The sequence below is a fragment of the Arthrobacter monumenti genome, from assembly GCF_054511255.1.
In genome coordinates this window covers 229,666-285,662 of sequence record NZ_JBTNCY010000001.1, presented here as the reverse complement: position 1 = coordinate 285,662, position 55,997 = coordinate 229,666, and the positions used below count along the sequence as shown (strand labels likewise).

Sequence of the window (55,997 nt, the reverse complement as noted above, 5' to 3'; positions counted from 1 at the left end):
CTATTTCGCTGTACGGCACTCCCAGGTCCTGAGCAATTTTCTTGATCAGGTTTTGCACACTTTGAAAAATGTGCGTGGACCGGTGGTCCGTGAGATAGTAGGCACCTTGAATCCCAAAATCGTCGAGCAGGTAAAGAACGTTTACGTCAACTTCGTCGAGGGTCTCCTTGTAGTTGTGGTTGAAGTCTCCCGGAGCGCCCATGGCGCTAAAGAGGACGACCAGTTTCCGACTTGCATCCTCCGTCGCACGGCATAGCAGGTAGTTGACCGGTACGACGTCCCGGTGCCTCTTCCAACGCGTTCCTTGTGCCACGAGACCACGATCCTGATACGTAAAGTCGGCCAACCGAATGTTGGTTTTCAGAATTGGATTTCGACCCGAGAATTTGATCGAAACCACACCCGCAGGTACAGCTTCGCCGAACTTCGGAAATTTCCAACCGAGCGGAGTCGGTTTTTTGCGGCCCCTTGTGATCGAGAGTGAGGTTGCAACGTTTGCTTGTATATGGAGATCAAGGATTTTCTCGCCGCGATGGAACAGCTCGAAGCCCTGTCCATGTAACACTGGCCGTACTTCTGTTCCGAGGTTCCACAAAAGTTCATAGCGATGGTCGTTGGCTCCCTTGATAACGTCGGTGAGCTCGAATGCGGGCAACCCAGACGCATCGTTTATCATCACCGTACGTTCATGGACTACATCGTCGTAGCGGCCGTTTGTCCCGACCACAATAAAGCCGTCGCCTCGTTGTTCAACGGTCTTTAAAGTAACCCTATCTTTTCGTGAGTCCGTTCTGGGGAGACTGCGCCCATCCACTACCAGCGAATTGTGACCATATTGTGAGTATGCATATTTAGTCAATGGATCTTGGTAATCGTACCCAAAGGGACCAGCCTCAGTCAGAAGATCGATGCCTTTGCTGCGAATAAATAAACTGAGATCGTCGCTATGCTTATGGTAGTTACTATTATATGCGGCTGTAAACAATGCAAAGGTCGAATTCGCGGCACCCCATTGACTTCGATAAATGGCGTATCCGGACTCCGGCAATATGAGCATGCGGTCTTTGGGCGCAACACCGTTTTGGCCTCTGCTACTGGCATAGGCGAATTCCGGGCTGGTGAAGAATTTCGTGGCCGACGATCGGCCAATATCGAGCTGCTGGGTATCGCTGAGCGGTGGGAATACGCCATTCGGCATAAGTATGTGGGTCGCGTACCGTTCAGCGTTTGCGATTAGATCTGCATAGATCGTCGCGTCCTCGTGACCTGCCCTATCTGCGATCCTTCGCACATTCTCGACTTGTCGCGTTACAAGGAGATGATAGGTAGGTGTGTTCTCAATATGCACGCCTTCCGACGTAAAACAGGTACTGAAATAGTCACGCAAACGTCGCATGGCCAGCTTAAAATATCTCTCACCCTTCAGCTCCCGTTTGGTGTCAGCAATGACCGAATAATAGAGCAACGCCAAGTCTTGATACATGCCATGGTTATTCCCAGGCGAGTGGAATTCGTCGTCGCTCAGAAGGGACGCAGTTTCTTCCATCAAGGTTTCCACGGGCTCCACCGATCCAGAAAACCCGTTTGTGGCGAGCGCATACTTGAGTGAGATGAGCGAGATTAGTCGTTGTGCGGTTGTCTCGTCGTGGTACGCCATGCCGGTGGAGTTTCTGTCTCCCCGATGCATCTGCGCCCATTTGGCAACAACCTCAACGGCTTCTCGTCCAGCTAGTTCTGTCGTTCTGGTGTCAGCTAGCGTGGTGCCTGTCCAATCGACTAAGAACAACAACCCGTGCAGATATCGTCCGTGGCTACGCGAGCGCGGGCCCTTCCATGCGGCTCCGTCGTTAAAAGGCACGTCAGGATATACAGACGAGCAGATCAGGCGATCATTCAGATACTTAGTGGCGCGTTCACGAGCGGCCTGATTATTGGCGAAAGGGAGTTGGGAGGTCACTATGGACCTAAGGTCCGACAGCGGGAGTCTGTTCACTCAGCTAACCCTGACCAGTCCAATTTGTGCTGCGCCGGCCTTCCAATGACTGGGTGCGCAGAACGAGGGCTTCGTTCCAGCTGGTACTTGATTTGAGCCGAGCAGGATCATTTTGCATTTTGTTTGTCGTGCTGCCGTACCGGCCAGATCCCGCGTGTGTCGATGAGGGTCTTGCCGTCCAAGCTTCTGACATCGAAACTCTTGAATTCTTCATGATCGACCAGGACCAGAACAAGGTCAGCCTCCTCAACTGCCACATCCAGCGGGGTTAAGCGGACAGATTCTAGTGCCTCCAGTTCGGGGGGGAGCGCCTCAATATGTGGTTCCACAGCTGAAATCTGTGCCTGCGGAAGTACATCAGCCAGTCGGGTAACGATTTTTCTAGCCGGCGACCCACGGAGGTCATCGATATCTGCCTTGAAGGTTAGCCCGAGGGCCGCTATTCGCGGCGCATCCAACATGGCTGCGGCTTCGACGACTTTCGATATGACATGCTCAGGCTTGGCGTCGTTTGTCAGACGCGCCTGACGAATCAACTTCGATTCTTCAGGGGCCGAGGAAACAATGAACCAAGGGTCCACGGCGATGCAGTGTCCTCCCACTCCAGGCCCAGGCTGCAGGATGTTCACCCGTGGATGGTGATTGGCCAACGAAATCAGCTCCCACACATCGATGTTGAGCTTCTCGGAAATAACAGACAGCTCATTTGCGAAGGCAATGTTGACGTCGCGGTAAGAGTTCTCTACGAGTTTCGCCATCTCGGCAGTGACTGCGTTTGTGATGTGGATGTCGCCCTGGCAGAAAGTCTTATACAGGTCGCGCGCGCGCTCAGCGGCCTCTATGGTCAGACCGCCAACTATTCTGTCATTAGTCACCATTTCGACCATGACACGGCCGGGCAGAACCCGCTCGGGGCAGTGAGCGATATGGATAGTCTCTGCAGTTCCCGGCTCAAGGGTGAGGTCCGGGCGGACTTCGATGATCTGATCCGCCATACGCTGTGTAGCATTCGGCGGCGACGTCGATTCGAGGATGATCAACTCGTCACCCTTCAACTGTGGAGCAATACCGCGTGCCGCCGCCTCAATAAACGAAAGATCGGCAGTGTAATCGTCATTGAACGGCGTTGGGACAGCCACAATATATGCGTCTGCCGGTGGCGTTTCGATGGCAGCGGACAGACGGCCATGGCTAACGGCGCCAGCGACGGCGTATTCGAGATCAGGTTCCACGAAAGGAACTTTGCCCCGATTAACTGAATCGACGGTACTCTGCTTCACGTCTACGCCAATTACTTCCAATCCATGTGTCGCAAAGATAGTTGCGGTCGGTAAACCGATGTAACCAAGGCCGATGACGGCAATGCGGTCGGGGAGTGTCTCGTCAGCTCGGGAAGTCGGCACGTTTCAAATTCCTATCCAATGTCGGTGGTGATCTCCGAAAAGGAGCCCGTACTGTAACCCGCTGGCCAGAGACTCCAAGTCGTTAGCTTGTGGGAGGCGGGGCGAACTCCGGTACGCGGTCGCATAAGCCAAAAAAGTGAGCGATGGCGGCCACCGATCGCACGGCAGCCTTGCCATCACCGTATGGATTCACCGCGTTGGCCATCGACTCAAAATGTTCTTGATCGTTCAAGAGTCGGTCGACTTCGCTGAAGATACGTTCTTCATCCGTACCGATCAAGGACACAGTGCCGGCGTCGACGGCTTCCGGGCGCTCCGTGTTTTCACGCATGACCAGCACCGGTTTGCCGAGGCTGGGAGCTTCTTCTTGGACTCCGCCCGAGTCGGTGAGGACGATGTGTGCAAGCGAAATCATCCGTGTGAACTCGCCGTACGCTAAAGGCTCTGTGACGATGACATTCGGTTTCCCGGCGAGTCGGGGAAGGACAGCGTCACGGACGACGGGATTCTTGTGGACTGGAAGAACGATTGTCACTTCCGGCGCAGCCTCAGCGATCCTGGCCAACGCGCGTCCAATGCCACGCATGGTATCGCCCTGATTCTCCCGACGGTGAGTGGTGGTCAACAATACCCTTCGGCCGCTTGACGCTAAGTCCTCAAGCACCGGATCTGTGAAAGGAATGTTCTTCTCGACCGTTTCGAGGAGCGCGTCGATTACCGAGTTACCAGTGACGAAGATGTCTTCGGCCGGCACGTTCTCGTTTACTAGATTCTGTCTGCTCACCGATGTGGGAGCCAAGTGAAGGCTGGAAATCTGGCTCGTGATCTTCCTGTTGCCCTCCTCGGGGAACGGCGAGAAAAGATCGTGGCTACGCAGCCCGGCTTCCACATGCACTACCGGGATGCCGTGGTAAAAGCCGGCAATGGCGGCTGCTGTCGACGTCGTCGTATCCCCTTGGACGATCAAGGCGTCTGGTTTATTGACCTGAAAGAGTTTATCCAAGCCGTCGATGGTCTTCGTCATGATTGTGCTGAGGGATTGCCCTGGTTCCAGAATTGACAGATCATGGTCCGGAACGATGCCGAAAAGCTGATTTACCTGGTCGAGCATCGCACGGTGCTGGCCAGTGACTGTGACGAAGCAGTCGAAATATTCGGATTCTTCAATGGCCTCAATAATCGGCGCCATTTTAATGGCCTCGGGTCGTGTGCCATATACAGGCATCAACGTGTGCACAAAGCAACCCCTGGGATTGTTGGGTGGCTGCAGTTGAACCGAACAGAGTGTGGACAGACCTTCACAGTTAATATCGGCAACCAGTCAGCATTGGTCTAACCCGCCAACATTAGCATTAGGACCAAGGTAGGGATAGCAAGAATGACGAGTATGGTGATCAACATCGCTACCGATCGTTTAGTCTTGAGCGACGCTTGTTTGCTGCCTGTCGGTTTAAAAGAATAGGTAGTGCTATTCTTCGGCTTTAGCCTTTCGTGTCTGTAGTGGGACGACGGCGGCCGCGCCTTTGAGCGGGGCGCCGTGGCTCGAAGCCATATCGAAGGTTTCCTGAGGTGCCGCGCAGTCGGCATAATCTTCTCCGCGTCTTTAACCACGCGTACTCCTCTCTTCACCTCACTCATCCCTCCACTATAAGCCGAGGACAATTCTACGAACTCAACGGGAGCTTACCCTGCGGTTCTACCGCACCAGGGAGGAAATCTTACATCGGAATGACAGCCCCGGCGTATCGGTTCGCGCCTAGGGGATTGCCTGACGTACGATCGCACCGGAAGGTGCATAGTCATGCGAACTTCTGGAACTACACATGCCGACTTACCACCGGTGATTGGCCAAAGGATGCTTGGAAGAATCTCAGAAGGGGGAATGATGACGTTAAAGTTGACTGTGATCGGCACTGGATATTTAGGAGCGACGCACGCAGCCTCTATGGCCGAACTCGGCTTTGACGTGTTGGGGGTCGACGTGGACAAAGAAAAGATCGACCGCCTCAATATGGGCGAATTACCTTTTCACGAACCTGGGCTGCCCGAGCTTCTGCGCAAGCATACTTCGTCAGGACGCCTTCGCTTCACAACATCGTTCGAAGAGGCAGGAAACTTCGGTGACGTCCACTTTATAGCTGTTGGAACTCCCCAAAGGCCCGGTGAACATGCGGCGGATATGACCTATGTTGACGCGTCGGTGGCTGCCATAGCGGAGTCGATCACCAAAGATGCTCTGATAGTTGGGAAGTCGACGGTCCCTGTCGGTTCAGCCCGCAGATTAAAGTCACTCGTGGCGGAGAAGTCGATGCCCGGCCTGCAAATAGGGCTGGCCTGGAACCCAGAGTTTCTACGAGAAGGGCTTGCCGTTCAAGATACCCTCCGCCCCGACCGTCTGGTTGTGGGTACCGATTCCGCCGATGCAGATGCCACGATGCGTACCGTTTATGCTGATGCCCTTTCACGCGACACGCCTTATATCTCAACAGACTTTGAAACCGCGGAACTCGTCAAAGTTGCAGCCAACGCCTTCCTTGCGACGAAGATATCGTTCATCAATGCCTTTTCCGAAGTCACGGAAACAGTCGGGGGAGATATTCGCACCCTTGCCGATGCTATAGGCCACGACAAGAGAATCGGCCGTATGTTTCTCAATGCTGGACTGGGTTTTGGCGGAGGTTGTCTACCGAAGGACATACGGGCTCTGCAGGCCCGCGTCTCCGAACTCGGACTGGATAGCACGATGCGCTTCTTGAACGAGATTGACGAGGTAAACCTTCGGCGTCGCGACCGCATAGTGTGGTTGGTCGAAAACCTCCTCGGGGACTTGAAAGGAAAATCCATCGCGATTCTCGGTACGGCGTTCAAACCGAACAGCGATGATGTTCGTGATTCTCCCGCTCTTGATATCGCCGGCCGTTTGTTCAACAGTGGCGCCGATGTAAAGGTGTACGATCCTGAGGCGAATGCAAATGCAGCTATTAGGTTCCCCCGCCTGGACTACCGTGCTTCACTTGTCGAAGCAGTAAAGGACGTTGACGTTGTACTCCTTCTCACCGAATGGCAAGAGTTCGTTGATATGTCACCCGATGACATCGGGGATTATGTGGCGCACAAGCATTTGATCGACGGACGCAACGTGCTCGATTCCCGATCCTGGATAAGTCGCGGATGGACGTTCCAAGCCTTGGGACGAAAGAGCGACATCAAAGAGCACGGGTAGGGGAAGAGGTCTCTATATTGTATTACGCTTGAACTTCGCCAGCGTTCGCCGCTAACAAATAGGATTCCAGTACGCTTGGGCGAGCCCGCCGAATTCGATGACGAACCGGCTGAGCCATTCTGATAAGCCTAATTCAGATTCCGAGACCACCATTTGGATATCCACCGTCGAACACTGGCTCAACAACGTATGGGCACGCGTCGCATGGTATTGCGAGGTCACCACCGTGACCCGATTCCAATCACGCTCTTCGATCACCTGTGACAGGGCGCGGATTTCGTCGCGGGTATTTCCTTGACTGGGGGAATAACATGCGATCTGGGCCATAGTCCCTCGTGCTCGGCAAAGCCTATCCGCACTTGCGTTACCTGATGTGTTGGTCGTGCCTATAGCCAAAACTGGCGCGACGGACTCATCCATGAGCTGCTTGGCGACAGGCAGTCTCTCATCGCTGTTTCCTGCCAGGACGACTACAGCATCCGACGGCTGCGGATTTTCGGTCGAACGTGGGACGACAAAAAGTGCATAACCAACGAGGAGAATGCAGAGCACCCCGCAAACCAACGCTCCGAGACTCCATTTCAAGACTCGAAGAATGGTTGGGTTGCAAGACACTAGTTCATTCTACCGACTCGTCATATCCGCTCTTGGTGAACTTGCTTACTAACTGCCGGCTAGCCGATAGGTTGAATTCTGTGGAGACAAACATGGGGAGTTCTAATCCGTTTACCCCCAAGCCCGCCGGAGTATCTGTCAACGAATTGAGCGAAGGCGAACTTCTCAGCAAGATATTTCCGCTACTGCACATGTCTGACTCAGTACTGCTAGGTCCCGGCGATGATGCGGCAGTTGTCGCCGCTCCGGACGAACGCACGGTAGTCACTGTCGACACACAGGTGCAGGACCAGGACTTCCGGCTGATCTGGCCGAACGGTTACGAAACTTCCGGCTTCGACGTCGGTTGGAAGGCTGCGGCGCAGAACCTCTCGGACATCAACGCCATGGGTGCCGAGGGCACGTCGATGGTGGTTAGTCTGACGCTTCCAGGCCAAACGCCTGTCGAATGGGTGGAAGACGTGGCGCGTGGCCTCAGTTCCGCGATCAAGGAGCTCGGAGCGGAGGACTGCTCGGTGGCCGGGGGAGACCTGGGTCGTGGACGCGAAATCGTGGTCACCGTGACGGTGCTCGGAAACCTTGATGGCCGGGAGCCGGTGCTGCGCTCGGCAGCGAAGCCGGGGGACGTCGTCGTACTGGCGGGAACTGCTGGCAGGGCCGCAGCAGGGCTGGCGTTGTTGGAGAGCGAGCACGGGATGGAGACTCTGGACGAGGAGCAGCTCGCCCTGGTGAAAAACCAGTGCCGGCCTTTGCCACCGCTGCAGGCTGGGCCGGCCGCATCGATCGCCGGGGCGCATGCCATGATCGACCTGTCCGACGGCCTTGTCCGGGACGCGGGACGCGTGGCCACGGCCAGCGGCGTCGTCGTCGATCTGGATCCTGTCGCCGTCGAAAAGCTTTCCGAACCACTGCAGTCAACCGCCGAGTTGCTGGGCGCGAGCGCCGTCGACTGGGTGCTGGGCGGGGGAGAGGACCACGGATTGTTGGCGACATTCGCCAGTGGCACTAAACTGCCTGAGGGCTTCATTGCGATAGGCTCGATACACGCTGGAGAATCAGGCGTCACGCTGGGGGGCACCCCGGTAAAGACTGTGGGATGGGATCACTTTGCACACTAAAATTGCCGCCAATGTTGCCGGAGTCCGGCGATGGCTGAGCAAGTCGGAAGAGTGCCTGGGCAATCACAGCGACCGCCTGAACGCGATCAATATCTTCCCGGTTGCCGACGGCGACACCGGAACCAACCTGTACCTGACGATCCGCTCGGCCTCCACCGCCGCGGCCGTGGTTGAGTCGCAGGATCTGGGCGAGCTGCTGGAGATTGCTGCGCAGGCGGCGATGGAGGATGCCCGCGGGAACTCCGGGACGCTTTTTGGCGTCATGCTTTCGGCGATGGCCGAGCCGCTGCACGGCAGCAACCGGCTGACCGGGCCGCTGCTGGCTGCTGGGCTGCATCGGGCGCAGATCCGGTCATGGTCCGCGCTGTCCGATCCGGTGCCGGGGACGATGCTGTCGGTGCTGGAGAGCTGCGCGGACGCCGCCGCGATGGCGGTGCAGACGCACGCCGACGACAGCAATGCCGCACTGACCGAGACGCTGAACGCCGTCGTCGAAGCCGCGCGTGAAGCGGTGGTGGACACCGAGAGCCAGCTGTCCCAACTGACCGAGGCGCATGTGGTCGATGCAGGTGGCGTCGGGCTGCTGCTTATCTTCGACACGTTGCGTGCAGTGGTGCTGGGCGAAGAGCTGCAGGAGGACCTGCTGGACGGGTTGTCCGGCTACTCCGTCCAGTCCCCGCACATCCACACGGAGATCCCAGCCGGCGATGGCGTCGAAGTGATGTGCACGGTGAATCTTTCCCCACTCGATGCGGCCGGGCTGCGCGCGCGGCTGGACGAGCTGGGCGACTCGGTGATCATGAGCGCGGTGACCGAGGTGGAGGAGGGCTACCGGTGGCGGCTGCACGTGCACGTGGCCGAGGCCGAGCCGGTGCTCGAAGTCATCCGGCTGCTGGCCGATCCGCAGAATGTCAGCGTGACGTCGCTGTCCGCCAGCTCGGCGTAGGTTTGCCGTGGTGGGACAGGCGGTAAACCTCAGCGACACCAGGGCGGCGCCGCACGGGCCGACGGAGTACTCCTTCCCGCTGGAACGGCGGATCGGGAAAAAGTCCGCCAACGTGCTGGAGAAGCACCTTGGCCTGCGCACGGTCGGCGACCTGCTGGACTACTACCCCCGCGCCTACATGAAGCGCGGCGAGCTGACCCCCATTGCCGACGTTCCCCGGGATGAGGATGTCACCCTGGTGGCGCGGATCCACACCAACACGCAGCGGCGGATGCAGACCCGCAAGGGCTCGATCACGGAGATCACCATTACCGACGGCTCCGGCGGCCTCGGCTACATGCATGTCACCTTCTTCAACGGGTACGTCGCGCACAAGGAACTGACCGTCGGGATGCAGGCGATGTTCTCCGGCAAGGTCACCTCCTACAAGGGGCAGCTGACGCTGACCAACCCCGTTTACACGCTGCTGGCCGACGACGACGGCACGGAGAGTGAGACGCTGGCGAAACGGCCGATCCCGGTATACCCGGCGACGGGAAAACTGACCAGCTGGAAAATCAAGGATGCCGTCGGGATTCTGCTCGACTCGGTGAACTTCGAGCGGCTGCCGGATCCCGTGCCGTACGAGATGGCCCGGCGGGAGGGGTTGCTGTCGCTGCGGGAGGCTTACGAGCAGCTGCACCGGCCCGACACCATGGACGAGATCGCGGAGGCGGAGCGGCGGATCCGGTTCCAGGAGGCGGTGGTGCTGCAGACGGCACTGGCCAAGCGGCGGGCCGAACATGCGCGGCAGGATGCCACCGCCCGGCCTTCCCGTCCCGGCGGGCTGCTGGACCGATTCGATGAGCGGCTGCCGTTCACGCTGACCGACGGGCAACGGGAGATTGGCGAGGACCTCAACGGCGAGCTGGCCCGTTCCCATCCGATGAACCGACTGCTGCAGGGCGAGGTCGGCTCCGGCAAGACCATTGTGGCGCTGCGCGCAATGCTGCAGGTGATCGACGCCGGGGGACAGGCAGCGTTGTTGGCCCCGACCGAGGTGCTCGCGGCCCAGCACTACTACTCCATCACCGCGGCGCTCGGACCGTTGGCGGAGGCCGGCATGCTGGGCGGGGACATCGACGGTACGCAGGTGCGGTTGCTGACCGGTTCGCAGTCCACGGCGGAGCGGAAGCGCGCGATGCTGGCCGTCGCCGACGGCTCCGCGGGGATCGTCATCGGCACCCATGCGCTGTTGTCCGAAAATGTGAGCTTTTTCGACCTGGGGCTGATCGTCGTCGATGAGCAGCACCGCTTCGGCGTCGAACAGCGCGACGTGCTGCGGACCAAGGCGCTGAAGCCGCCGCACCTGCTGGTGATGACCGCGACGCCAATACCCCGGACGGTGGCGATGACCGTGTTCGGCGACCTGGACACCTCGAGCCTGACCGAGCTTCCGGCCGGACGATCGCCGATCAGCACCCATGTGGTGCCGCTGGCGGAGAACCCGAACTGGAAAGACCGGATCTGGGCGCGGGCGCGTGAGGAGATCGACGCCGGGCGGCAGGTGTATTTGGTCTGCCCCAAGATTGGCGACGACGACGCGGGGCCGGGGGACGCGCTGGACCTGGTGGATTATGACGACGACGGGTCGCGGGTTGGCGACGGCAGTGGCAGTAACGGGACCGGGAAGCCGAAGGGGCCGCCGCTGGCCGCGGTGGTAAAACTGGCGCGGCTCACTGCCGAGGTGCCCGCGCTGGCCGGGACGCGCATCGGGATTCTGCACGGACGGCTCGATGCTGAGGAGAAGACCACCACGATGGCCGCCTTCAATGCCGGCGAAATCGATATGCTGATCTCCACGACGGTGATCGAAGTCGGCGTCGACGTCCCCAACGCCACCCTGATGATCATCCTGGACGCGGACCGCTTCGGGATCTCGCAACTGCACCAGCTGCGCGGACGTGTAGGCAGAGGTGGCCACGCCGGTACCTGCCTGCTGGTCACCAATCTGGAAAAGGGGCACCCCAGCCGCACGCGGCTTGACGCTACGGCCGCCACCACGGACGGGTTCGAGCTGGCCCAACTGGACCTGCAGCTGCGCCGCGAAGGCGACGTGCTGGGCTCCAGCCAGTCGGGCGGGAAGTCGACCCTCAAGAAGCTGCGCGTGGTCCACGGCGAAGACCAGGCCATCATCGAGAAGTCGCGGGCCGAGGCCCAGACGATTATTGACGCCGACCCTGACCTGACGCAGCATCAAGACTTGGCCCGCGCCATCGAGCAATACCTGAATCCGGAAGAGGAAGCCTTCCTCGAGCGGGGGTAAGGAAGTGTGACTCGGGCTGACCTATGCCGGCGAGTCACCCTTCGGAACCATCCGCGTGCCAACGCTCCATGTGGTGCGAGTGCGTCGGGAGGTAGGCGCCGGGCTGGTAGTGCGTATCGTAGAATTCGGTGTCGAGGTGCACGGCCTGGACGAAACCCGTGAGCACCATGGTCGTGAAGGTGTTGGGGAACTTGCCATAGGTGTCATAGACGTATTGGGCGACCTCGCTCAGGCAGTCGATGAACTCTTCGGAGTAGTGCGTGACGTCCTGCTTGATCGCCTTGGCGTTCGCCCAGGCTCCAGGCGTGCTGGGGTCATAGGCCCCCTCGGGCCCGAACTTGCGCTCCACGAAGATGTTCACGGCCTCGCGCATGTCCGACACGTAAGGCGGGCACAGGCCCTCGAAACGGCCGTCGAGCCCGACGGGGTTGGGCAGAGTCCAGCGGGAGTCGCGCACGAAGCGGAACCCAAGCCCCTCGATCCCACGCTCGTCGAACGCGCCCAGGATGCTCCACCGGTTGAGTCCGTTGAGGTACAGGCCGCCCAGCCCCATTGCCTGCAGGGTGAGCACAATGTTGTGGCCCACGAAAGCGAGCTCCGCGACGTTTGCCTCGTAGGCCATCTGCTGAAGCACTGTCAGCGGGATGCGCTTGTCCTCCTGCAGGAGGCCGCTGCGGATGTAGGGGTTCGGGTCGCCGGCCGGGCGCCCGGCCAAGTCGTCCATGAGCACATTTCCGTTAGCCAGGGCCATGGCCATCAAACTGAGCACCTGCTCGCTGGCATCGGCCACCGGCATGAAGAGGGTTGAGCCCGGTACGTTCGCCATCCAGAGGTTTGGTTCCAGCATGTGCGGCGGGGCCGCGGGGAGATCGAGTCGGCGTTCGGACAGCTGCTCGGTGTGGGTGCGGACCAAGTCGACCATGGCATCCAGGGCACCGTCACGGTCCTCAACGTCAAGAGCGTGGTCCGGAAGAAGATCACGCGTGTTCGTGAGATAGGTTCCCGAGTCGTCGGTCGCGAACAGCACCGGCGTACCGATGCCAGCGGCGGTCGGCGCAGTACGGCCCGTGAACCTCTGCGTGTAGTGGGCATGCTCCCCGGGCCGGTCGGGGCCGAAGGGCACCCCGAAGGACCAGCCGGTGACCCCGGTTCCGGCGGCGACGAGGATCGAGCGTTCAAACTCCGACAGGCTCAGCGGCTCAGCCCCGGAACTGTATGCGAGAGGCCCGGACGGGATCTCCATGCCCAGCCCGAAACGTCGGGAACGGCGCCCGACGATGGCCTCGAAAAGGGGAAAATCGGTCAGCCCGGTCTGCATCGTGGCTCCAGCCTGAGATGCGCCAAACACACACCTCATATTGACTGTACGCCCCGCATGAGAGGCCGGTCCAGACTTCCACCATGGCGGCTCCCGCCCATGAGTGACGGCCGCCATTCCCCGGTCGCGGCTGCCACAGCAGGCTTTGGGATGAGCATCTCATCTGCCGGAACCTTACCGAGTCCGGCTAAGCGTAAAGGCCGGCGATCAGCTCGATGAGGGAGGTTCGCTCAATCGGAGGGTTGGAGCGGGTCCAGGCGGCGTACACCGGCACGGGAGGGGCGTCGCGCACCAGCCGATAGACGAGTCCCGATCTGCGGTACTGATCTGCGGTGGATTCGGCCGTGACGCCGCGGGCACGGCCGCTGCCGATCAAGGTCAGCCAGTCGTCGACGTCGTCGATTGGAATGGTGGCGACAGGCCGCTGGTGCGGCGGCCAGAGCTCAGGGCCGGTACTTCCGGTACGGAAGTCGATCGCGACTGGACGGTCGGTAATTTGGGCCAGGGTCACCGAGCGCCGTCGGGCAAGGTCATCGTCCGAAGCCATTGCACAGTAGCGATTCTCGACGCCGACGAGCACCACATCGAAGGTGGCGGTGTCGGGCGGGCGGCGCAGGATTGCCATATCGGTCCGCCCTTCGGCGAGGCCGGCTGTGGGACTGTTGGTGTGCACCAGCCTCAGTTCGGTTTCCGGGTGCGCCGCTGCCCATCGCCGTTGGAACTCGATTGTGTGCTTTCCCAGTGCGGACCAGGCGTAGCCGACCCGAAGGATGCTTTCGCCTGCTCTTGCTTCCTGCTCCAGGTCTTCGAGCGCTGAGAGGATGCGCCGGGCATGGCGCTGGGCACGCTCTCCGGCCGGCGTCAGCTGGACCGATCGTGTTGTGCGTTCGACCATCCGGACGCCTAGGGAGGCCTCCAATGCCGCAAGATTCCGCGAAACCGCCGCCTGGGAGATGCCAAGTTCGATGGCCGCATCGGTGAAGCTTTCACACTCGGCTACGGCCAGCAGGCAGCGCAGTTGCCTCAGTTCAACACTCATACGCTAAGTGTATAAGCCAAGCCGTCTATGCATTATTGGAATGACGTTTTGACCGGCACGCTGGTGCCATGGAAACGAGAACACCGCGGCTCTCCCGGCGACGCGCCGGAGTGCTGACATTGCTGGGAAGCGCACTGTCGAACCAGACGGGCGCCGCCATCGGCTCTTTGGCTTTTCCGCTGATCGGACCGGTGGCGGTCGTTGCCGTGCGCCAAGTTATCGCCGCGGCGATTCTGCTTCCGGTGGCCGGGCCCCGGATCTGGAAGTTCACCTGGGGGCAGTGGTGGCCGGTCCTGCTGCTTGCCGCCGTCTTCGGAATCATGAACCTGACCCTTTACCTCTCGATCGAGCGCATCGGGCTTGGCCTGGCGGTCACGCTGGAATTCCTGGGTCCGCTGTTCGTGGCGATTCTGGGTACGCGCAGTGTCCGCGGCGGCATCTGCGCGGCCGGGGCGGCACTGGGAGTTGTCGCGATCACCCGTCCGGAGCCGTCGACCGACTATGTCGGTCTGGGCCTTGGGCTGATCGCGGCCGGCTGCTGGGCGGCCTATATTCTGCTGAACCGCACCATTGGCCGACGGGTTCCCGGGGTAACAGGCGCCGCCGCAGCTGTTACGGTCTCCGCGGTATTGTTCCTGCCTGTTGGAATAGCGCTCTTCGTCCGCAATCCGCCGAGCACCTTCGCTGTGCTCTGCGCAGTCGGCGCCGGCGTGCTCGCCTCCGCAGTGCCCTACATCGCTGACCTGTTGGCTTTGCGCCGGGTGCCGGCCAATCTGTTCGGCATGCTCATGAGCGTCAACCCGATGTTCGCTGCGGCGATCGGATTTTTCCTGCTGGGCGAGGGGCTCGGGATGCTGGAATGGGCCGGAATCGCGCTGATCGTCGGCGCGAACGCGATCACACTGGCGCACCCCGCTCCAGCGCCGTCTGCGCTCGCCTCAGCGATCCAAGACGGACACGGCCGTCCTGCTGCTTCCGTCAGTCGTGGGAGGTCAACTGACGATGATCTGGGTCGAGACGACTTTTAGCATGGCGTTGGCCCAACGCATCTGCCGGAGCGTATCCGGATGGCACTCTTTGGTGACGTCGAGGAGATCTTTCTGTTTCATCCCCTGCGCGGCCTGGGCAAGAATCTCCCAGTCTGCCGATACCCCGGAGGCCTTCATGTAGATTTTCCGCAGGTCGCGGATGACCAATAGCGACGCGTCGCCGCGCCGGCCGATCAGGTCGCTGCCCGTTTCCCGCATCCTTTCGACGAGACCAAACTCATCCTTCGGCTTTGGATTGAGGTTCTGCCCATAGCGGTGGCCGATCTCCGCGATTTCCTCTACATGGCGCTGGGACCAACGGGCCAGGTCGCGGCCAATATGGTAAATCTCGTGGTCGACCTTATGCCGCTCCGAGACCTGCAGCAGCTCGTGCGCCAGATCGTTCTCTGAGCGGTGCATCTCATGCAAAACCAGCCCGATCTTCATCGTTTTCCCTCCACATTCAGTTCTTCGTCGACTCCGGCTGTTGCGTCACCACGGGTGGGACGGATGCCGTCCGAAACCGGCGCCGATGCGGTGGTGGTTGGAGCGGCGGATGGCTTGCCGCGGCGTGCACGCTTCACGAGCTTCACCCGGGCGGCGGCGGTCTTGAAGATGGGCTGTTTCGAAGCGGCGTCCCAATCGGTGATGGTCAGCTCATTGGCGGCACGGCCTGAACCGCCCGGTTTATGGCCCTTCTTGGTGTCCCAGTAACCGTAGTGAAAGGGAAGGAAGAGCACCCCGGGACGGATACCGCTGATCCGCACCTTGCCGCGTACCGATCCGCGCGGTGTGGAAACCTCAACGAGATCGCCTTCATTGATGCCTTGGTCGCCAGCGTCCTGCGCGGACATTTCCACCCACACCTCCGGGGCGGCCGCCTGCAGCTGCGGCGCGCGGCCGGTTTTGGTCCTGGTGTGGAAGTGATAGACGGTCCGGCCGGTCGTGAGCTGGAATGGAAAATCTTCGCTGGTGATCTCGTGCGGTGGCATGTAGCCGGCCGCCTTGATCACGGCCTTGCCGGACGGATTCATCGCCTTGTACTCGGTCGGCTCCAGCGGCGCTCCGGTGACCAGATCCTTACCGTAGCTTTCGCAATACTCGGGATCGCTCCAGAACTTTCCGTCAACGTAGATGCGTTCTGTTCCTTCTGGATTCTCCTCGTTGCAGGGCCACTGGATCCCCGAGCCGCCCCGGAGCTTCTCGTACGACATGCCGGTGTAGTCGCAGGGCCTGCCGCGGCTGCATTCCTTCCAGGCCTCGAAGGCGGATTCGGGGTCGTGCCACTTCACCAGAGGTCCGCCGTCCTTGTCCTTGAAGTCCATCCGGCGGGCGTAGTCGAGGAAAATGTCCAGGTCGGAGCGGGCTTCGCCCGGGGGATCGATGGCCTTCTCAGAAAGATGGACGGTGCGGTCGACATTGGTGAAGGTACCCGTCTTCTCGCCCCAGGTGGCGGCCGGAAGGACGACGTCGGCCAGTTGAGCGGTCTCGGACAGGAAGATGTCCTGCACCACCAGGAAAAGACGCTTCTGGGTCAGGATCGAACGGATGCGCCGCAGCTCGGGCAGGGACACTGCCGGATTCGTGGCGCTCACCCACAGCATCCGGATGGAACCCTCCTCCGCGTAACGCATCATCTGCATGACATGCGTGGGCGGGGAGTAGTGCGGTATCTCCATTGTCTCCACGTTCCATACCCGGGCCAGGTCGGCGATATGGGCGTCGTTGGACCAATTGCGGAAGCCGGGGAAATCGCCGTCGCCCCCGGCTTCCCGGGTGTTTTGCGCGGTGGGCTGGCCATTCATCTGCAGAACGCCGCAGCCGGGCTTGCCGAGCATGCCGCGGATAATGTTGACGTTGTTGACCTGCACGGACGCCGCCGTCGCCTGATTGGACTGGTAGAAGCCCTGCAGGACGGTCGAAAGCAGGCGCTCGGCTTCGCCGATGATCTTTGCTGCCTCGCGGATCTGTTCGGCGGGAACATCACAGATTTCGGCGACGACTTCCGGCGAATACTCGCTGACCCGTTTCTCCAGCTCATCGAAGCCCACCGCATGCGCTTCAACGTAGTCGTGGTCAACCCAGTCCTTGGCGATGATCTCGTGGAGCAGGCCATTCATCAACGCGACATTCGTGCCCAGCCGGGGTGCCAGATGTACTGTCGCGGCGCGGGCAACCCGGGTCATTCGCGGGTCGACGCAAATGATCTTCGGCGGATTTGGTCCCTCCAGCCGGTCCAGGACGCGCTCCCAAAGCACCACCTGCGTCTCGGCCATGTTGTGCCCGTAGAGGGCAATCACATCAGCGTGATCAACATCTGTGTAGGAGCCCGGTTGGCCGTCGCTGGCGAATGACTCCTTCAGCGCCGCGGCGGCCGTTGCCGTGCAGAGCCGGGTATTGCCGTCGACATGGTTGGTCCCGACGCCGGCATGGGCCATGATGCCGAGGGTGTAGTACTCCTCGAGAAACAGCTGGCCGGTCGTGTAGAAACCGACCGCGCTCGGCCCCTGCTCTTCCAGCAGGTCCTTGGTCCGGCCGACCACCCGGTCCATCGCCGTGTCCCAGTCCGTCTCCACCAGCTTCCCGCCCTCGCGGATCAACGGTTTGGTCAGACGGTCGGGGGAGGAGTTCGCCTGCCAGCCGTACAAATCCTTCGGCCCGAGCCGACCATGATTGACCCGGTCCGACGCCCGGCCACGGACACCTGCGATGCGGTCATCCTTGACGGCGATGTCCAAGGCGTCACCATTCGAGTGCATGATCGACGCCGTCTGTACCCAGCGGTCGACGTCCTCCGGTTTCAACCCCTCCTCGAGGTGTGTATCCACGCGGACCGGCCACTTCTCGCCGGATCCGTATGGCGTCCGCGTTCCCCAAGGATCAGCGATCCTGTCCTGTCGTGTCATGAGTCGCTCCCAATTCCCGCGTTCGCCCGCGGCTTGTGGTTCGCCGGGCAAAGCAGGCCGGGTCAGAGCCAATACCTGCCGCCCTAAGCACTACTGGATTGCCGTTTCGGCACATGAGGAAAGACTATAGTAAGCATGCTGGTAATTCACCCCGTTCCCGGGTGCAAATGTTCCCAGTGGGTGGATGGAAGTCCTAAGCAAACTTACTGTTTCGCGTGTAAAGTCGCCCCTGTAAGGCGCGGTTGGTGCCTGCGGGCGCCTGCCCCAAGATCGACGCAGTCCCGTGGAGTCTTAAGATGCCAGAAAACAATCCGAAAAATCCCATTCCCGGCGCACCGTCCAGCTCGACGCCTCAGGTGCCTGAACCTACCGAGCCGCAGGGGCCATTGCCGCCCAAACCGGACCAGCAGCCGCCCGGACCCTACTCGCCGACGGGCAGGAAACAGGAAGCGGAGCAGGACCATCCGCGGGCCCAAACCGGTGAGTACCTCACCACCGCTCAGGGCCTGCGGGTCAACGACCGCGATCATTCGCTCAAGGCCGGCGCGCGGGGTCCGACCCTGCTGCAGGACCATCAACTCCGCGAGAAGATCACGCATTTTGATCATGAACGGATTCCCGAACGCGTGGTGCACGCCCGGGGTGCTGCCGCCTACGGTGTCTTCCGCGCAAATGGGGCTGCCGCTTCAGTGAGTAAGGCCGGTTTCCTGGCCAAAGACGCCGAAACGCCGGTTTTTACGCGCTTCTCCACGGTGGTGGGCTCCAGAGGTTCAGCGGACACCGTCCGGGACACCCGCGGCTTCGCCACCAAGTTCTACACCGATGAGGGCGTCTTCGATCTGGTCGGTAACAACATCCCGGTGTTTTTCATTCAAGACGGACTCAAGTTTCCCGACGTCGTCCATGCGGCCAAGCCGCACCCGGACCGCGAGATTCCGCAGGCCCAAAGTGCCCACGATACGTTCTGGGATTTCGTGTCCCTGCATACCGAGGCGCAGGCCCACACTATCTGGTTCATGGCCGACCGCGGTACGCCACGCTCCTTCCGAATGATGGAAGGCTTCGGCGTGCACACCTTCCGCCTCGTCAACGCTGAAGGTGCGACGACGCTGGTCAAGTTCCACTGGAAGCCAAGGCTTGGCGTGCATTCGCTGGTCTGGGAAGAAGCGCAGCTGGTCCAGGGAATGGACCCGGACTTCCACCGGCGCGACCTGGCGGATGCGATCGAAGCCGGGGCCTATCCCGAGTGGGATCTGGGGATCCAGACGTTCCCGGACACCGACGATGAAATGTTCGAGGGCATCGACCTGCTGGATCCGACCAAGATTGTGCCCGAGGAACTCGCGCCGGTGCAGCTCATCGGCACCTTGACGCTGAATGCGAACCCCACCAATTACTTTGCCGAAACCGAGCAGGTGGCGTTCCACCCGGGACACCTCGTTCCCGGGATCGACGTCACCAATGATCCGCTGCTGCAGGCGAGGCTGTTTTCCTACCTGGATACGCAGATCAGCCGGCTTGGTGGACCGAACTTCGCACAGATTCCGATCAACCGTCCGCACGCACCTGTCAATGACATGCACCGCGACGGTATGCACCAAAGCGCGGTACCCACCGGCGTTGCGCCCTATAAGCCCAACTCGCTCGACGGCGGGTGTCCATTCACCGCCGGCGAGGACATGGGCGCGTACGTCGAAGTCCCGCAGGAAATTAAGGACGCGATGAAAGTCCGCAAGGCACCGGCGTCGTTCGACGACCACACGAGCCAGGCGCGCCTGTTCTACCGCAGCCTGACGCCGGTCGAGCGGGATCACGTGATCGCCGCCTATACCTTCGAGCTCGGCAAATGCTACGAACAGGCCGTCAAGGAGCGGCAGCTTCAGGCGCTGGCCAACATCGACGGCGAACTCTGCTCCGGCGTCGCAGGCGGGTTGGGGCTACCGGTACCGGAACCGACCGAAGAGCTGACCGAAGTCCAGCCCAGTGCCGCGTTGTCGCAAATAGGCAAACAATGGCCACTCGATGGGCGGATCATCGGAATTGTGGCTGACATGGACAGTGACTTGGACAGCGTACGTGCGGTCCAAAGCGCAGTGTTCGACGCCGGCATGGTGCCTTTGATCGTCGCTCCCACGGGCGGGAAACTCGGCGAAGGAGAGAACGCCCTGACCGTGCAGCGCAGTTTCGCCACGACACGTTCAGTCGAATTCGATGCCATCCTGCTGGCCGGTGCACCAACGCCCGGTCCGGACGCTGCGGATGGTCTGGACGCCAAAGCAGGGGACCCTCGGGCCAGTGGATCCATCGATCCTCGCGTGACCTTGATGCTCTCCGAGGCGTTCAGGCACGCGAAAGCAATCGGTGGCTGGGGACAGGCCGAAACCGCCTTCACGGCAGCCGGCGTCGATGCCAATGCCCCCGGGGTGGTGGTTGGATCAAGCGGCACGGAGGTGCTCGGCGGGATAACGGATCTGTTGCCCAGTCACAGGGTCTGGGAGAGGTTCCCCGCAGCAACCGGATAACCGAGTGTCTTCAAAGAGGGCTTCCTATGCACGGAGGGTCTCGAATTCTCCGTTATGCCGTGCGTAGTATGGGCTTGTGGCCCGCAGCAGGTCCGGGCGGGCACAGCCAATTGAAGGAAGGAATCCACTATGGGTGCTGACGACAAGGCTAAGAATGCCGCTGAGCGAGTGGGCGGCAAAGGTAAAGAGACAGCCGGCGAGGCCACGGGCGATGAGGATCTGAAGGCCGAAGGTCAGGCTGATCAGTCCAAGGCGGACCTCAAGGACGCCGGCGAGAAAGCGAAAGATGCTTTCAAGAAGTAGATAGAACTCTTGATCCTGCGGCGGATGCGGCCCTGATGGGCGGCATCCGCCGCAGATGTTTAACGCACGGTCTCACATCTTCCCGTATCTGGTGCGGGCAGAACCTGTCGAATTAGACACTGACCCTCATTTCCACCTGGCGGACGGGCGACTGCAGCGACGATTTTACTGGGCCGGGTTGAAGTCAGTACGCTGGCCAATCAACCTCGGATTAAGCCCATGTCCGACCAGCGCTGGATTGATGAACTGTGAAGGCCCCCCGGCCCCCTTATCGTCAACTCCCTATTTCACTGACTATGGTCTCTAGACCGCTGCCATATTTCCGGTACTACTGACCAGCTCCTTTGACATGTTGGCAATGCAAGGTTTCGACGGCGCTGTGCTGCGCCCTGCTGAAAACAACACCCCTTTATACGGAAGGACGACTCTAAAAAACATGACCAACAATCCAATAGACCGTGCGGTTCGCCACTGCCCGGACCTATTTCGCCGCACCGGGAGGCCTGAATGATCACTAAGATCGTGGGCCTGCTGGCAGATCCCGAACTACCCACCGAAATGGCCGAACAGATCTCTGACGCGCTGCCCGACCTGCTCGGGACGGCGGTCAGTGCGAAGGTCAACTGGGAGGTCCGGGTCCTGTCCCGGCAGCTGCCCCTGGATGAAAATGGCCAGATCGTTGTCTGGAAACACGGCGACGAGATTATCTCCGAACAGGGCTGGGACTATATGGTCTGCCTCACCGAATTGACCCGTCGCCTCGACAGCAGGTTCGTCATTTCAGACGTGAACCGCGCCCACAAAGCGGGCCTGGTATCGCTTCCCGCCCTCGGGCCGGTCCGGTTGCGTCACCATGTCAGCAATGCCGTTGTCCGTGTGCTCAGGGCCCTTCTGGAGGAGAGTCTCCAGCCTGAGCGCACTTCGGGTGGTGAAGGGAGGGCCTTGCGCCGCCTGACCGTCAACGTCCGTTCACCCCACCGGAGTGAAACAACGGACGGGAACGGTGACACAATCTCCTGTCTACCGCTAAGGGGTCTCCGCGGCCGGATTCGATTGCTGTCCGGGATGGTGCGGATCAACCGGCCGTGGCGGCTTATTCCCAGTCTCTCCAGCGCCTTCGCTGCCGCGGCGGCAACTGCAGCCTTCGGTGTCTTTTTCTCAAGCATCTGGAGCCTGGCCGATTCTCTGACCCCTCTGCGGCTGATCATCATTAACCTCATGTCCGTCGCCGCGATGATCATCTGGCTCGTTGCCTACAACGGACTATGGGAGAAGCCTGGCAGGCAGAAACAGCGCCGGGACGCAGCCATGTATAACTGGGCGACGGCTTTCACCTTGGCCATCGGAGTCACATGCTTCTACTCGCTGCTGTTCGCGGTCACTGCGCTCGGTGCAGCGGTGGTTATACCTGCCCCCTACCTGGGGTCGAGTTTAGGTCACTCGGTGATCTGGCTTGACTACCTCTCACTTGCCTGGCTCGCCGCCTCCATGGGAACCATAGCCGGCGCCTTGGGCTCCAGTTTCGAAGATGACTCCGCCATCCGCCGTGCCACCTACGGCCGCCGCGAGGTCGAGCGCTACGCCAAAACCCATGACGACGACTGACCGGCTCAGGTCTTTGTCTAGTACATCCGCGGTTGTGGGCCAGCCCGGTAGGATTGCTCAGTGAAGAAGTTCCTCTGCCGGGTCTGCGGCGCTGCCCTCTACTTCGAAAACTCCGGCTGTATCCATTGCGGAACCGATCTGGGCTATTCGCGCCGAGAGCAGACGATTGTGCCCTTGAACAGCGAGGGGGCATATTTCGATTCGTCCGGAAAAACCTGGCACAGATGCGCCAATCTTTACCTATCCGGCTGTACCTGGCTGGCGGCGGACAAGGGAGACCAATGCTTCAGTTGCTGCCTGACCCGGACACGTCCCAACGATGACGACGCCAAAGGCCTCGTTCAATTTCTGGATGCCGAGCGCGCCAAACGCCACCTGATTGCTGAACTGGACAGGCTTGGCCTGCCAATTGTCACCCGTGCCGAGGATCCACGTATGGGCTTGGCCTTCGACCTGCTTTCCAGCGTCAACGCCGACGTCGTCATCGGCCATCGAAACGGAGTCATCACCATCGATCTGGCAGAAAGTGAGGACGCGCACCGGGAGAAGGTACGCGCCAAGCTGGATGAACCATACCGGACGATGCTCGGCCATTTCCGCCACGAAGTGGGGCACTACTTTGAAGGCGCCCTTGTCTTCAGTGACCAGGAGCGCACGAGGCAGGCCAGGGAAATTTTCGGCGACGACACGAGGAACTACCAAGACGAGCTCGACCGTCATTACGCCGAAGGAGCTCCCGGCGGGTGGGAGTCGGAGTACATATCCAAGTACGCAACTATGCATCCCTATGAAGACTTCGCGGAGACATTCGCGCATTATCTCCACATCAATGACACGCTGGACACCGCATACGAGTTCGGGCTGGCCCGCCTGGCGCCACACGAATCCACAACATTCCGCGACGTCGTCGAGGATGCCTGGTTGCCCCTATCCATCGCGTTGAATCAGATCAACCGAAGCATGGGGCACGAGGGTCTATATCCGTTCGTCATTCCGGATACCGTGATCGATAAGCTCACGTTCGTTTCCACCCTGCGGACGACTTAGGACATCCTGAGATCAATGGTTAAAGGAAGAACCGCCGCTGACGCCTGTGGCGTCAGCGGCGGTTCTGTCTAACCCGGGTGGATCACTGGGGGTCAGTGATCCTGTTGCGGGATGGTGCTTAGCGTCCGGCGACCATGCGGCGGCGCAGGGCGTAGGCGCCACCGGCTGCGGCCAGCAGGCCACCGCCGAGGGCGATCATGCCCATCTCGTTTCCGCCGTTGCCACCATTGTTGGAAGCTGCGGCGGTAACGCCGGTGTCAGCTCCACCTGCGGGCATCATTTCCAAGGAACCACACAGGGCCGGAGCCGTTGCTGCCAGGGGCAGTTCCGGAACCAGGTTGGACTTGGCGTTGGCGGCTGCGTCGCTCAGGCCGGCCGGGTCAATGCCGTGGACGACGATGACGCCGGTTCCTTCAGCGAGGGAGTCCTGGGTGGCATCGCTCAGCTCGAAGGTCTCTTCGTAGGTGAACGATCCACCGGAGGGGGCAACGCTGATGTCGGTGGCGGCTGCCGGGCTCTTATCGGCGTCGCCGAGGGAGAGGGTGGTGCCGATTTCACCGTAGGAGGGCAGGCCCTCGACGGTGTCGACGATTCCGTCGCCATTGGCGTCGTCAGCAGCGATGGTCGGGCAGGTTCCCTGCGCGGCGATGTGGATGTGCTGCACGTGGGGGAATGCGCCCTCGCCGAACATCTCGGCCAGGCCGGCAGCCTCAACCGTGACGGTCGCGGTGGAGCCCTCAACGTTGATCCAGGCGCCACCACTGGCACCGGTCTCGTTGATGTCCTGGAACGTGGTCGAGTAGGACCCCGAAGCGTGGTCAGCCATAGCGGGCGCACCGGCCATAGCAGTCAAGCCCAAAGCAACGGCGGGGGCCAGCAGAAGTACTTTTTTCTTCAACACAGTTTTCTCCTCATGAGGTTCATACGGCCCAAACTTTGCACCGCACGTACAGGTAATTCGCTGTGGCCACCATCACGGATTGGTCTAAGGGGAACCAATTTATGAAATAACACACGCATCACCTGTTTCAGACACTGTCACGCCTCCACCGATTCCACAGCCTGCTTGGTACTGATTGTTATCTGGCCGTTATGAGAATGCGTGTGCCTCTGTGCCTTTGTGCCCAAAATGCCGGTAAGCAGAGCAGGAAAGTAAGAACCAATCTTTTTTCTGCCTACCGGCACCGGCCCGGGAAGAAATACCAGGCCATGGTCCTGCATGAGGTGCTGATGATCATACACTCCCCGCCTCGGATACAGTCGGCCGGAACATTGTGCGGGTGAACATGAACGGGATAATGTTGGCGCAGCCGCCCCCAATGAACAATCAGGCGGAAACGGATCGGCTTAACCGGGAAGTATCGAAAGGGGCGCCGGCCTTCGCGCAGACGTATGCCAGCCGGGCGGGCGGATCCCGGGACTATTGATAGGAAGATTTCATATGGGCTCAAGGAAGTTGTTCGGCGCTATTGCCATCGCTTCGCTGCTGATGACCGGCTGCGCGGCCACCGCCTCCGATGCACCGGAAAGCCCCAGCCCGCAGGCTTCCCACACCATGGCCGACGGAACCACAATGTCGGGGGCCGAGCATGGGGAACATCAGCCCGAACACCAGAATGTTCACGGGCCCTCGGAAGCCGCCAGGATGATCTGCAGCGGCCAGGTGGTGCAAAGCGTTGGTGACGTCCTTGGGCTGGAAGGTGAACTGACCCCGTCGTCATCGTGGGATAAGCCCATGTTCACCTGCACGTACGAAATCGACGGCAAGCCATTAGTGCTTTCCGTTCACGACGCCACGAACGAGGCCGAGGGGAAAAAGCACTTCACTGAACTCCAAAAGAGCACAGACAATGCGAAGACCATCAAGGGGATGCTGGGATTGGGATTGCCGTCCTTTTCCACCGGCGACGGAGTAGTCGCCTTTTTGAGGGACGGTAAGACGCTGCTCGTGGACGCCACGGCGCTTCCGGACGGACTTGGCCCCAATGGCTCCAAGACGCAGGATGATGCGGCATATGCTCTTGCGTCGGCAGTTCTGGTGTGCTGGATCGATCACACCTAAGCAATCGATCACATCTAATTATGGGTGTGGCACCCGTCCCTGACCGGGATGGGTGCCACACAGTTCCTTGAGGGGCTGGTTAGAGCAGTCCGCCCAGCAGGCCCTCGTTGTCGGAGCTACCGTCCGTGGTGCTGTCGGCCGAGGTGTCAGCGTCGACGTTGCTGCCGGCGTCTGAATCGGCGTCGACGTTGCTGTCCACGTCAGGGTTGGCAGTCACGTCAGCGTCGTTTCCGCTGGCGATGCCGTTGAGGTTGTCGGAGACGTCGGCGTCGATTCCGCTGAGCACGTTGTTGTTGCTCGCGATGTCACCGGTGTCGACTACATCGTTGAGGATGTTGCCTACCGAGAGGTTTCCGCTGTCGTCGACGCGGTTGTCGGAGACCTCGGTGGTGGCGCCTTCGAGGTTGGTATCGGTGGTGTCGGCGCTGGCCATGCCTGCGCCTCCGACGAGCATCAGACCGCTGACGGCGGTGACGGCGAGGGACTTGGTGAAGATGTTGTTCTGCATAATGTTGCCTCCATAATTTCCTGTTGGGGGTGAAGGACATTAGTGCTTCGGGACGGGCCCCGTTACCGGATTGGTATGGAATTGAATCTTTTTCGAGACAATTCATCCACCCCGCCAATGCAGGGGTTGAAGTGCAGGTTGTGGCGGCACCCTGCACCCGGAATCGGGAGTTTGCTATCGTAAGGTTGATCAGCGTACTTAGTAATTGTTGCCATATGGAGGTATCGCATGACGGAAGTTACAGCGCACCACGGTCTGTTCAAAGATACGGATCTGCATGTCGACGACACTGGCGGTCCGGGCCGGCCGGTGGTTCTCATCCATGGCTGGCCACTGTCCGGAGAGGCGTGGAAAGACCAGGTGCCGGCACTGCAACAGGCTGGCTACCGCGTCATAACCTACGACCGGCGAGGGTTCGGCCGCAGCGACAAGCCGAAGTCCGGATTCAACTACGAAGCCCTCACCCAAGATCTGCACACGCTGCTGACAGATCTGGACCTCAACGACGTCACCCTTGTCGGTTTCTCGATGGGTGGCGGAGAAGTGGCCCGCTACTTCTCGATCTACGGGACGGAACGTCTGCGCAGCGTCGTTTTCGCCTCGGCGATCCCGCCGTTCATGATGCGGACCGAGGATAATCCGGATGGTCCATTAACGGAGGACGCGGCTGCTGAAATGAGCGCAGACCTCACCAGCGACGAGGACTCCTTCTATGACAGCTTCACCACGCAGTTCTTCTCAGCGAACGGAGAGCTGAAGGTCACGGAACAACAGCGGCAGGAAGCCATTGCGTTGTGCAGGCAAGCTGACAAGAAGGCGGCTCTCGCCTGCATGGAGGCCTTCGGCACCACCGATTTCCGGCGCGACCTGCCCAAGGTCAGCGTGCCAACACTAATCCTGCACGGCGACAGCGATGGCATCGTTCCCATCGAAGGATCCGGCCAGCGCACCCAGACAGCTATACCCGGAAGCCAACTCCACGTGATATCCGGGGCACCGCATGGTTGCAATGTCAGCCACGCTGACGAGTGGAACAGCGCCGTGCTCGAGTTTCTGAAGAAGTAAATCCGGAACTGGCAGAAAAACGTACCGGCGCCGCACCCCAAACGGGGTGCGGCGCCAGTTACGTCACGCTGTCTCTCGCGCCTGACATTCACTGCGATGAAGTCGTAGGTGCCGCTTACGCTTGGGAAACAGCCGAGGCGAGGTTTTCCAATGAGGACTCAAGGTCGTGCTTGGGGATTGCGGGAAAGCTGACCTTTTTGAGTACCTCTTTGTCCGTTACATCGCTCCAGTCATAGGTGATGGATACTTCAGTGGAGTCCGGACCCTGTGGCCGGAGCTCCCAGATCCACTGCCAGCCGGGAGGCTCCTCGCCCTGCGTCGCAGTTTTCCAGGCCAGCAGCTTATTCTCGTCGAAGCCTATGACGTAATTTTCCGTTTTGTAGCCGCCGCCCATCTTGTCCCAGTCCATGTTCATGGTGAACGTTTGACCCACGCCGGTAATGCGGTCGGTTTTTTCGTCGGACTGAACCAACCCCGATCCGTCGATCTGCGCGTGCCTCTCCGGATTGGATAGGACGTTGAAAATTGCGTCTGCTGGGGCGTCGATGGTTCTTGTTGCTGTGATCCGTTGCTCTGTCATGTGTGCTCCTCACTCTAGGGGTGAAAACTTGCAGTCGCCGGTAAGGATCCGGAGTTCAATTCGCTGCTGTCAGCCATCCTATTATAAGTACGCTTATCAATGTTGGCTCTTGCTCAGTGAAACGGTTTCGTGCACATCCGGGGGAGCGCGACTTACAGCACTATCGTTTTGTTATTCCGGTTGCTGCTGGAGACGTCGAGCAGTATTGCCAGGCGTTCCAACGGCGTCTCGAGGGCTGTTTCCAGATCCGATGCCGTGTGTGTGCAGATGTAGTCGACGACTTCGCGGATATCGGTGCGGTCGCTGACGGTGGCATGGACCGTCAGTTCGGGGGAGGAGGCGGTTCCGCGCAGCACGGCGCCGCTGCGGACGACGCCGGGGAAAGCCTCGACCTGTTGGTTGATCGCTTCGGCCAGTACCTGCGGGTGGCATGTCGTCAGTCCGTCCGCGCCGTCGGCATGCAGACGGAGTGGGCGAGCTTCATTCTTGCGCGGTATCTGCTTGACCAGCCAGAGGAGGGCAAGGAGAGCTAGGATGACCCCCGCCGTCGCTATAACCGCAGGGGTGGCGGGTGACTCGAACAGTGACTGCACTCCTGGCGTCACGACGGATTGTGTTGGGGCTGCAAGGGCGCCGGGAACGCCGAGTGCCTGTCCGACCTTGTTGGCCAGTCCTCCCGCCAGTAGCAATCCGCCTGTGCCAAGGAGCAGCGCGAGTATTCCGAGAATGGCCAGCCAGGTGCGGTTGAACGGTCCTACTCCCTGCCGCATGATCGGCTCCTTCCATGAGATGTTGTGGGTCAGCGGCGCCGGCGTCGTTTAGTCCTCGGTGGACCGGACATTGACGCCGATTTTGGGATTCGTCACCGGCGCGGTTGATTGGAGCCGTTCGCTCACCGAATCGGCAACGCGCCGGCGTAGATCCCCGGGTTGACGCAGTGGCGAGGTGACCCGCAGCCGCACACGTTTGCCTTTTGAAGTGGCTCTGCTGGAGGTGACTCCGTCCATCCGGTCGGCGTGAGCGGTGGCGAGACGGGTGAGGGCCCGGTTACTGAGCAGGACCTCAGTTGACGTGTCCCGGTCCTCGTGGCCGGATTGCAGCCGTATCCCATTAAACTTCCCGGGGATCAGCGCGCTGAGCAACAGGATTACCCCGATCACGGCAAGTACGATTGCGGTGGCCCACAGCCCGATGCTGTTCCAGGACAGCGAGGTCAGCCACTGGGTGGCCGGACTCAAATACCCTGGCCAGTTACCGGTGCTCAAGCGCACGATGCTGACCGAGGCGGCGGCTGCGCCAACGGCGAGCAGTACGATGGCGACGATGGAAGCCGCCAAGGCCCGGCTTGGCCGCCGCCGCAGACTCTTGGAGCGGGAAGTTTTGCTCATTCCAGCCTCCTCGTCCGTTGACCGGCCTCTCCGGCCAACAGCCATGAGATGTCGACGTCGACCTGCCGGACATCGATGCCCGTCAACTCGCTTACCTGCGAGCGGACGCGCCGGCGCAATTCTTCGCCCGTACGCCGCAGGGGAGCCGGGTACCGCACGCCCACCGTCAATTCGATAGTCGCCACCTGGCCGCTCAACTGCACGCTGGCCTTCGGGCGGACGGACAGCTCCGCGCGGTCTCCGATCCCCAGGAAGCCGCCGGAAGAACCTCCCACCACTTCCAGTTCTCCGGCAGCGCGGCTGGCGATCTTCTCGATCACTTTCCCTGCTATTTCCAAGCGTCCACGGGACTCGACGTCAGTATCGAACTGACGTCGTCCGGAGCGTTTTTCCATGTCGCCCATGGTTTCACCGCCGGTCGTTTGAACGGCCGAACAGCGCTCCGACGTCGAGCTTGCCTTCAATAATCCGGCCGATGACCAATCCGGCGGCACCCAGCAATGCCACGATGAGGAAAGCGTCAAATCCACCGAACACGGCCACCAGACCAAGTATCAGCCCGGCCAGCAAACCCATTGCTGTTGCACTCATGGTTTGCTCCTTTCACTCGGGACTGCCCACCGCCCGGTGAGCAGTCCGTGATTACTCGAGGCGGTCACGGTCGGCGCTGTCGTCGTCGTTGTCGTCGGGCAGATGGACATCCGTGACGCTGATGTTCACTTCAAGAACCTCCAGGCCGGTGGCATGTTCCACGGACTGGATGACGTTGCGGCGGATCATTTTGCTGACGTCGACAATGGAGACACCGTTCTCGACGACGATGCTGACGTCGATGGCAGTCTGCCGTTCGCCCTTCTCGACGCTGACCCCGCCACTGGCGTTGGTCTGCGAGCCCGGGATACGTTCGGTGAGGCCGCTGAAGGCCCGGCGGGCCGCGCTTCCCATCGCATAGACTCCCGGCACTTCCCGTGTCGCGATACCGGCCAGTTTCTGCACGACGGTCTCTGCGATGGTGGTATCGCCCTGCTCGGTCTGGAGTGGGCCTACCTTCTTGGGCTTTTCTTCGGGGGTATTGCGCTGCAGTTCTTCGCCGGTGGCAGGTACGGCCGAGCGGCGTGAGGTATCGTTTTGGTCCACCATGAAAATCTTCTCCTCAATGGGATATTGTTTCGGACACAGTTAAAGACGTGGCCGGGAAGGAATCCTCACGCAGCATTTTGATTCTTTTTTACTGAGGCCGTGGCGGGGCCAATGAGTTCGCCGCCCGAGGGCGCGGAGCGGGAAGTGGGTGAGCCGGTGGCAGGTACTGGTGACGGATCCGTGCAACCGTTGGCTGGACTGGACGAAATTACGGTAATCTCACGTGCCCAGGACGGCGACTTACATGCTTTCGAGCACCTCGTCGATATCTACCAGGGACGGATCTTCCGCCTTGCCTACCGGATGGTCAACCATAGACCGGACGCCGAAGACATTGTTCAGGAGACGATGATCGCCGCCTGGCGGCAGCTCCCGGTACTGGTGACGCCCGCAGCGTTCAGCGGATGGATTTACCGCGTCTGCACGAACAAGTGCCTGGACCTTCTTCGCCGGCGCAGTTCCCACCAGGAAACATCATTGGGCGAAGGGGAACAGGAGCCGCGGGCAACAGCAACGCGGAGCAGCCCGGCGCCCGCGGTTGCTGCCGGGGATCCGGCGGCGACGGCGGAGATATCTGCGCAGATGGATGAATTGGCGGGCGTGCTGGCAACGATAACCCCGGAGCAACGGGCCTGTTGGCTGCTGCGGGAAATGCATGGACACTCCTATGGACGAATTGCTGAAATGCTTGAAATCAGCGAAGCGTCCGTGCGCGGCCGGATAGCCCGCGCCAGGAACCAACTGGCCGAAGGGATGAACTCATGGCGCTAGAAGACGAAAGCCCCCGGCTCGGATGCGGGCGGCGTATTGACGATCTGTGGGAGGTGATAGATCAGCCTGCCAATAACCATGAGAAGACCTGCAGCGACTGCCAACAGGCCCGGATCGCTCTCTACAACCTTGCCAGCGTCACCGAGGCAATGCGGCAACAAGACCCGGAACAGGCGGCTCTTCAACCGTCGGGCCGCGTGAAGGAAACCATCATGATGGTGGCCCGTGCCGAGGTCCGCCGTGGCCGCAGGATACAGCTGGCAAGGACAGAGGCGGGAACCATCCACATCAGCGCCCATGCCCTCGCCGCTCTCGCCCGCTTCGCGGCCGACACGCTGACGGGCGTGCGGGCCCGCAGGTGCAGCATCGACCCCTTTTCCCCCGGTTCCCGCACTGGCGACGCGGTGGTGGAGTCGTCCGACATCCGGATCACCTTGAAGGTGGCGGTCTCATCGGCACTGAGCATTCCCCCGACCATGGAGGCACTCCGTGAACGGGTCATCGCCGTCGTAAGTGCACAAGTGGCTTTGAAGTCAAGGCAAGTCGATGTAATCGTGGAGGATTTGTACGATGTCTGAACAGCCCACGACCGGAAGGCCGGTCGATCATGAGACATTGGCGGAAATGCTTGAACGATCCCTTTCGGAAATCCCCGGTGTGATTCGCCTGGAGCCCACCCTCAAGAGCACGATGACCCGGATGCGGTCGGTTTCGCGGCGGGGCATGCCGAAGTGGGCCAGCGCCGAGGGGCAGACCGCTTCCACCGGCCGGGACGGTATTCATATACGCATCGACAACCGGCTGACGAACCTGACGATTGAGCTCGCCACGGACATTTCCCACAGCTCAGTCGAGACCGCCAAAGCAGCACAACAGGTCGCTGTCGAGACCATCAAGCGTGCAGGCCTGTTACCCGGTTCGGTCGACGTATCGATTCTGTCGATTGAGGGCCGGGCACAGTAGCGCGGAGAGTCTGCGCTGGCGCTATTTCCTGAAGGCGTCTTTGGTTTTCTCGCCCGCGTCCTTGAGGTCTGCCTTGGACTGGTCGTTCTTTCCTTCGGCCTTCAGATCCTCGTCACCCTTCGCCTTGCCGGCTGCCTCTTTGGCCTTGCCGCCGGCTCTCTGCGCGGCGTTCTTGATCTTGTCATCAGTGCCCATGGTGTTTTGCTCCCTTGAGATGGCTGTGCCCCGCTGAACCTGCGGTGGGTGCAGTCATTCTACGCTCGACGGAACTACTCCTGCCGACGTCGGTGAATCAGGTGCAGCCGCGAGGCGATAACCACAGCTTCGAGCTGGGAGTGGGCGCCCAATTTGGAGAGAATCGATTTGACGTAACCTCGACACGTGTTCGGGGATAGGCCGAGGGTTTTAGCGATTATCCGCACGTCCTTGCCGTCACCCATGAGTTCGAGAACTGCTGCCTCGCGGGGTGTGAGCGGCGGGATACGGGTGTGCTGATCCTGCGTCCGATGCCTGAAAGTGGCTTGTGCAGACAGGAGGCCGGGGGCAACAACCATGCTCCCGGACTGGGCATGCCTGATGGTCTGGAGCATGGTGGCGAGCGACCCGTCCTTAGGGAGAAACGCGCAGGCGCCGGTCTTGGCAGCCTGTTCGAAGATCTCTGCCGTAGCGTGTGCCGTCAGGACAATCACCCGGGTCCGGGGATATTTTTGCAGGATCGTTGAGGCGGCAATTAACCCGTCGCCGTCGGAAAGCCGGACATCCATGATGACCAGGTCGGGGCGCAGTTCGCCGCACATCCTGATGGCGTCGGCAGCGCCGGTCGCATGGCCAACACTGACTAGATCCGATTCCTGGTCGAGGGCGCCAGCGAGCAATTCCGCGAAGGTCAAATGGTCATCCACGACCAGAATCCGCATTCGTGGCACAGGGCTGTCACCGTTCACTATGTCCTGCCGTGCACGACAATAGGCGGTTCATGGGATCCCCCCCATAATACGGCCGTAGGGCAGCTACATTACCCGACGACTTCCTAAACAGTATTCGTGCGGAGCGCCCGGTTGGATTGGTCAATATCCACGATCAGGAACTATTCAGGTCCCATGGCCCTAGACGGCGTTCCTGGATGGGCGCAGTATCAGAAGGTTATGGACCACGATCACAACTGAAGAAGAATCCTCATGGCCACGCAGACCCCGGCACAGATTCCGGCCGACCCACCGGGACGCCCCGATTCTCAACCGAAGCAGAAGAGCATGTCCAGAAGGAAGATTGCCGTCACAGTAGGCATTCTGTTTTTTGCTCAGATGGCCACCGCCATGGTGGGAACGTCGCTGATCCAGGCATTTTTGGACGGTGATACGGCAAGGGCACCGTTGACCGGCGGCGTGTTGCTCATGGTGTGTTCCGGCATCGCCGTAGTTGGCATCGGGGTGCTGATGTACCAAATCTTGAAGACCGTCAACCAAAGAGTTGCGCTCTGGTATCCGGTGCTCAGAGTAGTTGAGTTCGCCGTCTCCACCGGATGCGGTGTCTATCTCCTTTACCAGTTGGAGGTAGTCCCCAACTACCTGCTCTGGGTATACATTCCGACGGGCATTGGCGGTTTGGTTCTCAACTACCTGCTCTTCATCTCGCGATTGGTTCCCCGGTCTATCTCCATACTCGGTTTGGTCGGATACGCCCTGTTCACGCTGGGCGTGCCGTTGGACTTTCTTGGCGTTCTGAACATGAATGAAGGGTTGGGGATGGCGATACTCATTCCTGGATTCTTGTTTGAATTCGTGGTCCTGCCGATTTGGTTGATCGCCAAGGGATTTCGGCCGGCATCGTACGGAAAGAAGTTCGGTTCGACCGCTCTGGCCCCGACGATTTGACCGGGCTTCATAATCCAAAGGAACGCTAACGATGGCGACACCAGCGGCAATTCAAACAGCGTGGACTGCATCCCGCATGCCGAACCTTGCAGGCAAGACGATCATCATCACGGGCGGCAACAGCGGCATCGGTTTTGAGGCGGCCCGCGCCTTCGCCGCCCACGACGCACACGTTGTCCTCGCCGTCCGCGACGAATTGAGAGGACGTGAAGCCTCCGCCGCGATCAGCGGATCGACCGAGGTCCGCCACCTTGACCTTGCCGACCTTGCTTCCATACGTGCGTTCGCTGCTGGTTGGCGCGGCGACGTCCATGCTTTGATCAACAACGCCGGCGTTCTCACACCACCCTTTGGGCGCACAAAGGACGGGTTTGAACTTCAGTTCGGCACGAACCACCTTGGACACTTCGCCCTGACGAACCTGCTGCTGCCGCAGATCACCGGTCGCGTCGTGACAGTCGCAAGCGGGGCCCACCGGACGGGCACGATCGACTTCGACGATCTCAACTGGACCCATCGCCGCTACCGCCGCGGGGCCGCCTACAGCCAATCAAAACTTGCCAACCTGCTCTTCACCTTCGAACTGCAGCGACGCCTTGAGGCATCGGGATCCGCCGTCGTCGCAAGCAGTGCACACCCCGGCATGGCAGCGACCAATCTGGGCTCCAGCTCAAAGAGTATTCCGCTCAACACTCTCGCCTGGATCGCCAATACCTTCTTCGCACAGGATGCCGCAGCTGGCGCTGCTCCAACCTTGTATGCGGCGACGGAACGGATACCAGGAGGAAGCTACGTGGGTCCGGGCAACCGCCACGAGATGGTCGGACCGCCCAAGCTGGTGAACCCTTCCGATGCAGTCTCCAATCCCGTGACAGCCACCAGGCTTTGGGTTGTATCGGAAACCTTGACCGGCACCGTCTACCTGCTCTAGACGATCATGGCTGCACCGCTGCTTGAGTCCAAGCTGCAGGTTCCACGGCGGCGATCTGGTCTTGTCGCGCGACCGGGACTGAACGAGCGCTTAAGCCGTGGGGTTCAGTCGTCGCTGACACTTGTGTCCGCGCCGGCCGGATTTGGCAAGACAACCCAGCTGGTGGAGTGGCTGGCTGCCGCCCAGGAGGGGTGGGGAACTGCGTGGCTCTCGCTCGACCGGCGCGATAACGATGCAACATTGTTCTGGAGGTACGTTGTCGCCGCGCTCAATACGGCTTCACCCGGCATTGGTGTCGATGCGCTCGCACTCCTGCAGTCTTCCCAGCCGCCCATGGAAGCCGTCCTTACCACTCTGCTTAATGACCTCCAAGCCATCCCGGTCGATATCGTGCTGGTGCTCGACGACTACCATGTCATCGATGCTCGTGATGTGCAGGACGGGGTGATGTTTCTGCTTGAGCACCTGCCTCCACAGATACATCTGGTGATCGCCACCCGTGCCGATCCATCGCTGCCACTGGCGCGGCTGCGGGGCCGCGGCGACCTCGCCGAGATCCGCGCAGCCGATCTGCGCTTTTCAACGGACGAGACGGAAGCGTACCTCAATGGAATGATGCGCTTGGCGCTGACTTCCCGCGATGCCGCCGCACTCGAAGCCCAGACTGAAGGATGGATCGCCGCCCTCCAACTGGTGGCGCTTTCGCTGCAGGGGCGGGACGATACCGCCCGGTTCGTTGCCGATTTCGCCGGGGACGATCGGTACATCGTCGACTACCTGGTCGAAGAGGTCTTGCAGAGCCAGCCGGGGGATGTCCAAAACTTTCTGTTGCAGACTTCCATCCTGGAGCGACTGAGCGGCTCACTGTGTGATGCCGTCACCGGTCAAGACAATGGCCAGGCCCGGCTGGCCGCCCTGGACCGGGGAAACCTGTTTGTGGTCCCGCTTGATGCCCGCCGCCACTGGTATCGCTATCATCAGCTCTTTGCAGACGTCCTGCAGGCGCGATTGCTGGACGAGCAGGGTGGGGCTGTGCCGGATCTGCACCGGCGCGCAAGCTTCTGGTACGAGCAGAACGGCGGGCCATCGGAGGCGATCGGTCACGCGCTGGCCGCGCGGGATTTCGAGCGCGCGGCGGACCTTGTTGAACTGGAAATTCCTGCGATGCGGAGGGACAGGCAGGAGGCAACGCTGTACGGCTGGCTGAAGATGTTTCCTGAGGAGGTGGTCCGTGTCCGGCCGGTGCTCGGCGTGGGGTTCATCGGTGCCTTGGTGGTGAGGGGTGAGCTCGAGGGGGTGGACGCGCGACTGCGGGAGGTAGAGGGATGGCTGGAGAAGGCAAAGGACGGCAGTCGGGGAATCAACCCTCATTCATCGGAGATGGTGGTCGTCGACGCCGGGGGATTCCGCCGCCTTCCCTCGACGGTCGAGGTGTACCGTGCCGCACTGGCGCTGGCTCAGGGGGATGTACCGGGGACGGTGAGGCACGCGCAAATCGCGCTCGAACTTGCCCCCGCCGAGGATGACCTGCAGCGCGCCGCGGCAGCCGGCTTTCTTGGACTGGCGTCATGGACGAACGGCGCGCTCGAGGCAGGACATCAGGCATACGCCGACTGTATGGCGGGTCTTCGCCGCGCGGGACATCTCACCGACACCTTTGGATGTGCGATTGCGCTCGCCGACATCCGGCTTGGTCAAGCTCGTCTCGATGACGCAATGCGCACCTACGAGCAAGCATTGCAGCTGGCCTCTGAACAGGACGGGCCGGTTCTGCGGGGAACTGCGGACATGTATGTGGGCTTGAGCGATCTGCACCGCGAACGTGGCGATCTGGAGTCCGCAACGCAGGATTTACTGCGGAGTCGGGAGTTAGGTGAGCACTCCGGGCTGGCGCAGAACCCGTATCGTTGGCGGGTTGCGATGGCCCGGATACGCGAGGCCGAAGGAGACTTGGAAGCCGCCCTCGAGCTGTTCAATGAGGCAGAGCGATTGTACGTCAGCGATTTTTTCCCCAATGTCCGCCCGGTGCCGGCGTCGAAGGCACGGGTGCTGATCGCGCTCGGCCGTCTCGCTGAGGCCTCGCGCTGGGCAGCTGAGCAAGGTCTATCGGTCGACGACGACCTCAGCTACCTGCATGAGTTCGAGCACTGCATCCTCGCCAGGCTTCTCCTGGCCCGGTTTGGGAGGGAAGGCGCACACGAAGACCTGAAAGATGCGGCCCGGCTCTTGGAACGCCTGCTCGGAGCGGCGGAAACGGGCGCGAGGACGGGAAGCGTCATCGAGATTCTGGTGCTGCAGTCGCTGGCCCGGCAAGCTGCAGGCGACCTTAACGCTGCCTTGGACTCACTGCATCGTGCGCTGAGGCTTGCCGAGCCGGAGGGTTACATCCGGACCTTTGTGGATGAGGGCCCACCTATGGCCGCGCTGCTCCGCGCGGCCACCAAAACGGGGGTTACCGCCGGCTATGCCCGCCAACTCGTGGCTGCCATGGACAAGCCCACGGACAACGTACCCGTCACCCAAGGCCATATCGAGCCACTGAGCGAACGGGAACTCGACGTGCTCCGACTGCTCGGCTCGGATCTGGAGGGGCCGCATATCGCACGCGAGCTCTGCGTGTCCCTGAACACCCTGCGGACTCATACCAGTCACATCTACGCAAAGCTGGGCGTCAACAGCCGCCGGGCGACGGTCCGCCGTGGCGAGGAACTCGACCTGTTGTCGCTCCACCATCGTCAGTCCCGGCACTAGTCGTTCAGGACCGGCGGGCACCGGGCATCGGCGTCGAAATCATCAGGCTAATCACCACATGTAGTGATGCCGGCTCATCACATCTCCTTCTAGCTTTGGATCATGAGTGAAAAATCCACCGGTCGCCACGACGCCTGCCGACGGTACGAGATCCGCGTCAAGGGGCACTTGGATTCCCGATGGGCCGCATGGTTCGGCGGGATGAGTCTCACCAACGAGGAGGACGGCACCACAACCATCGCCGGACCTATAACCGATCAGGCAGACCTTCATGGGCTGCTTCAAAAAGTGCGCGACGTCGGCCTGCCGCTTGTCTCGGTCATTGCAGTCGCCCCGGACCAACCAGAATTACCCACCCCGAAACTTCGTTAGTTTCCTAATACACGAAAGAGACCCTCACCATGTCCACCGTCCAAACCGCAAAAGGCGAAAGAGCTCCGATGAGCTCCTTGAGGAAAACCGCGCTCGTCGCGGGAGTCCTGTACCTGATTACCTTCGTCTCGATCCCGACACTTGTTCTCTACGCTCCGGTGCTCGATCCGGCCTACATAGCCGGCCCCGGCCCGGACAATCCCGTGATCCTCGGGGGAATCCTGGAGGTCATCGTGGCCCTGGCCTGCATCGGCACCGGCGTCGCACTGTATCCGGTACTGAAGAGGCAGAACGAAGGCGTTGCCCTGGGTTTCGTCGGCGCACGGATCCTGGAAGCCGCCACAATCTTCACCGGCGTCGTGATTGTCCTGTCGCTTGTGACGTTGCGACAAGCCGGAGCCGGGGAAGATGCGGTGGTTACCGGCCAGGCACTGGTCGCCCTGCGTGAGTGGACAACCCTTCTCGGGCAAGGCTTCCTTCCTGCCATAAACGCGCTGTTGCTGGGATCCCTGATGTACCAGTCTCGGCTGGTGCCCCGTGTCCTTCCGCTGCTGGGATTCATCGGAGCGCCACTGCTCGTCGCCGCCGACATCGGCGTGCTGTTCGGTTTCTGGGAGCCAGTGTCCCTGTTGCCGGGGATCGCTGCACTCACGCTCGCGCTGTGGGAGTTTTCCTTGGGGGTCTGGCTGATCGTCAAAGGCTTCAAGCCTTCGCCCATCACAGCGGCACTGGCCGCCCCCGGCACTCCGGCGGTGTACCGCGCCGTCGACGCCTAACAGCCGAAACCACTCCGTCCGCCCTCCTCAAAGAGAAGAGAACGTCAGATGTCATCGAAAATAGCCCCGAAGTTCCTACCCGAAGTACTCATCAAGATATATGCCATTGCCGGACTTCTTTCGGCAGCTATCTTGATCGTGAACGCCGCTAAGCGAGCGGGAGTAATTCCCACCTCAAATTTCACCCAGCTCGCAGCGCCTGTCGCTCAAGTCGCAGCCATCGGTTTCGTGATTGGCGTATACATGGTGATTTCCAGGAAAGCAGGCGTGCTGGGGGCCGCGGGCGCTGTCCTCTCAGTAACCTCACTGTCTGGCCTCGTGGGAGTCGAATTTGTCCTCAACCTTGTCTTTCCTTACCTCGACGCCGGTACGATCACAGCGTTGACTGAGGGTCCACTGGGGATCGCTCTGACGGTAGTTTCGATGCTGTTCCTCCTCGGTACCGTCGCCCTCATGTCGTCTCTGTGGCTTACCTCGGGGGCACCTAAGGCCGCAGTGGCCCTCTACGCCGCGGGCGCGATTCCCATCGCCCTGCGTGCTGTTTTTCCGGAAACTGTGCTGCAGTTGGCCCTCATCGGCCTCGCCGTTGCAGTGACCTGGTTGGCCATATGGCTGTTTCGGAACGCATCCTCACAGACGCCCCAAGGGACATCGATTGGGATGCCGGCAACGAGGATGACTGGTAACTAGCTGTCGCACCTGCAGATGGTACTGCGGTCGGTGCTCTTGACCCCTGATGTAAAGGCTGCTTTACTCTATACTGTGAGTCAAGGTTGCTTTACATCAAGGGTTTCGGGCACGTCGGTCGGCATCCTCACCGACCCAGTATCATCACGGCGAGCCTTAGGGAAAGAAGAACAATCATGGTGAACTATCGCGAGCGACTGCCCGGCCGGAAGCCAGCGCCAGCATCGCATTATGTGCTCGCCTTTACCTTCGGCGGCATCCTCACGATCGCGCTCTCCCTGCTCGTGGGTCTAATGAATCCCGGCGATTTCTGGCTCGCTGCTGGAATTACCGCTCTGTGCGTGGTCTACCCGTCGGTCTCCGTCGGGATGAAGACATTCGTATCGCGCCACACCGTCACGCTCGATGCTCACGGGGAAGAGAGCGTGGAGTTGCGCTGGATGCAGCAGGCCGGCGCTGGAGCCTTTCTCGACCTGCTGGTGGCGACGACCATCGCGACGGCGGTGCTGCTGATAACCAATCTGGAATTTACGGCCTCCGCTGCCCTTCTCGCTCTCCTCCTGCTCGGAGTGGTCGACGTCGGAGCGCGGTATTTCCTCGTGAGGCACCGGGCACTGAAGTGAACAACGACGTCGCGTCCCGTCGACTTGAGCGCGGTTGGTCTCAGGCTGAACTGGCTGCCGCGCTAGGTGTCTCGCGCCAGACGATCATTTCAATCGAACGGGGCCGATACGACCCTTCCCTGCCGTTAGCGTTCCGCTTGGCGGGGAAGTTCGAGTGCAGGATTGAGGACATGTTCACGCCCTGAGTATCTGTGAAGTGGTCCTTCGGCTTTCAGATCCTCGTCACCCTTCGCCTTGCCGATGGCAGAGGGTTTGACTAATGCTTCGGATGCGGAAGAATTGCAAGCAGGCTTACTGTTGTCATCCAAGGGAGAGCATGTGGGAAATGTCGTAGTTTTCGCCCCGTCGCCGGTCCTGTCCGTGACAGTGGAGGATCACGACGGCGAGGCGGAGGTCCACGTGCATGCCGCCGGCCAGGGAGTGTGGCAGACCCGCATGCTCAGGGCGCTCGGCGCAGAGGTGACGATGTGCTCGGTGCTGGCCGGTGAGACCGGTGGGCTGCTGCAACACCTGCTCGAGGACGAAGGCATCAACATCCTCACCGTGGACGGAAGCGCACGGAGCGGCGCCTATGTCCACGACCGGCGAGGCGGTGACCGCGTCGCCATCGCCGAGAGCGGCGGCGATCCGCTGGCGCGGCATGATCTCGACCGGCTGTACGGCATCACCCTCAAGGCTGGCATGGAAGCAGGAACGGTCATCCTCAGTGGCGCCGCCAGCGAACGCGTGGTGACCGCCGACGTCTACCGGCGGCTCGCCTCCGACCTGAACACCGTGGGCTGCAGGGTGATTGCGGATCTGTCCGGGGACCGGCTGTCGGCGGCGCTCGCGGGAGGGCTGACCGTGGTCAAAGTTGCCGACGACGAGCTGGAGGATGACGGTCGGGTGAAGTCGACCGATAGCAACGAGCTGATCAACGCGATGCACCAGCTCGCCTCGGAAGGTGCGGAGTACGTCGTCGTTACCCGCGCTGAGGCGCCCTCCCTGCTGTTGGCGGACGGCAAGGTCAGCGAGATCCATATGCCGTCGCTGGAAGTCGTCGACCACCACGGCGCCGGCGACTCGCTCACCGCTGGAGTGGCCGCCACCCTGGCCGATGGCGGTTCCATCACCGACGCGGTCACACTCGGCGCCGCCGCCGGGGCGCTGAACGTCACGAGGCACGGGCTCGGCTCCGGTGATGCCGAAGCCGTGCAGAAACTGCGGGAACTGGTGGAGATCAAGCCCGTGAAGTCGAATGGAGGGCACAATGAGAAATGAGTCCGACGGCGGTTCTCTCACCGCATTAATCACCAACGACGACGGTATCCACTCCCCGGGTTTGCTGCACCTTGCCCAGGCCGCCCTCGAGGCGGGACTGAACGTCGTCGTCGCCGCTCCGGCGTCGGAGTTCAGCGGCAGCAGTGCCTCCATTACGGCGACGGAAGAAGACGGGCGGATCCTGTTCGAGCGGCGCACCCTTGACGGCCTGGGGGATATTCCGGTCTACGCTGTCCAGTCGGCGCCGGCCCTGATTGCACTTCTGGCCGCACACGGCACCTTTGGGACAGCGCCCGACCTGGTGCTCTCCGGGGTCAACCGCGGGGCCAACATCGGCCGGGCGATACTGCACTCCGGCACGGTCGGGGCCGCCCTCACAGGTGGAGTCAACGGCGCCAAGGGCATGGCGGTTTCACTCGACGTCCCGCTGGGAACAGAACCGGACGGTTGGACGGCCGCCGGCACCTTGGCCGGAAGATTGATTCCTTTCCTGATCGATCAGCCCATCGGAACAGTGCTGAACCTCAACCTGCCCGCCGGCGTCAGTGATCAAGTCCCCGAGTGCCGCGTTGCGACGCTGGCCGATTTCGGCGTCGTCCAGACCACCATGACGGAGCCGGACGAGGACCAAGTGCGGCTGAACGTTTCCGAGGAGAGGGAACCCCAACATCCCGACAGCGATGCGTCCCTGCTCGCCGAAGGGTTTGCCACTCTTACGGCGATCCGCTCTGTGGGCGAGGACACGTCGCTGCCGCTGGATGCCGCCGTCGTCAATTAATAGCGTTGGGCCGGGGCGGGGTTGCTAAGCTTAGACTGTGGAACCGGGAACGTCGCCAACGCAATCCGGCTTCGCGGCTCCAGCAGCGGGGCTCACGCCGGCGGACGCGTCCGTCGAATCCATGTCTGTGAGGGCCCAACCAGTGGCAAACGACCTCCCCCTCGATGAACTGTCTGTTGTTTTCGCCCGGATCCGCGGCCTGCTCCTGACCGAAGAGACGGTGAACGACGCCGTCGCAGTCCTGGCGGGTGCCGCCAAGGAATCCATTCCCAATACGCTCGGCGCGGGAATAACACTGATCGATGCTGCGGGGGCGAAGACCAGCACCGGCTCTACCGACGGCATTGTGCGGCGTCTCGATGAAGCCCAGTACGAAATCGGTGAAGGGCCGTGCCTTACCGCCCGGGAGGCGATGCGCACCATACGGATCGACGACACGTTGACGGACGAGCGCTGGCCGCGCTGGACCTCCGCCGTTGCGGACCTGCCCGTCCGTTCGACGCTGAGCACCCCGCTGCTGCACGCCGGCGCGGCCATCGGCGCCATCAAGCTCTACTCCTCCATCCCGGGTGCCTTCACCGATGAGACGCAACGGCTGCTGGAGATGTTCGCCGTGCCCGCGGCCGCGCTGCTGGGAAATGTCCAGACCGACGAACTCCCGAAGCGCCTCAGCGATGATCTCCGGACCTCACTGCAGACGCGCGATACGGTGGCGGTGGCAAAGGGGATCCTGATGGAACGGCACGGGATGACCGAGGACGAAGCCACGGCCTTTTTGATCAGTACATCGCGCAGCTCGGGAAACACCCTGCACGCGGGGGCCCAGGACCTTGTTGCGGAAGCCTCCGCTTTGGACGGTTAGAGGACGAGTATGGGTTTTGAGCCGTCGGATGAAGGGCAGGAACAGCGTCGCTTGCTGCTGATTGCAGTAAGGCATTCCGGAATCAGCGTCGGTCAGCTGTGGCTGCGCTACTTCGGCATCGGGGGAGACGCCGGCGAATACGAAGTTGACGCGTACCTGCACGGCTCCTACAACCTGCCGGCCCTGCAGCGCGATTTGCTGGCCCATGCCGTAAACGAAATGATTGACGAACTGCCGGCTCCGCCGCGCGCTCCTTACAGTTCCGACGACGACACCGGTACGGACTCTGACGGCGGGCACGATGACGTTGGCGCCGAATCGGATGGTGGTTCAATGTCTGCAGCCGAGGATCATCCGCGGGAAGACCCGGACTCGACATAAACTCGGGAAAGAAAAAGCGATTCTCCGGCCGCCATGAAGTTGTGGTTCGGAAATACTTGGGCAGAGTGCCCTCAGCATGGAAGCAGGAGAGAAATGGAAGACGCAACGACGGCTGAGCCGGACCTGAACAGTACCCTGCTCGACATGGTGATGGAAAGCGGGGACGTGGGGGAGTTCCTCAACGGCCTGACCCGCCTTGCGGCCTCCAGACTGTATTCCGAATCCGGCGGCGAGGTGCTGTGTGCCGTTACGCTGCTGCGTCCCCGCACGATGGCGACGATGGCGAGCAGCAGTGAGTACGCCGCCAAAATGGACAAGATTCAGTACGCGTTCGACGACGGTCCGTGCCTGCGTGCCGCGCGTGAGGGCTATACCGTGCATGTGAAGGATATGTCCCAGGACAACAGGTTCCCCGAGTACCGCGACGCCGTCGCCGAACACGGCATCCACTCGGCGCTCGGTGTTCCCGTTCCGTTGGACGGGGTTGCCAAGGCGGGACTGAATTTCTATTCAACGGATGTCAATGCGTTCGACGACGATGCGGTAGCTGCGGCAGAGGCTCTCGCCGAGGAGACATCAACTTCGTTGCGCTTGGCGGTGCGGATGGCTCATCTGAGTGACACCAGCAAGCACCTCGAAGCGGCTATGGAGTCACGCACAAACATTGACCTCGCTGTCGGCATCATCATGGCGCAAAACCGTTGCTCACAGGACGAAGCGGTCAGGATCCTCAAAGCCGCCTCAAGCGCGCGGAACGTGAAGCTGCGCGACATTGCAGCCGACATTGTTGCCGCCACCGGCCAAGCTCCGGCGGAAACGCACTTCGAGTCTTAGCCTTGGGGCGCTGCCGATGATCCAGAAAGCGTGGACTATGCTCGGCCTTTGAGGATCAGCTTCCAATAGACCTGAGGAAGGATGTACCGCTCAAGCACCCACGTGGAACGTCTTTCCCTGGCCATTGCGTTCCATTTGGGGACTGTAGGTTTAGGGCGGTACTCGTCGTCAAATTCGGAAAACACGACGGACGACCGGGACACGGTGAAAGGGCAGGCGGAGTAGCTGTCATATTTGGCGCTGGGACGTCTGCTGTTGAGCACTGCCCTGATATTCTTCGCCACCACGAGGGTTTGTTTACGCAGCGCTGCCCCGGATTTCGAGTTCCTTGTCCCGGCAGCATCGCCAAGTGACCAAACATTCGGGTAACGGTTATGCCTCAGCGTTTCGGGATCCACGTCGACGAAGCCATCCACGTCGGCACTCGGGGAAAGGTCAGTTGACTTGAGCCAGTCAGGGGCCGACTGCGGGGGCACTGCATGGAGGATGTCGTAAGAGATTTTTTCCCTTGCGCCCGTGACCCTGTTCTGGACGACGACGGCCCGGCCTCCGGCGTCGACCTCTGCCAGTTCGCTGTTGCAGTGCAACTCCACTCCGTATTCTGCAATCTTGCGGTTAAGCTCCTGATCGATCAAAGGCATCCCGAAGATGGTTGGGGTTGGGACGACCATCACCACGCGGATGTCCTGAAGGACGCCTTTCCTGCGCCAGTAGTCACAGGCTAGGTACATCGGCTTTTGCGCGGCCCCGGCGCACGACGCTGCGCCGGCGGGCTGGTTGAAAACAACCGTTCCTTGCGTATGCGTGCGCAATAGCGTCCAAGCCTTAGCCGCAAGGTCAAATTCGTAGTTTGATGCACCATAGGGGGAGTCCATTGCCTCGGTCAGGCCCGGCACCGCTTCCCAGTTCTTTTGGATGCCCGGACAGACTACTAGATGGCCATAACTCAGCCGCCGTCCGGATTCGAGGACCACAGTATTGGACACCGGAAGGATATCGACGACTCGGTCCTGAATCCACCTGATTCCACTCGGAATCACGGAACTCTGGGGGCGGACGGCCAGCTTAGGGTCGGCAGTTCCACCGGCGATGTGCGACAACAGCGGCTGGTATAGATGCTCTTCGCTGGGTTCAACTATGGCGACGTCGGAAACCTTATAGCGACGCAACCGGCCAGCGAGGGAGATACCGGCATTACCGCCCCCGATGATCACCACGTTGTGGTGCTCGCTTCCGTGCTGTCCTCCGGTGATGCTCACCGCATGCTCCTGATGCCTGGTTTCATGGCTCGACCTTACAGTTGGCCGGTCGACAATGTACATGCCGCCTCGGCACGGCTCGGTCGAGTGGCATTTATCCGATAATGCTAAGTATCCTTACAGTTTTTCCGGTATTGTGGATGGAGGTTCGCGTGGTCCTCCTTGAACTCGCGGGACGCGTCCCGGTCAATGGATGAGAACAGCAGAAAGGACACCAAATATGACGGAGACAGAAGAAGTTCAGAAGGTAGTCGATCTGATCAACGACGCCAAGATTGCAATGGTCACCACCATGGATGGGACCGGTAAGCTGGTCAGCCGTCCGTTGGCTGTACAGAACGTTGAGGCCGACGGTGACATGTGGTTCTTTACTCACCGGGACACTTCCCAAGTAACACATGTGCAAGGAAACCCGACAGTCAACGTTTCGTTCAGCCAGAAGGGCTCCTGGATATCTGTCAGTGGTCAAGGACAGGTCGTCGAAGACAGGGCCAAAGCCAAGGAGCTTTGGTCCGCCGAGGTTGAAGCCTGGTTCCCCGATGGGCCGGAAACGCCTGGACTTGTCTTTCTTCGAATCGATGCGGATTCAGCTGGATACTGGGACACTCCAGGTGGTGCCGTCACGTCCGCGGTCCAGTTCATCAAATCCAAGACCACCGGCGGCAAAACCGATGTGGGTGAAAACAAAACTGTCGAACTCTAAGCACCGGGCGCGAACGGTCCGGATACCGGAAACCGCTTAGACGGCGGCAAGTGAAAGGAAGGCACTAATGGTCAAGAAACTCTCAGAACTTGGACTCAGGAGCGAGCACGCCTACACGGCGGCGTTTGTTTCAATCGCATTGTCGTTTTTGTCCTGGGTCGCAAGTTTGAACAAGGAAAGCAAAGGCATCGACCGAGCCGATCGCTGGGGCATCTTTGTCGGCGAGTGGGCCCCGACCTTTTTCGGACTTGGCTTGGCTCTGCGCGGCTACGAAAAGAAGTAGACCGAGGCGTAAATCACATAGCGGTAGGCGCGTGCATCTGCAGGCAGAGCCGGGCTACGGCAGTGGGATCTGTGTACATTACCGCATGTGGTTCGCCGGCAACGCGGTCTATGCGGCCGTCTATGCAGGAACCGGCTAATTTCTGGAGCCAGCGTTCCGGAGCCACCGGATCCCTCGCTCCGGCCACCAGCAACAGCGGCATCCCGAGGGCTGCGATATTCTCTTCGGTCGGGTACGACAGCAGCGCCGGCATCGTGTTGGCGAACCACTGTGGACCGCAGCGGAGGTAGTCAAAGGCCACGACGAGTTGCGACTTAAGTGATGCGCGGGCGGAATTACGCATCAAACGTAAAGCTTGAGCACCAAGGGTGCGCTCGCCTTCTTCGGCTGTGGGGCCTAACAGTACAACGGCGGCCGCGGCATCATGTTGCTGCCGTGCCATTTCGGCAGTCACCTGTGCGCCCATGGAATGGCCGACAAGTATCGCGGGCCCTATTTGTAGAGCTTTCAAGGCCTTGACGGCAACACTGGCGAAATCTGCGATATCGAAGGCCCGGTTCGGTGTGGGAGTACTCCCAAAGCCGGGAAGATCCAGAATGTGTACCGTTCCCTTCTTCGCAAGCATGCGCGCCAAGGGCAGAAAGTACCGGTGCGAGGCACCTATTCCATGCACCAGCACGAAAGCCGGTCCTTTCGTCCCACCGGAATGGATATTCATCCGTACGCCATCAACGTCAATGGATCGTTTGGTGAATTTCGATTTCAGCATAGTCTCCTTGTTGGTTGTCTGCTGCAGCGATGAATTGATCAATGAGCAGTGGCTCCCTGGGTTCGTGGCCGTACGGTGACCAGTATCCGTTGCAGGGTCATGGCGATGGTGGCTGCGGCGCTCATGGAGGCGGGGCCGGCGGTGCGGTGTTCGTCGATTCCGTTGAAGAGCGCTTCGATGCTGGTCTCTGCCCGGTCGGTGGGCTCCTGTCCTTCGTCCTTGTTCTCCCAGATCGTCAGCATGTCCGCCACCGCAAGGATGGCCTCGCTCAGAGGTGGACACAACTCGGTGGGAAGCTCCACTGGGAACGGTTTGCCCCAGACTGCTCCGGCGAGGACTTCGGTCAGGTCGCGGATGTGGAAGGTTACATTCTCGAGGGCAGCCAGATCCGCATAGTCTGCGTCCAGGTCCCTGTTGTGGATGCGTGCGCGCGGGTTGCCTTTCCGGCTGTCGTCGGCGATGTGGATGGTTTCCCGGACTTCCGCCGCCGTGCCCGCGAGAGCCTCGTTCTGGGTTGCCCAGTCCTCCCGCTCCGGCGGCCAGTTCTCGGTCAACGCTGTGCCGACGTCGTTAAGGTGGCGGGCGAGGCTCCTGCGGAAATGTGAGAACTTTTGGACCGCTGAATCGAATGTCAGGGGAGGCAGGACGAGGAGGTTGATCAGCAGCCCCACGGCGACACCGACGGTCATCTGCACGAGGTAGCCGATCGAATACTGGCTGGCGTCCTGCCCGCCGACGATCAGCACAAACAGGGCTGCGATCGGCAGGTATTCCTGGCCGGGAGCACCGAGCCACCGCATCCCGCCGATCAGGACGCCGGCGGCCACCACGAGTGAGATGGTCAGGAAGTTTGGTGCCCCGAAGGCCAGCACGATCGCAGCGAGCAGGATTCCGATGGCGAGTCCGCCGAGGATCTGCAGGCCGTACTTGGCCGAGCCTTTGAGTGTCGAATGCATGCTGAGCAGTGCACCGAGGGGGGCGTAGTAGGGATAGTCGTCGGCGACGCCCGGCATGTAGGGTGCAACCACCCAGGCGATGCCGACTGCGAGCGCGGCCTTGAAAGCCAACAATAGTTTGTGGCTCATCATGGGTGGCTTTAACGAAATGGCGATGCGCTGCCATAGGCGGTTCGCGGCGATGTGAGATGGCTCCGGTTCGTCCAGTGCAGGTTAGGACCGGGGCTTGATCCGCTTCGTAAGCCTACTTGCTGTTTCCGCGCGGTGCGAAATCGGGCCTGCCGTCAAGCAGATCGATAATGACGTCCAGGCCTTCAGTGAGCTGAAGATCGCTGGGAGCACCGTAACCGATGACCAGACCGTTCTCAGGCTCGCGGTCGGCGTAATAGGCGTCCAGTGTGGCCATTCGGATTCCCCGGCGAAGAGCCTCATCGGCCAGCTGAACGGCGTCCCTCCCGCGAAAACGCAGGATCGCGTGAAGTCCACCGTCGAGGGCGCCGAGGCGAAGGTCTGAACCGCCACCCAGGCGTTCCAGAAGGAGCGCCCTGCGGTGTGCGTACTCGCGCCGCGCCCGGGCGATGTGCCGTGAAAGACCTCCGGCCTGGATGTAGTGGGCAAGGGCCGACTGCATGATCCCGGGAACCGGTGTATCCAGTCCTTCACGCATGGCTTTCAGCGCGCGCCCTGATTCCCCGCCGACCACGAGGTAGCCGCACCGCAGCCAAGGACTGAGGGACTTGGAGAAGGAACCCAACAGCGCAACATCAGCCTTGGATGGAAGTGAAGCAACGGCGGGCAAGGGCATCCTGTGATGGCGGAATTCGCTGTCATAGTCGTCTTCGAGGACGAGCACGCCATGTTCGGTTGCCCAGTTCAGAAGATCCAGCCGCTCCTGGACAGGCATCCTGCCGCCGAGCGGGTACTGGTGGCTCGGGGTGATCAGCACGGCGTCCGGCATCCGTTCAAGGGTGGCCAGCTGGGAGGCTCTCAGCCCGTCTTCATCGACAGGCACTGTTTCCAACATGGCACCGGCCGCGGTCATCACCCGCCTTGCCGTTGGATAGCCAGGGTCCTCGACGAGTATCCGGGGGTGCTCTCTGCGGCGCCGGAGGGTGGCAACGGCCAGCTGCAAGGCGTCGCTTGTTCCGGCCGTAATGATGACATCATCCGGTCCGACGGCGAGTCCCCTGGACACGGCCAAATGTCCGGCGACTGCCTGGCGCAGGGAATCGGTGCCAAGGGGTGGAGGCAGCTGCGTGGGTCTTTGTTCGGAAACCGCCTTGCGCCAGGCGGCATGCCACTCGCGGTTCTTGAACGGCCTGCCCGACGGACGTCCCGGTGTGAGATCGATGATCGGCCCGCTGTCCTGGATGTGCGGGACAGGATGTTCCTTGAGGGCAGGATGTTGAACGTCCGGGCGGATCACCACCCTGGTCCCGCCGGCCCCGTGACTCTCCAGGAATCCCTCGCCGGCCAATTGCTCAAACGCGCGGACCACAACGCCGCGTGAAATACCGAGCTCAGCGGCCATCCTGCGTGTTGCCGGAAGCGTGTGGTCCGGCTGGAGCACCCCGCCGAGGATGGCCTTGCGAAGCTGGTCAGCCAGTTGAGCGGCCAGTGGAGCCGGGCCATCCCTGTCCAGTGTGACCGGAAGCTCGATCTCGCCCAAATGGACCTCCCAATGTGATCATTCTTGGACCTAGTGTAGGACCAAGAACCCTGCCAACATAAAAACCGGAATCAAATGCCATGCAGCTGCTCCGCCTTATGCGGCCTGCAGCCGGATGAAAGAAGGGTTTATGTTCGACGGACTCTGTGCCTTTCCCCTTACGCCAATAGACGACGACCGTGTCGATTTGAAGGCCGTTGCTTCGTTGGTTTCGCGGGCTGCGGGAGCTGGCGTGAACTCCCTTGGCGTGCTCGGCTCCACCGGGAACTATGCCTACTTGTCCCGCGAAGAACGCCATGCCGTGCTGGAAGCCGCTGTCGATGCCGCTGACGGGGTCCCGGTCATTGCCGGCGTGGGTGCCGTGCGCACGCGCGATGTCCTTGCGCATGTTGAAGATGCCCAGGCAGCAGGGGCTGCCGGCTTGCTGCTGGCACCGGTGTCGTACCAACAATTGACAGAGGCAGAAGTGTTCAGCCTCTACGAGGGCGTCTCGGCGGCATCCTCCGTACCGATCGTCGTCTACGACAACCCGGGTACCACCGGGTTCACATTTTCGGATGAACTGTATTCGCGCGTTGCCGGCATTCCGGCGATCGCCTCCATCAAAATCCCGCCGCCCCAGCCGGGACAGGTTTCCGCACGCGTGAGGGAGCTGCGCTCCCTGTTGCCGGAACGTACTTCGATAGGGATCAGCGGCGACTCTGCAGCAGCTGAAGCGCTGCTTGCCGGCTGCGGCGTTTGGTACTCGGTGGTCGCAGGGGTGCTTCCCGGGCCGGCCAAGGTGATTGCTGATCATGCGTTGGCGGGCCGCGGTGATCTGGCACTGGAAGCGTCGACGAATCTGGAGCCGGTATGGTCGCTTTTCGGTATGTATGGGAGCTTGCGTGTAACCGCAGCAATTGCGGAGGAACTGGGTCTGACCCCCTTGCAAAGCCTGCCGCTGCCCCTTCAGGGATTGGACAGCGAGGGCCGCAGGAAAGTCGCGGATGCCATTCGCCGGTGCGGATTAGAGGGGTGAACCGTGCGCGGCGGGCTTGCCCGTTATGTCGTCGCAGCCACCTTGGCCCGCAGTGCGGACGGGGGAGCGGTGGTTGCCATCGTTCTGCTTGTGACGACGAGTGGGTCGCCCGGATGGCTGGCCGGCGTTCTTGGTGCGTGCATCACCGCTCCCCATCTGCTTGGACCCTTCATTGCCAGACGCCTTGATACCGCCCGCGACGGCCGGTCCGTGATTGCACTGGCCTGTATGGCCCACGGGGCGACGCTTGCGGCAGCTGTACTGCTGTTTCCGGTGACGTGGCCCGTCATCTCGGGCTTGGTGCTGATTGCTTCCGGGCTGGTTGGTCCACTGCTGACCGGTGGTATCAGCAGCCGGCTTCCGGCCATAGCGGGGCCGGGAAGATCGAGCCAGCGCCGGGCACAGGGCTGGGACGTCGCAACGTACGGTATTGGCGGCACGATCGGACCCTCACTTGTTGCCGCGGTTTCGGCCTGGTCCAGCCCGGCGGTGGCAGCGCTGATCCTGGCTGCGGCCACGTTTGCCGCAGCAGGAGTAATCAGGCTCCTGCCATATTCGCCGCCTGCTGCTGCCGCCTCGAAGGTTCCTCAGCCAGGACGCACACTGATAATGATGATCTCGACGGGTTCCTTGCGCAGGACACTTTATCTGACGGTTATTGTCGCCCTGTCGGTGGCGGTGCTGCCCATCACGGCCGTAGCCTCCACGGGCGGGTTCGCCGTCGAACCTGCTGCAGCAGGTGTCCTTGTCGCGGCCTACGGATTGGGTGGCCTGGCAGGTTCGGCAGGAGTGATGCTCCGGCCGATGCGGGCCGACGCCGACCGCCTGATGACGTGGCTTGCGACTGGAGTAGGGATAGGCCTGGCCGGAGCGGCATTTGCGGGAAGTTTCCCGGTCGCAGTGGCGGCCTACTCCCTGACGGGGATCATGAATTCGTATTTCTTCGCGGCAACCCTGGCTGCACGCAGCGAATATGCTCCGCCGGAGGCCCGGGGCCAAGTGTTCGTGTGGGTCGGAGCCCTGAAGATCACTGCCGGCTCGGCGGGGACCGCTTTGGCCGGTGCCGTCGTCCTGCAGGCCACCGAATTGCCCCTGTTTTTGGCAGTGGCCATCATTACTGCCGCCGTGGTTGCCTCGGTCCTCGACCGCCGGGTCGAGACTAAGGTACCGATCGGTGTTCAATAGAGGAATGACCCTCTCGTCCTACTTGGCTTTCTGCGGTTTGTGCGTCGTCCTGGCGGTGACGCCCGGTCCCGAGAGCCTGCTGGCCCTCCGGTACAGCCTCCGCCGGGTAACAGCAGGCCTGGCTGCATCCTGCGGTTCGGCTCTGGGCAATCTGATGTGGGCGGCTTTGGTCGGTATTGGGCTGGCGTCGCTGATTGAACAGTCTGCCGTTGCCTACCGGGTGCTGAAAATACTCGGTGGCTTGTATCTGATCTATCTCGGCATCCAGGCCTTCCGCGGGCCACGACCGGACAAGCTGCCGGCCGATGCCGGCAAGGAGGCGATCAGAAGTGCGGGTCTGCCGGCGTTTGGGGCCGGATTGCTCTCCTGCATGATGAATCCCAAGGTCGGGCTGTTTTACATCGCCATCGTGCCCCAGTTCCTGCCCCGGAACGGTTCGGTATTCGCCACCACCATGCTGCTCGGTGCGACGCTGGGCGCCATTATCCTGATCTACCTTGTCGTGCTGTGCCTGGTCGCGGCGAAGGCGAACGCCTGGCTTAACCGGCCCCGCGTGACCAGGAACCTGGAGCGTAGCTCTGGGGCGATTCTGGCGGCACTCGGCGTCGGAACGGCAGCGTCCGCCGTCGTCGAAACTTAGAACGCAGTCAGTGGTCAACGGTGCATTCGGGGCTTTCGACTGGGAGCCGAAAAAGCATACTTTTGTGATTGCTGGTAAAGATGTTTCAGATGTTACCGGAGTGGCGCATGGTGACAAGATGCACATTTGTGATGTACTGTCAGTTTTGCGTCGATTTCATCACAATCGATGTCCTTGATCAGAATGCCTAACTCTGCCACTAGATCAAGGTCCGTTCGCACTTCGTCCGGCAGGGGCGGGGAAACCGTAGGGACTCGCTACAAGTCCCAGGGGTGAAGACACGTCAGGCCACCATGGATTTTCACGGTGGAACCAACTGTGTCCGGGTGACTCCCATCCGAATCCGACAGCTAACCCCGCAGGCACAGGGAGAGGCTACATCTGTGTCCAAGCACGCACGCCACCGCGCGCCGGTGCGCATTAATACCGCCAAAGCACTTTCGTCGGCCGTGGCTTCCAACGCCGGCGCTGTCGGCCGACCTGCGGCCGTTCTCGCTGCATCATCGGGAATGCTGCTGACCATGGGCGCCACCGCCAACGCGGCCACCCACACCGTTGAGCGTGGCGATACGCTCAGCAAGATCGCCAACCAGCATGGTGTCAGCCTGAGCAACATCTTTTCGCTGAACGGTATGGGCTGGAATGACACCGTCATTTACCCGGGCGATCGCATCCAGTACTCGAAGAGCTCGCAGTCCGCGCCGTCGAGCAGCGTCTCCAACGGGGGCAGCACCGCGGCGAACAACACCTCAAGCGTTTCCGCCAAGACCCACACCGTTCAGTCCGGCGACAGCCTGGGCCGGATCGCGTCACGGTACGGCATCAGCCTGCAGACCGTGTTCCAGCTGAACAACATGGGCTGGGACACTGTCATCTACCCGGGCGATGTGATCCGGGTTTCCGGCAGCGCGCCCGCCTCCAACGGGGGAGCGGCGCAGTCGAACAATGACCGCCGCGTCAGCAACGTGTCCAACGATGTGCAGAAGCTGCCGTCCGCCTCCGGCCTGGCCGCCACGGCGCGGGCCTTCCAGGGTGTTCCCTATGTGTGGGCCGGCACGTCTCCGGCCGGCTGGGACTGCTCCGGCTTTGTGCAGTACGTCTACGCCCAGAACGGGATCGACCTGCCGCGCATCTACCAGTGGCACGCCATGGAGCGCACGTTCAATCCGAAGCCGGGCGACGTCGTCGTACAAAACGGCGGCGGCCACGTAGGCATCTACCTGGGTAATGGCAAGATGATCAGCGCCCTGAACCCGAGCCAGGGAACGATGATCCACAACGTCAATGCGATGCCGGTCGTCGGTTTCTACACCATGTAAAGACCCAGGCGCGGTCTGCTGGGGCCGTTCCTGACGATACAAGTGCGCCGCCGGAGATTCTCCAGCGGCGCACTTGTTTCACGGTGACTTGAGTAGTGGACATGGTTAAAAAGTGGGCGAGTGACGGGCGGTAGAGTGGATTTATCAAGATGATCAGGCAATGATCATTAATGTGTTCGACCAGCTGAACGCGGACTACTACGAGCAGGGTTCGGAGGCAACGCAAGATGCCGAAAGTCACTAAGGTGAACATCGCGGCTGCGCGGGCACAGCGGGACATACTCCGCCGAAGTGGGAAAGAAGTTCCGGAACGAGTCGAACACCTCGCTTCTTTATCGTACGTCCAGACACAGAAGGCGGAAGCGGGAGAAAAGGCGTCCGCCGATTCCGGTGGTGGTAGACGAGCCGGCACCACAAAGGGACGTACCGCCCAACGAGCGACCGCGGGCAGGCGCGCCGGAAGAACTTCCTCCACACGTTTTTAAATAGCCAAGTCCTCATAAGCGGGCAGTCGGATCTTCCCTCATCTGCAAACAACAAGTGCGCCGCCGGAGAGTCTCCAGCGGCGCACTTGTTTTATAGCTGTTGTCGGCTGCGGTGCAATGTAGCCGGCTGGTTTAGCCTTCGCAGTCCTTGCAGTAGACCATTCCGTCTTTTTCACGGGCGATCTGCGAGCGGTGGCGGACCAGGAAGCAGGACATGCAGGTGAACTCGTCCTTCTGGGCCGGAACAACCCGGACCAGCAGTTCTTCGCCGGACAGGTCTGCGCCGGGAAGCTCGAATTCTTCGGCTTCCTTGGCTTCATCGACGTCGACGGCGGAGGACTGGTTATCGCTCCGGTGTGCCTTCAGCTCCTCGAGGGACTGTGAGGCGGTGTCGTCGTCGGTCTGACGCGGTGCGTCGTAATCTGTTGCCATTTATATGGACACTCCAATTTCTTTATTTCTGAAGTAGTTCTGAGTGAACAACCGCAGCCTACGGTTTATTCGTTCCTGCGTCTTCCGCGGCTTGCCGTATGTCCAGTTCCTCGGCCAGCTCGTGAAAGCGTCCGTGGGTTTCGGGGTGTGGCCCTCCGCGGTAGATGTATTCCATGTCCATTTGCCGGGACACACGGCTGTTGAGGATGTGCAGATCATCGGTTGCCATCCCGGACAGATCCAGGGGGAAGGCCTCGCCGGGCTGCAGGTACGTACCTGAAGCGTCGGAACCTGATGGGACAAGCGCCTCCTCCATGGGGTTGTTGGCAGCACCGGCCCCGGCGGGCTGCGGACCTGCCGAGGGGGCGGAGCTCATCTGATCACTCATGCCGGAACCCCTTGCGGAGCCATAACAAGAACGACAGATTTGCCGGAAAAAAGTAGTGGGCCGGTGTCCATACGGACAGCCGTCTGCAGCGTAAGTTCCACGGGTTTACTCCCTTAGAAGTTTCCATGGCCACTGCTCAACCGCCAACAGAGTACATAAGGAATGCGCGCATGTAAAACGCGTGGCATGACAACGGGTGATCGTGTCGCCCAGCGCCCCGGGACAGCGTCCGGGGCACAGCAGGTTCAACCGTTGTTTCTGCGGCCGAAATACTTTCTCAAGGACCGGGAGGTGGGTCCGTCGGCCTTGAAACCAAGCAGGACGGTCCAGGCAATGCCGGCGGTGATGATCAGCAGCGCCACAACTCCAACCAGGGCAATTGAGAAGGTCATGGAAACCACTAGTGCGACTAAACCGATAACGACAGTGAGCAGTCCGAGCAGGACATGCTTGGTCGACCGGTTCGGGTTATCCCCGGAAGAGAGAGAGGCCGCGAACCGCGGATCCTCCTCCGCCAGGCGTTGTTCGAGTTCGGCGAGTTCCCGCCGCTCGCGCTCAGTCAGGGACATCAGCCTCGCCCCCGGTGGAACTGATAGGTGCTCATCGTCAACTCCGAAGAAGAAACTCATGGCCGACTGCTCGACCTCTAACTCTGATTATATGCGGCGCCGCGGGGTCCGCAAGGTTTGGCGGCCAGGATCACAACCGGCTCCCGGCGCTTGTCATGGAAGACATGCCGGAAGTCTGAATCCCCCTTCCTGTGGGCGGATGTTCAATCTCAAGGAACTTCCGGATCCCCGCGGCAACGTCCTCTGGCGCGGTGTGCTGAACACCATGGGCGTGGCCCGGTATTTCGAGCAAGCGGCCGTTCTTTGCACCATCGGCCAGCCGCTGGGACCATAACGGCAGAGCCA

The 55,997-nt window shown here is 61.0% G+C and carries 59 protein-coding genes and 1 riboswitch (2 of these 60 only partly in view); of the genes, 33 read left to right on the top strand and 26 right to left on the bottom strand.

All coding sequences use genetic code 11. From position 1 onward, the window contains the following. From ACX80B_RS01365 to wecB, 3 genes are all read right to left on the bottom strand, one after another. Positions 1-1,957 carry the 5' portion of a heparinase II/III domain-containing protein gene (locus ACX80B_RS01365; RefSeq protein WP_459292260.1) on the bottom strand. Its footprint begins 683 nt before the window's first position, so only the first 1,957 of its 2,640 coding nucleotides appear in the window; it begins with the start codon at positions 1,955-1,957; its stop codon lies beyond the left edge, outside the window. Positions 1,958-2,100: 143 nt separating this feature from the next. Then, on the bottom strand, positions 2,101-3,396 hold the full coding sequence (gene wecC, locus ACX80B_RS01360; RefSeq protein ID WP_459292258.1) for a UDP-N-acetyl-D-mannosamine dehydrogenase: 1,296 nt from the start codon (positions 3,394-3,396) through the stop codon (positions 2,101-2,103). Positions 3,397-3,478: 82 nt separating this feature from the next. Continuing rightward, entirely contained in the window at positions 3,479-4,621 is a 1,143-nt protein-coding gene (wecB, locus tag ACX80B_RS01355) for a non-hydrolyzing UDP-N-acetylglucosamine 2-epimerase (protein WP_459292843.1), read from the bottom strand. A 660-nt stretch (positions 4,622-5,281) separates the two neighbouring features. Between wecB and ACX80B_RS01350 the strand changes: the two genes are divergently transcribed. After that, positions 5,282-6,619, top strand: coding sequence for a UDP-glucose dehydrogenase family protein (locus ACX80B_RS01350; protein WP_459292841.1), 1,338 nt, complete (start codon positions 5,282-5,284; stop codon positions 6,617-6,619). A 51-nt stretch (positions 6,620-6,670) separates the two neighbouring features. Here ACX80B_RS01350 and ACX80B_RS01345 read toward each other — a convergent pair whose 3' ends face one another. Continuing rightward, complete coding sequence (locus ACX80B_RS01345) at positions 6,671-7,234, bottom strand: YdcF family protein (protein ID WP_459292256.1); 564 nt, start codon at positions 7,232-7,234, stop codon at positions 6,671-6,673. A 92-nt stretch (positions 7,235-7,326) separates the two neighbouring features. On the opposite strand from ACX80B_RS01345, the gene ACX80B_RS01340 reads away from it, so the two are divergent. Genes ACX80B_RS01340 through ACX80B_RS01330 form a run of 3 tightly spaced genes read left to right on the top strand, consistent with a single transcriptional unit; the run spans position 7,327 to position 11,603 of the window. After that, positions 7,327-8,352 carry a thiamine-phosphate kinase gene (locus ACX80B_RS01340; protein ID WP_459292254.1) on the top strand — a complete coding sequence of 342 codons (1,026 nt, stop codon included), beginning with the start codon at positions 7,327-7,329 and terminating at the stop codon, positions 8,350-8,352. Beyond that, entirely contained in the window at positions 8,342-9,298 is a 957-nt protein-coding gene (locus ACX80B_RS01335) for a DAK2 domain-containing protein (RefSeq protein ID WP_459292252.1), read from the top strand. The genes ACX80B_RS01340 and ACX80B_RS01335 overlap by 11 nt, the downstream gene beginning before the upstream one ends. Positions 9,299-9,308: 10 nt before the next feature. Continuing rightward, entirely contained in the window at positions 9,309-11,603 is a 2,295-nt protein-coding gene (locus tag ACX80B_RS01330; protein ID WP_459292250.1) for an ATP-dependent DNA helicase RecG, read from the top strand. Between the two features lie 34 nt (positions 11,604-11,637). Here the strand turns inward: ACX80B_RS01330 and ACX80B_RS01325 are convergent, their stop codons facing one another. Together ACX80B_RS01325 and ACX80B_RS01320 are read right to left on the bottom strand one after the other, a co-directional pair. Then, a complete protein-coding gene (locus ACX80B_RS01325; protein WP_459292248.1) occupies positions 11,638-12,951 on the bottom strand; it encodes a hypothetical protein in 1,314 nt (437 codons plus the stop codon). Between the two features lie 157 nt (positions 12,952-13,108). Continuing rightward, positions 13,109-13,960: a LysR family transcriptional regulator gene (locus ACX80B_RS01320; protein ID WP_459292246.1), complete on the bottom strand. Its 852-nt coding sequence runs from the start codon at positions 13,958-13,960 to the stop codon at positions 13,109-13,111. A gap of 68 nt (positions 13,961-14,028) precedes the next feature. Between ACX80B_RS01320 and ACX80B_RS01315 the strand changes: the two genes are divergently transcribed. After that, on the top strand, positions 14,029-14,988 hold the full coding sequence (locus ACX80B_RS01315) for an EamA family transporter (protein ID WP_459292244.1): 960 nt from the start codon (positions 14,029-14,031) through the stop codon (positions 14,986-14,988). On the opposite strand, the gene ACX80B_RS01310 is transcribed toward ACX80B_RS01315, so the two are convergent. Continuing rightward, positions 14,953-15,435 carry a hypothetical protein gene (locus ACX80B_RS01310; RefSeq protein ID WP_459292242.1) on the bottom strand — a complete coding sequence of 161 codons (483 nt, stop codon included), beginning with the start codon at positions 15,433-15,435 and terminating at the stop codon, positions 14,953-14,955. The two genes, ACX80B_RS01315 and ACX80B_RS01310, sit on opposite strands and share 36 nt — an antisense overlap. After that, a complete protein-coding gene (locus ACX80B_RS01305; RefSeq protein WP_459292240.1) occupies positions 15,432-17,894 on the bottom strand; it encodes a molybdopterin oxidoreductase family protein in 2,463 nt (820 codons plus the stop codon). The genes ACX80B_RS01310 and ACX80B_RS01305 overlap by 4 nt, the downstream gene beginning before the upstream one ends. A gap of 296 nt (positions 17,895-18,190) precedes the next feature. Here ACX80B_RS01305 and ACX80B_RS01300 point away from each other — a divergent pair, with 296 nt between their 5' ends. The 4 genes from ACX80B_RS01300 (at position 18,191) to ACX80B_RS01285 (ending at position 23,371) form a co-directional block, all read left to right on the top strand. Then, positions 18,191-20,416 carry a catalase gene (locus tag ACX80B_RS01300; protein ID WP_459292238.1) on the top strand — a complete coding sequence of 742 codons (2,226 nt, stop codon included), beginning with the start codon at positions 18,191-18,193 and terminating at the stop codon, positions 20,414-20,416. Between the two features lie 129 nt (positions 20,417-20,545). Further along, a complete protein-coding gene (locus tag ACX80B_RS01295; RefSeq protein WP_459292236.1) occupies positions 20,546-20,719 on the top strand; it encodes a CsbD family protein in 174 nt (57 codons plus the stop codon). 507 nt (positions 20,720-21,226) lie between these two features. Next, complete coding sequence (locus tag ACX80B_RS01290; RefSeq protein ID WP_459292234.1) at positions 21,227-22,324, top strand: hypothetical protein; 1,098 nt, start codon at positions 21,227-21,229, stop codon at positions 22,322-22,324. 60 nt (positions 22,325-22,384) lie between these two features. Next, positions 22,385-23,371 carry a zinc-binding metallopeptidase family protein gene (locus tag ACX80B_RS01285; RefSeq protein ID WP_459292232.1) on the top strand — a complete coding sequence of 329 codons (987 nt, stop codon included), beginning with the start codon at positions 22,385-22,387 and terminating at the stop codon, positions 23,369-23,371. 118 nt (positions 23,372-23,489) lie between these two features. Here ACX80B_RS01285 and ACX80B_RS01280 read toward each other — a convergent pair whose 3' ends face one another. Beyond that, positions 23,490-24,272: a hypothetical protein gene (locus ACX80B_RS01280; RefSeq protein WP_459292230.1), complete on the bottom strand. Its 783-nt coding sequence runs from the start codon at positions 24,270-24,272 to the stop codon at positions 23,490-23,492. A 540-nt stretch (positions 24,273-24,812) separates the two neighbouring features. On the opposite strand from ACX80B_RS01280, the gene ACX80B_RS01275 reads away from it, so the two are divergent. Further along, positions 24,813-25,433 (top strand): hypothetical protein, encoded by a 621-nt coding sequence (locus tag ACX80B_RS01275; protein ID WP_459292228.1) that lies wholly within the window; start codon positions 24,813-24,815, stop codon positions 25,431-25,433. 79 nt (positions 25,434-25,512) lie between these two features. On the opposite strand, the gene ACX80B_RS01270 is transcribed toward ACX80B_RS01275, so the two are convergent. Next, complete coding sequence (locus tag ACX80B_RS01270; RefSeq protein ID WP_459292226.1) at positions 25,513-25,941, bottom strand: hypothetical protein; 429 nt, start codon at positions 25,939-25,941, stop codon at positions 25,513-25,515. Between the two features lie 228 nt (positions 25,942-26,169). Between ACX80B_RS01270 and ACX80B_RS01265 the strand changes: the two genes are divergently transcribed. Beyond that, positions 26,170-27,006: an alpha/beta fold hydrolase gene (locus ACX80B_RS01265; RefSeq protein WP_459292224.1), complete on the top strand. Its 837-nt coding sequence runs from the start codon at positions 26,170-26,172 to the stop codon at positions 27,004-27,006. Between the two features lie 115 nt (positions 27,007-27,121). On the opposite strand, the gene ACX80B_RS01260 is transcribed toward ACX80B_RS01265, so the two are convergent. From ACX80B_RS01260 to ACX80B_RS01235, 6 genes are all read right to left on the bottom strand, one after another. Then, complete coding sequence (locus ACX80B_RS01260; RefSeq protein WP_459292222.1) at positions 27,122-27,586, bottom strand: SRPBCC family protein; 465 nt, start codon at positions 27,584-27,586, stop codon at positions 27,122-27,124. 152 nt (positions 27,587-27,738) lie between these two features. Then, positions 27,739-28,356, bottom strand: a complete 618-nt coding sequence (locus ACX80B_RS01255; protein WP_459292220.1) for a hypothetical protein — start codon at positions 28,354-28,356, stop codon at positions 27,739-27,741. Positions 28,357-28,404: 48 nt separating this feature from the next. Further along, complete coding sequence (locus ACX80B_RS01250; RefSeq protein WP_459292218.1) at positions 28,405-28,974, bottom strand: DUF6286 domain-containing protein; 570 nt, start codon at positions 28,972-28,974, stop codon at positions 28,405-28,407. Next, a complete protein-coding gene (locus ACX80B_RS01245) occupies positions 28,971-29,369 on the bottom strand; it encodes an Asp23/Gls24 family envelope stress response protein (protein WP_459292217.1) in 399 nt (132 codons plus the stop codon). Before ACX80B_RS01245 ends, ACX80B_RS01250 begins: the two co-directional genes overlap by 4 nt. A gap of 13 nt (positions 29,370-29,382) precedes the next feature. After that, positions 29,383-29,565, bottom strand: coding sequence for a hypothetical protein (locus ACX80B_RS01240; RefSeq protein ID WP_459292215.1), 183 nt, complete (start codon positions 29,563-29,565; stop codon positions 29,383-29,385). 51 nt (positions 29,566-29,616) lie between these two features. Continuing rightward, on the bottom strand, positions 29,617-30,114 hold the full coding sequence (locus tag ACX80B_RS01235; protein ID WP_459292213.1) for an Asp23/Gls24 family envelope stress response protein: 498 nt from the start codon (positions 30,112-30,114) through the stop codon (positions 29,617-29,619). Between the two features lie 111 nt (positions 30,115-30,225). Here ACX80B_RS01235 and ACX80B_RS01230 point away from each other — a divergent pair, with 111 nt between their 5' ends. The 3 genes from ACX80B_RS01230 to ACX80B_RS01220 are packed head-to-tail and all read left to right on the top strand — an operon-like array spanning position 30,226 to position 31,848. Further along, positions 30,226-30,885: an RNA polymerase sigma factor gene (locus tag ACX80B_RS01230; protein WP_459292211.1), complete on the top strand. Its 660-nt coding sequence runs from the start codon at positions 30,226-30,228 to the stop codon at positions 30,883-30,885. Beyond that, positions 30,876-31,463, top strand: coding sequence for an Asp23/Gls24 family envelope stress response protein (locus tag ACX80B_RS01225; protein ID WP_459292209.1), 588 nt, complete (start codon positions 30,876-30,878; stop codon positions 31,461-31,463). The genes ACX80B_RS01230 and ACX80B_RS01225 overlap by 10 nt, the downstream gene beginning before the upstream one ends. Continuing rightward, positions 31,456-31,848 (top strand): hypothetical protein, encoded by a 393-nt coding sequence (locus ACX80B_RS01220; RefSeq protein WP_459292207.1) that lies wholly within the window; start codon positions 31,456-31,458, stop codon positions 31,846-31,848. The genes ACX80B_RS01225 and ACX80B_RS01220 overlap by 8 nt, the downstream gene beginning before the upstream one ends. Positions 31,849-31,869: 21 nt before the next feature. On the opposite strand, the gene ACX80B_RS01215 is transcribed toward ACX80B_RS01220, so the two are convergent. Beyond that, entirely contained in the window at positions 31,870-32,043 is a 174-nt protein-coding gene (locus ACX80B_RS01215) for a CsbD family protein (protein WP_459292205.1), read from the bottom strand. Positions 32,044-32,117: 74 nt separating this feature from the next. Further along, complete coding sequence (locus tag ACX80B_RS01210) at positions 32,118-32,750, bottom strand: response regulator transcription factor (RefSeq protein WP_459292203.1); 633 nt, start codon at positions 32,748-32,750, stop codon at positions 32,118-32,120. A gap of 276 nt (positions 32,751-33,026) precedes the next feature. Here ACX80B_RS01210 and ACX80B_RS01205 point away from each other — a divergent pair, with 276 nt between their 5' ends. From ACX80B_RS01205 to ACX80B_RS01145, 13 genes are all read left to right on the top strand, one after another. Then, a complete protein-coding gene (locus tag ACX80B_RS01205; protein ID WP_459292201.1) occupies positions 33,027-33,722 on the top strand; it encodes a DUF4386 domain-containing protein in 696 nt (231 codons plus the stop codon). A gap of 31 nt (positions 33,723-33,753) precedes the next feature. Continuing rightward, positions 33,754-34,653 carry an oxidoreductase gene (locus ACX80B_RS01200; protein WP_459292199.1) on the top strand — a complete coding sequence of 300 codons (900 nt, stop codon included), beginning with the start codon at positions 33,754-33,756 and terminating at the stop codon, positions 34,651-34,653. Between the two features lie 6 nt (positions 34,654-34,659). Continuing rightward, a complete protein-coding gene (locus tag ACX80B_RS01195) occupies positions 34,660-37,404 on the top strand; it encodes a LuxR C-terminal-related transcriptional regulator (protein ID WP_459292197.1) in 2,745 nt (914 codons plus the stop codon). A gap of 102 nt (positions 37,405-37,506) precedes the next feature. Next, positions 37,507-37,776, top strand: coding sequence for a hypothetical protein (locus tag ACX80B_RS01190; protein ID WP_459292195.1), 270 nt, complete (start codon positions 37,507-37,509; stop codon positions 37,774-37,776). A gap of 68 nt (positions 37,777-37,844) precedes the next feature. Then, a complete protein-coding gene (locus ACX80B_RS01185; protein WP_459292193.1) occupies positions 37,845-38,552 on the top strand; it encodes a DUF4386 domain-containing protein in 708 nt (235 codons plus the stop codon). Positions 38,553-38,600: 48 nt separating this feature from the next. Further along, positions 38,601-39,242 (top strand): hypothetical protein, encoded by a 642-nt coding sequence (locus ACX80B_RS01180; RefSeq protein ID WP_459292191.1) that lies wholly within the window; start codon positions 38,601-38,603, stop codon positions 39,240-39,242. Positions 39,243-39,415: 173 nt separating this feature from the next. Further along, a complete protein-coding gene (locus ACX80B_RS01175) occupies positions 39,416-39,862 on the top strand; it encodes a hypothetical protein (RefSeq protein WP_459292189.1) in 447 nt (148 codons plus the stop codon). Continuing rightward, positions 39,859-40,047 (top strand): helix-turn-helix transcriptional regulator, encoded by a 189-nt coding sequence (locus tag ACX80B_RS01170; RefSeq protein WP_459292187.1) that lies wholly within the window; start codon positions 39,859-39,861, stop codon positions 40,045-40,047. Before ACX80B_RS01175 ends, ACX80B_RS01170 begins: the two co-directional genes overlap by 4 nt. A gap of 133 nt (positions 40,048-40,180) precedes the next feature. Further along, the gene (locus tag ACX80B_RS01165; RefSeq protein WP_459292185.1) at positions 40,181-41,122 is read left to right on the top strand and encodes a 1-phosphofructokinase family hexose kinase; all 942 of its coding nucleotides are present in this window, start codon (positions 40,181-40,183) and stop codon (positions 41,120-41,122) included. After that, positions 41,112-41,900: a 5'/3'-nucleotidase SurE gene (gene surE, locus ACX80B_RS01160; protein ID WP_459292184.1), complete on the top strand. Its 789-nt coding sequence runs from the start codon at positions 41,112-41,114 to the stop codon at positions 41,898-41,900. Before ACX80B_RS01165 ends, surE begins: the two co-directional genes overlap by 11 nt. A 142-nt stretch (positions 41,901-42,042) precedes the next feature. Continuing rightward, complete coding sequence (locus tag ACX80B_RS01155) at positions 42,043-42,762, top strand: GAF domain-containing protein (RefSeq protein ID WP_459292181.1); 720 nt, start codon at positions 42,043-42,045, stop codon at positions 42,760-42,762. 9 nt (positions 42,763-42,771) lie between these two features. Next, the gene (locus ACX80B_RS01150; protein WP_459292179.1) at positions 42,772-43,143 is read left to right on the top strand and encodes a hypothetical protein; all 372 of its coding nucleotides are present in this window, start codon (positions 42,772-42,774) and stop codon (positions 43,141-43,143) included. Between the two features lie 93 nt (positions 43,144-43,236). After that, positions 43,237-43,977 (top strand): ANTAR domain-containing protein, encoded by a 741-nt coding sequence (locus ACX80B_RS01145; RefSeq protein ID WP_459292177.1) that lies wholly within the window; start codon positions 43,237-43,239, stop codon positions 43,975-43,977. A 35-nt stretch (positions 43,978-44,012) separates the two neighbouring features. On the opposite strand, the gene ACX80B_RS01140 is transcribed toward ACX80B_RS01145, so the two are convergent. Beyond that, positions 44,013-45,230, bottom strand: coding sequence for an NAD(P)/FAD-dependent oxidoreductase (locus ACX80B_RS01140; protein WP_459292839.1), 1,218 nt, complete (start codon positions 45,228-45,230; stop codon positions 44,013-44,015). Between the two features lie 226 nt (positions 45,231-45,456). Between ACX80B_RS01140 and ACX80B_RS01135 the strand changes: the two genes are divergently transcribed. Both ACX80B_RS01135 and ACX80B_RS01130 read left to right on the top strand, forming a co-directional pair. Further along, positions 45,457-45,939 (top strand): pyridoxamine 5'-phosphate oxidase family protein, encoded by a 483-nt coding sequence (locus ACX80B_RS01135; RefSeq protein WP_459292175.1) that lies wholly within the window; start codon positions 45,457-45,459, stop codon positions 45,937-45,939. 67 nt (positions 45,940-46,006) lie between these two features. Further along, entirely contained in the window at positions 46,007-46,222 is a 216-nt protein-coding gene (locus ACX80B_RS01130; RefSeq protein ID WP_459292173.1) for a hypothetical protein, read from the top strand. A 13-nt stretch (positions 46,223-46,235) separates the two neighbouring features. Here ACX80B_RS01130 and ACX80B_RS01125 read toward each other — a convergent pair whose 3' ends face one another. The 3 genes from ACX80B_RS01125 to pdxR all read right to left on the bottom strand — a co-directional run bounded on the left by ACX80B_RS01125 (position 46,236) and on the right by pdxR (position 49,616). Beyond that, positions 46,236-46,991: an alpha/beta fold hydrolase gene (locus tag ACX80B_RS01125; protein WP_459292171.1), complete on the bottom strand. Its 756-nt coding sequence runs from the start codon at positions 46,989-46,991 to the stop codon at positions 46,236-46,238. A gap of 38 nt (positions 46,992-47,029) precedes the next feature. Further along, positions 47,030-48,076, bottom strand: a complete 1,047-nt coding sequence (locus ACX80B_RS01120) for an FUSC family protein (RefSeq protein ID WP_459292169.1) — start codon at positions 48,074-48,076, stop codon at positions 47,030-47,032. Positions 48,077-48,191: 115 nt separating this feature from the next. Continuing rightward, positions 48,192-49,616 carry a MocR-like pyridoxine biosynthesis transcription factor PdxR gene (gene pdxR / locus ACX80B_RS01115; protein WP_459292167.1) on the bottom strand — a complete coding sequence of 475 codons (1,425 nt, stop codon included), beginning with the start codon at positions 49,614-49,616 and terminating at the stop codon, positions 48,192-48,194. Between the two features lie 130 nt (positions 49,617-49,746). On the opposite strand from pdxR, the gene ACX80B_RS01110 reads away from it, so the two are divergent. From ACX80B_RS01110 to ACX80B_RS01095, 4 genes are all read left to right on the top strand, one after another. After that, complete coding sequence (locus tag ACX80B_RS01110) at positions 49,747-50,634, top strand: dihydrodipicolinate synthase family protein (protein WP_459292165.1); 888 nt, start codon at positions 49,747-49,749, stop codon at positions 50,632-50,634. Between the two features lie 3 nt (positions 50,635-50,637). After that, entirely contained in the window at positions 50,638-51,819 is a 1,182-nt protein-coding gene (locus ACX80B_RS01105; protein ID WP_459292163.1) for an MFS transporter, read from the top strand. Between the two features lie 4 nt (positions 51,820-51,823). Beyond that, on the top strand, positions 51,824-52,459 hold the full coding sequence (locus tag ACX80B_RS01100) for a LysE family translocator (RefSeq protein ID WP_459292161.1): 636 nt from the start codon (positions 51,824-51,826) through the stop codon (positions 52,457-52,459). Between the two features lie 174 nt (positions 52,460-52,633). After that, positions 52,634-52,838, top strand: a riboswitch (cyclic di-AMP (ydaO/yuaA leader). A 4-nt stretch (positions 52,839-52,842) separates the two neighbouring features. After that, the gene (locus ACX80B_RS01095; RefSeq protein WP_459292159.1) at positions 52,843-53,778 is read left to right on the top strand and encodes a C40 family peptidase; all 936 of its coding nucleotides are present in this window, start codon (positions 52,843-52,845) and stop codon (positions 53,776-53,778) included. Between the two features lie 617 nt (positions 53,779-54,395). On the opposite strand, the gene ACX80B_RS01090 is transcribed toward ACX80B_RS01095, so the two are convergent. The 4 genes from ACX80B_RS01090 to ACX80B_RS01075 form a co-directional block, all read right to left on the bottom strand. Beyond that, complete coding sequence (locus tag ACX80B_RS01090; RefSeq protein ID WP_026534505.1) at positions 54,396-54,695, bottom strand: DUF4193 domain-containing protein; 300 nt, start codon at positions 54,693-54,695, stop codon at positions 54,396-54,398. 58 nt (positions 54,696-54,753) lie between these two features. After that, positions 54,754-55,083, bottom strand: a complete 330-nt coding sequence (locus ACX80B_RS01085) for a hypothetical protein (protein ID WP_459292156.1) — start codon at positions 55,081-55,083, stop codon at positions 54,754-54,756. A 245-nt stretch (positions 55,084-55,328) separates the two neighbouring features. After that, positions 55,329-55,712 carry a DUF3040 domain-containing protein gene (locus tag ACX80B_RS01080; RefSeq protein ID WP_459292154.1) on the bottom strand — a complete coding sequence of 128 codons (384 nt, stop codon included), beginning with the start codon at positions 55,710-55,712 and terminating at the stop codon, positions 55,329-55,331. 70 nt (positions 55,713-55,782) lie between these two features. Further along, positions 55,783-55,997, bottom strand: partial view of an alpha/beta fold hydrolase gene (locus ACX80B_RS01075; RefSeq protein ID WP_459292152.1) — the 3' portion only. Its footprint extends 637 nt past the window's final position; only the last 215 of its 852 coding nucleotides appear in the window; its start codon lies beyond the right edge, outside the window; its stop codon occupies positions 55,783-55,785.

Excerpts from the sequence above, each read along its gene's own strand:
- wecB (WP_459292843.1), bottom strand. The coding sequence starts at position 4,621 with ATGCCTGTATATGGCACACGACCCGAGGCCATTAAAATGGCGCCGATT.
- ACX80B_RS01350 (WP_459292841.1), top strand. The coding sequence starts at position 5,282 with ATGACGTTAAAGTTGACTGTGATCGGCACTGGATATTTAGGAGCGACG.
- ACX80B_RS01340 (WP_459292254.1), top strand. The coding sequence starts at position 7,327 with ATGGGGAGTTCTAATCCGTTTACCCCCAAGCCCGCCGGAGTATCTGTC.
- ACX80B_RS01320 (WP_459292246.1), bottom strand. The coding sequence starts at position 13,960 with ATGAGTGTTGAACTGAGGCAACTGCGCTGCCTGCTGGCCGTAGCCGAG.
- ACX80B_RS01315 (WP_459292244.1), top strand. The coding sequence starts at position 14,029 with ATGGAAACGAGAACACCGCGGCTCTCCCGGCGACGCGCCGGAGTGCTG.
- ACX80B_RS01310 (WP_459292242.1), bottom strand. The coding sequence starts at position 15,435 with ATGAAGATCGGGCTGGTTTTGCATGAGATGCACCGCTCAGAGAACGAT.
- ACX80B_RS01305 (WP_459292240.1), bottom strand. The coding sequence starts at position 17,894 with ATGACACGACAGGACAGGATCGCTGATCCTTGGGGAACGCGGACGCCA.
- ACX80B_RS01300 (WP_459292238.1), top strand. The coding sequence starts at position 18,191 with ATGCCAGAAAACAATCCGAAAAATCCCATTCCCGGCGCACCGTCCAGC.
- ACX80B_RS01295 (WP_459292236.1), top strand. The coding sequence starts at position 20,546 with ATGGGTGCTGACGACAAGGCTAAGAATGCCGCTGAGCGAGTGGGCGGC.
- ACX80B_RS01290 (WP_459292234.1), top strand. The coding sequence starts at position 21,227 with ATGATCACTAAGATCGTGGGCCTGCTGGCAGATCCCGAACTACCCACC.
- ACX80B_RS01275 (WP_459292228.1), top strand. The coding sequence starts at position 24,813 with ATGGGCTCAAGGAAGTTGTTCGGCGCTATTGCCATCGCTTCGCTGCTG.
- ACX80B_RS01270 (WP_459292226.1), bottom strand. The coding sequence starts at position 25,941 with ATGCAGAACAACATCTTCACCAAGTCCCTCGCCGTCACCGCCGTCAGC.
- ACX80B_RS01265 (WP_459292224.1), top strand. The coding sequence starts at position 26,170 with ATGACGGAAGTTACAGCGCACCACGGTCTGTTCAAAGATACGGATCTG.
- ACX80B_RS01260 (WP_459292222.1), bottom strand. The coding sequence starts at position 27,586 with ATGACAGAGCAACGGATCACAGCAACAAGAACCATCGACGCCCCAGCA.
- ACX80B_RS01255 (WP_459292220.1), bottom strand. The coding sequence starts at position 28,356 with ATGCGGCAGGGAGTAGGACCGTTCAACCGCACCTGGCTGGCCATTCTC.
- ACX80B_RS01250 (WP_459292218.1), bottom strand. The coding sequence starts at position 28,974 with ATGAGCAAAACTTCCCGCTCCAAGAGTCTGCGGCGGCGGCCAAGCCGG.
- ACX80B_RS01245 (WP_459292217.1), bottom strand. The coding sequence starts at position 29,369 with ATGGAAAAACGCTCCGGACGACGTCAGTTCGATACTGACGTCGAGTCC.
- ACX80B_RS01240 (WP_459292215.1), bottom strand. The coding sequence starts at position 29,565 with ATGAGTGCAACAGCAATGGGTTTGCTGGCCGGGCTGATACTTGGTCTG.
- ACX80B_RS01235 (WP_459292213.1), bottom strand. The coding sequence starts at position 30,114 with ATGGTGGACCAAAACGATACCTCACGCCGCTCGGCCGTACCTGCCACC.
- ACX80B_RS01230 (WP_459292211.1), top strand. The coding sequence starts at position 30,226 with ATGAGTTCGCCGCCCGAGGGCGCGGAGCGGGAAGTGGGTGAGCCGGTG.
- ACX80B_RS01225 (WP_459292209.1), top strand. The coding sequence starts at position 30,876 with ATGGCGCTAGAAGACGAAAGCCCCCGGCTCGGATGCGGGCGGCGTATT.
- ACX80B_RS01220 (WP_459292207.1), top strand. The coding sequence starts at position 31,456 with ATGTCTGAACAGCCCACGACCGGAAGGCCGGTCGATCATGAGACATTG.
- ACX80B_RS01215 (WP_459292205.1), bottom strand. The coding sequence starts at position 32,043 with ATGGGCACTGATGACAAGATCAAGAACGCCGCGCAGAGAGCCGGCGGC.
- ACX80B_RS01205 (WP_459292201.1), top strand. The coding sequence starts at position 33,027 with ATGGCCACGCAGACCCCGGCACAGATTCCGGCCGACCCACCGGGACGC.
- ACX80B_RS01200 (WP_459292199.1), top strand. The coding sequence starts at position 33,754 with ATGGCGACACCAGCGGCAATTCAAACAGCGTGGACTGCATCCCGCATG.
- ACX80B_RS01195 (WP_459292197.1), top strand. The coding sequence starts at position 34,660 with ATGGCTGCACCGCTGCTTGAGTCCAAGCTGCAGGTTCCACGGCGGCGA.
- ACX80B_RS01190 (WP_459292195.1), top strand. The coding sequence starts at position 37,507 with ATGAGTGAAAAATCCACCGGTCGCCACGACGCCTGCCGACGGTACGAG.
- ACX80B_RS01185 (WP_459292193.1), top strand. The coding sequence starts at position 37,845 with ATGAGCTCCTTGAGGAAAACCGCGCTCGTCGCGGGAGTCCTGTACCTG.
- ACX80B_RS01180 (WP_459292191.1), top strand. The coding sequence starts at position 38,601 with ATGTCATCGAAAATAGCCCCGAAGTTCCTACCCGAAGTACTCATCAAG.
- ACX80B_RS01175 (WP_459292189.1), top strand. The coding sequence starts at position 39,416 with ATGGTGAACTATCGCGAGCGACTGCCCGGCCGGAAGCCAGCGCCAGCA.
- surE (WP_459292184.1), top strand. The coding sequence starts at position 41,112 with ATGAGAAATGAGTCCGACGGCGGTTCTCTCACCGCATTAATCACCAAC.
- ACX80B_RS01150 (WP_459292179.1), top strand. The coding sequence starts at position 42,772 with ATGGGTTTTGAGCCGTCGGATGAAGGGCAGGAACAGCGTCGCTTGCTG.
- ACX80B_RS01145 (WP_459292177.1), top strand. The coding sequence starts at position 43,237 with ATGGAAGACGCAACGACGGCTGAGCCGGACCTGAACAGTACCCTGCTC.
- ACX80B_RS01135 (WP_459292175.1), top strand. The coding sequence starts at position 45,457 with ATGACGGAGACAGAAGAAGTTCAGAAGGTAGTCGATCTGATCAACGAC.
- ACX80B_RS01130 (WP_459292173.1), top strand. The coding sequence starts at position 46,007 with ATGGTCAAGAAACTCTCAGAACTTGGACTCAGGAGCGAGCACGCCTAC.
- ACX80B_RS01125 (WP_459292171.1), bottom strand. The coding sequence starts at position 46,991 with ATGCTGAAATCGAAATTCACCAAACGATCCATTGACGTTGATGGCGTA.
- ACX80B_RS01120 (WP_459292169.1), bottom strand. The coding sequence starts at position 48,076 with ATGAGCCACAAACTATTGTTGGCTTTCAAGGCCGCGCTCGCAGTCGGC.
- ACX80B_RS01110 (WP_459292165.1), top strand. The coding sequence starts at position 49,747 with ATGTTCGACGGACTCTGTGCCTTTCCCCTTACGCCAATAGACGACGAC.
- ACX80B_RS01100 (WP_459292161.1), top strand. The coding sequence starts at position 51,824 with ATGACCCTCTCGTCCTACTTGGCTTTCTGCGGTTTGTGCGTCGTCCTG.
- ACX80B_RS01090 (WP_026534505.1), bottom strand. The coding sequence starts at position 54,695 with ATGGCAACAGATTACGACGCACCGCGTCAGACCGACGACGACACCGCC.
- ACX80B_RS01085 (WP_459292156.1), bottom strand. The coding sequence starts at position 55,083 with ATGAGTGATCAGATGAGCTCCGCCCCCTCGGCAGGTCCGCAGCCCGCC.
- ACX80B_RS01080 (WP_459292154.1), bottom strand. The coding sequence starts at position 55,712 with ATGAGTTTCTTCTTCGGAGTTGACGATGAGCACCTATCAGTTCCACCG.